The following is a 57671-nucleotide window of genomic DNA, read 5'->3' on the forward strand; positions in this document are numbered from 1 at the left end:
CAAACGTTATCTCTTTGACTCTGCCGCCACTGTCATGGTCCCTAACCCTTTGCGTACCGAAGGCGGAGAGTTGATTCGGCGTCGTCGCATTGTCGGCGCCAGCCTGCGTACGCTCTGGCTGAATCGAGAGCTTTTTGTTCCAAGCAAGTATGGTTTGGTGAGTGTTGGGTTGTTTTGTAACAAAGTCCTACGTCGCTTGCTTCCGTTTCTTTTGGTTAGCTTATATGCAGCCAACCTGGCTCTTGTCGCCCGAAATATCGGATTTACGCTGATTTTCCTGTTGCAAACCGGTATCTATCTGCTTGCACTTTGTTATCCCGTTCTTTCGCGTTTGCCTTTGCCGCGAAAGGTGAAAAAAATGTCCAGTATACCCCGCTATTTTGTCTTGGGCAATATCGGAACGGCACTTGGCGTTTGGGATTTTGTCATGGGGCATGCGGCCGTGAAATGGAATCCGACCAAATCGGGGGGAGAGGAGTGAAAAATACGATCGCCTATGTCATGTCTCGTTATCCTCGTATCACCGAAACGTTTGTGCATTTTGAAATGCTTGAAATGCAACGCCGGGGTCGTCGAGTGCTCATTTTCCCGCTTCTTTTGGAACGCTCTCAGGTGGAACACCCCCAGGTGGAAGACATGATGGCCTCCGTTGTTTTCGAACCGTTTATGTCGTGGGCAGTTTTGCGCGACAATGTACTGTCGTTTGTTTCTTCTCCTCGCGCGTACTGCGCTGCCATTCGAGACATCCTTTCCGGGACATTGGGGAGTTTTAACTTTTTTTTTGGCGCTCTCGGGGTTTTTCCAAAATCGGTATCATATGCTCGTCAAGCCAAGGCTCGTGGGGTTGAGCATGTTCATGCTCATTTTGTGACACATCCGGTTATTTGTGCTCTTGTCATCAAACGTCTTGCCGGCATTCCGTTTAGTTTTACCGCACACGCGCACGATATTCTTATCGACACGCGTATGTTCGATATCAAGCTGCGTGAGGCTGAATTTGCCATTATGATTTCGCAGTACAACAAATCTCTCATGATCAAGACCTTCGGTCTTCCCCCAGATCAAGCCGAGAAAATGCATATTGTACATTGCGGTATTGATCCCGATGATTTCCCCGCGGTTCCGGCTCCTGATAATCCTATTCCCGAGATCGCTTGTGTCGCGTCTTTTAAAGATATGAAAGGGCATGTGCATCTTGTGGAAGCACTTCGTCTGCTTTGTGGCCAAGGCCGAACATTTCTTTGTCGTTTTATTGGTATCGGACCGTTGGAAGGCGAAATTCGACGCCGTGTTGAGGAGGCAGGTCTCAACGACGTGGTAATTTTTGAAGGAGCGTTATCCAGGCCGGAAGTGAAAAAACGGTTGGCCCATTGCGATTGTGTGGTGTTGCCTAGTGTTGTTGGTCGACGTGGAGATCATGAAGGTATTCCGGTCGCGTTGATGGAGGCCATGGCAACACAGCGTCCGGTGGTAGCCTCTCGGCTTGCGGGAATCCCCGAGCTCATTGAGGACGGTGTTTCAGGCCTTTTGGTTCCGCCTGGAGATGTCCGGGCTTTGGCAGAAGCGTTAGCTAAACTTTTGGATGACCCGGCTTTGCGTCGTATTTTGGGAGAACGCGGTCGAGAAACCGTTGTGCAACATTTTAACCTGAAAATTGAGACGGTCAAGCTTGATGCACTGTTTCGTCGCGTTTCCTGAACGGGACGATATATCCCCATCTTGAATTTCCTGCTCCCTCGTCTTATTCTATTCGATTACAATGGCCGGTCATGTTTATTGCTGGTCTTGTATTCGTTTGTTATGTGGAACAATGCTGGTTCGAACAATATTGCTTTTTCATTTAACCGAGATCAGTTCAAGGAACACCGATGCGGATTACGTGCCCACATTGTGGATTTAGCAGGGATGTCCCCAACGACAAAGTACCTGCTCGATCGGTTCGCGCTACCTGTCCGAAATGCAAGCATAAATTCCAATTTCGGCGAGTAGGTGACGAAGCCGTTTCCAGCTTAGATGGGCAGGACGAAGCACCTGCCGCAGTCAATAGTCCATCGCATCAGCCGGACTACGCCGAATCTGATACCGTCCAACCGGAACATTATGAACGTGAACCGTCCCAGGCCAGGTATGCCAACACAGCTCATCCTCGTGAAGGTATAGAAGACGATTCTATCGAATATCAGGAGCCTCCACGCGAATCGGGAGACGGATCTCCTATCGAATCCGTCCATTATGCCGAGCCAGGAGATGAAGAGGCAGGGCAAGACAGTACGGGTTCTATGAAGCATGATACAGCGTACGAAGAGCCAGAGAACGATGCTTCTCCGGCATCAGATACCCCAGGCCACATGCGAGCCGACAATCCTGATGACGTTCCCTTCCAAAACCAGACCGAGCGTTCGGAGAACTCCGATCGTGATGGTCAGGATATCTGGGCCAAGCTTGAAGCGATGGAACGCAACGGTGGTCGGCGTCGCCTTGATGAGACTGGCGAAACCGTTGACGATGCAATTCCTTGGGAGCACTTGGATCGACATGGCTTTTTAAACGGATTTGCCTCCACAATTTTTAAAATCATGTTCAAGCCGCTGTCCTTCTTCGGCAATATGGCCCGTGACGAACGGGAAACACCGCATGTCGGCAAAGCGCTTGTTTTCAATATTCTTATTTCTGAACTTATTGTCCTCATGGACTTTGTGTGGCTTTTTGTCGGCGCAAGAACCAAGCTGGCCGGCGGAGATGAAGCCCAAGAACTCCTGCATGTTTTAGCCGCGTCACCGGGAATGGAGCTGTTGGTATTTATGCTCCTGATACCGTTTATGTTTGCCTTGGCCGCCTATATTGATGCAGGGTTGATTCATTTACTGCTCATGCTCTTTCGCGGAGCGAAGCGGAGCTTTGCTCATACATTTCGTACTATTTGTTATTCCGGAGCTCCTCTTATTATTTTAGCGATACCCGTTGCCGGACAGTATTTGTCGCCCCTGGTCATGGTGTGGAGTATGTCGTTGCAGGCTATTGGATTACAACGTGTCCATGGGATCGCTTCGACGCAGGCTCTGGCCGCTGTGCTCATAAAATGGACGCTGTATGTGTTGCTGTTCATGCAACTCGGCAGCATCGCCATGCCTTGAGCCATGACGCCACCTGAGAGGAGAGGGCATGCTCGATAAACTGATTTCAATGTGGAAAGATTTTCAGGAAAAGCGGCGGGTCGCTCGGGATCTTCGTCCTGAGGCCTTTCGGACGCTCGCCAAGGAACTTCGCGAGTTGTCCATTATTGCATCCCGGCTGCGTCCTCAAGAATCGAAGTTTCAAGTCAAGGTGAGTCGCATTCACCAGGAAATGGATCAGCTCGAAGAACTGACCTCCAAGCCGGAATTCCGCATGTTACCGACGAAAAAGCGGATGCAACTGCGGAAAAGTCTCATCAATTCAAAAAATCAACTTCTCGAATCGGTGAATGAAACCGCTCCGCCAACGGATATGCCGCAGTAAGTGACATGCAGAGAAGCGGAGGACGTGAGCTGTGGGAAAGGTTGTCGGCGTATGGGATCGTGTCGCATGACGCGATAGTCTTGTGAGATATATTTCCCGTCTGACGAATGCGTCCGGAAGATGGTTCGGGGAGGGAGTGCCCTCCCCACCTGTTGACGCAACATGTCTGGTTCCTTGGAGAACGGCTCAGTTCTTTTCTATGAAGCCATCCCTACAAGTTGGCAAATGCGCCGAAGCTGTTTCGTTTTGGGGTCGTATGGGAAGAGGCTGTTTTGCAATTCCAAAAAATTCGGATTCAGGTTGATCTGATGGCATCGTGTGAGGAGTGTTTCGAGCTGATCCAGCTTGTTGGCATGGAAGAATTCGTTTGCGGTGGAAGCAATACGACGGAGAAGGTCGTCTGTCACCGGGCTGGAGGCCTTGTCCCGGAGAAATTGCAGCATGAGTTCTTCCGCCGATGATGCGACAGATTCGCCTGTGAGCCACGCATACGCAAGCCCTGGGGCCAAATGATTCCACAATGGAGCAAAGGTAAGAGTGGACTGGGCTTCTTGTCGATTGGTGATGAGATGAATACCGTCTTGAGCGTGACGTACCATGTCTTGGAATAACGTATTGCTGGCGGTTTGTATCCAGGTGTCGGCAATGGCCTGTCGCTTGTTCCAGGCGAGTTCGTCACCACGGGCACAGACGTGAGCTTCAAATGGCTCTCCGACCTTGGTGATCTGGATCCGCATGGCATAAGGATCATGACCAGGCGGCGAGGTGTAAGCGATTTCTACATCTTCGGGGTGCGGCTCTTGAGTCCAGGCCAGTGTTGCTTTGGCAGCAACAAAGGATGGGATTTCGTCCGATGTGGGTTCGATCGTCACGCTGACACCGGGCCACTGTACGGTTTCTGCTGATGTTGTCTCCGAGTTCACACCGGGGAGACGCCTTTGAGCCCACAAGTGAAGTAGTGCTTGGGTGACGAGTGTACGGGTGGTTTCCCGACGTGGAACGACTTGCGTTTGCCAAATATGATTGCCGTTGTGCATTTCCGGAATATTTGAGGGGGCCTGTTCGAGAATATCGGAGAATTCAGGCTCAAAATCCGGGCCTTGGGTTTTTTCGGCCAATTCCATGGCGCGTAAGGCAAATGTAAGTCCGTTGACTGGCTCAATACGGGAAATTTCGTCAAAGAACCATGCACAACTGGCAAAGGCGGCCAAAGCCCACTTTTGCATGGCAATCAGTTTGAACGCTTTCGTACGATCCGCCGGGCTGAGACCGCCGGAAAGCCACATATCAGCGAAGTCTTGCGGCGTCACGCGACCGGAAAGGAGTTTCCCAGCCTCAACGAGCGCCTGCCGAGGGTGCTTAAAAAGTTGTTGGCCGGCATCGAAAAAATGTTCATCGACTTTCGTTTTGAATGCATTGAGGGCATCACGAAGCGGTTTTCTCCACGTCTGTTTCCATCCGGGATGCCCCCCCGTCGTGCAGCCGCAATCCGATCTCCAACGCTCGACACCATGGGCGCAACTCCATGCTGAAGGCTCATGGAGACGCACCTGCATCGTTGGCGGATGGGCTTCAAGAAAGGTCGCGTAGTTGGTGAGATGAATATCTTCTCGCTGCTGGCGGGCCTGATCTAAAATATAGGCAAGACCCATTTCTCCAAATTTGAAATGGTGTCCGTATGTTTCACCGTCAGTGGCCAATGAGAGAAGTCCCGGAGAGCTTGCATCGGCAAGACGTCGCCAAAATTTTTCTCCATCTTCCAGCAAGCGCTCAAATGCGACGGCCTGCGAGATAGGGCCATCGTAGAAAAAAACGGCGATTTGTCGGCCTGACGGCAGGGAAACCGCATAGGGCAGACGTATATCCAATCCTCCGTGACTGACGTCGCGCCAGTCGCCACTCCCAAGCTTCGTGACGGCAGCAGCCTGCCCCGGAGCAAGGATGGTGAAGGTTATGCCGTAATCGGCGAGCACTTCTAAAGTGGCCGTATCCACAGCGGTTTCGGAGAGCCACATTCCTTCGGGAGCGCGGCCGAAACGCGCCTGGAAATCTTCCACCGCCCAGGCGACCTCAAGTTCCTTGTCGAGTTCCGAGGCCAGCGGCATGATGACATGGTGATAGATCTGCGCCAAAGCATTCCCATGCCCTAGGCGGGACAGGCTTTTTGCATCGGCGTCAAGCATGGAATGATATGTTGTCGGTGCGAATTGTTCCATCCAGTGCAACAAGGTGGGACCGGCATTGAAACTCATCCATTCGTAGCAATTGACGATGTCGACAATACCTCCGGGGCCAAGGCGTCTTGCCGAGGCAATAGGAGCGTAACTCTCGTTGAGAATGCGTTCGTTCCAGTTCATTGCCGGGGCGGCGCTGCCCTCGGGCAGAATCAGGTCCAGCCAAGGATCTTCACGAGGAGGCTGGTAGAAATGGCCGTGGATGCAGAGGTATTTTTTCATGGCTTTTCTGTATACGGTTTTCAGAAATTAGGAAAGACCCTTGCGAAAATGTCATGGGAACGCCACGCTTTTATTGCATTGTCACGGATGAGATAAAATTGATTTTGAAGGCAAGTTCATTTATCCTAAACATTTGCTGCATTGTTATAAATAGCCATAACAGGCCCGTTTCGGGCCGGGAGAGTTCCGTGTCCAGCCTGTTTCGTCTTCTGCCGTCGGTCGATGTTGCTCTCACCGCTGTTGCGGATGTTCCGGCCTTACACCATGTACCACGTGCGCTTCTTCGTGACGGAATCAATCTTTTTTTAGATCGGTTACGTCGCGATATTCGCCAAAGTCGCATCATGAACGCCTCGCAACTTGAGCACACCGTTCTTTGGGAACGTCTCGTTCCATTTCTTGTCGCCTATGTTCAACCGCATTTTCGGCGGGTCATCAATGCGACGGGAGTCGTGGTGCATACTAATCTTGGTCGATCCATTTTAGCCGAAGTGGCAACACGGGCTGTTACCGAGGCTTGTGCCCGATATTCCAACCTCGAAATGAATCTCGACACGGGTGGACGAGGGAGCCGATATAGTCATGTTGAAGACGCCTTATGTCGGCTGACTGGCGCCGAGGCCGCGCTGGTCGTCAACAATAATGCCGCAGCTGTCCTTCTCGTGCTTGAAACGCTGGCCAAAGGACGCGAAGTCATTGTGTCACGCGGTCAGCTCGTCGAAATAGGCGGATCGTTTCGTATTCCTGAAGTCATGGAGAAAAGCGGCGCCACGTTGCGAGAAGTCGGGGCAACCAACCGGACGCATTTGCGTGACTATGAGCAGGCCATCAATGAAAATACTGCGGCGTTGCTCAAGGTTCATGCATCGAATTACCGAATCATTGGATTTACGAAGGAAGTTAGCCTTCCCGAGTTGGCCGAGCTTGGTTCAAAATACGATTTGCCTGTCATTGAAGATTTAGGCAGTGGGAATTTTTCCGATTTCAGCGGCCTTGGGCTGCTTGATGAGCCGACTGTGCAAAAGACCGTTGCCGATGGGGCGGATGTGGTTACTTTTAGCGGAGACAAAGTTCTGGGCGGACCACAAGCCGGAATTATTGTCGGAAAGAAAGAATACATTGACCGGATCAAAAAGAATCCGCTCAACCGAGCTGTGCGTATCGACAAGATGACATTGGCTGCATTGGAAGCAACACTTCGGCTTTACCTTGACCCGGAAAAGGCCAGGCGAGAGATTCCCACAGTAGCCATGATTTTGGCTGATCCTGTCCAGCTTGCCAGTCGTGGGGCCATATTGGCTGATGATGTTGCCAAAATTTGTGGCGAGTCGGCGGTCGTCGATACGGTATCGGCGGAGTCTCGTGTGGGTGGGGGGGCGTTCCCTGAGCAGGGTTTGCCCACGACGTTGGTCCGTGTCCGGCCTGCACATGAAGGAATTTCTGCGCAGATGCTTAAAGAGCGGCTTCTGGAAACCGATCCTCCGGTTATCGGACGGATTGAGCACGATGTCTTTTGCCTTGATGTTCGCACTGTGGCTGACGATGAGTTTGAATTGACGGCAAACGTCCTGAACAAGGCGATTGCCGGTTGCATGAACTGACGTGATAATAAGGAGTATTCCTGCACTATGCCTTCGGATTTTGAATATACGTCGAAAAATTGTTGGGAAGTCTTTGACAACGATACGGCTCAGGCTGAAATGGATAGTTTGGCACAACGCTATATTGATTTTCTGTCTACTTGCAAAACCGAACGATTGACGATCAACTATCTGCAAAAGCGGTTAGCTGATGCCGGTTTTGTCGGCTGTGATCAGGATTTTTCCGGCGATGCTGTGATGCGTGTTTTGCGCGGAAAAACTTTGTTTGTTGCGCGTAAAGGCAAACGGCCGTTGCGTGAAGGCTTCCGATTGGTCGGCGCGCATGCCGATACACCGCGCATCGATCTCAAACAGCACCCTTTATATGAAGATTGTTCCGTGGGACAGGCAAAAACCCACTATTACGGCGGGATTCGTAAGCACCAATGGCTTGCCAGACCACTGGCTCTGCACGGTGTGGTTGTAACGAAAGACGGCGATGTCAAAACGGTCTGCATAGGGGAAGAGCCGGTTGATCCGGTGTTTACCATTCCCGATTTGTTGCCGCATTTGGCGTACAAGCAAGTGGAAAAAAAGTTGTCGGAAGCGTTCGAGGCGGAAAATCTCAACATTATTGTTGGGCACCAACCGGTTATCGCTCCTAAAAAAGAGGGTGAAGAAACTCCGGGAATCCAGTGCGCCTGTTCGGGCATCAAAGCCAAAGTTCTTGATATTCTCAATACGAAATACGGAATTGTTGAAGAAGATTTGTTCAGCGCCGAATTGCAGGCCGTCCCGGCCGGCCCAGCACGTTTTATTGGGTTCGATCAGGCGCTCATTGGCGGATATGGTCAGGATGACCGTGTCTGCGTCTTCGCCGGTCTTGAAGCGCTTTTGTCTGCTGAAACTCCGGAGCATACGCAGATCGTCTTGTTCTGGGACAAGGAAGAAATTGGTTCCGAAGGGAACACCGGAGCGAAGTCTCTGTTTTTTGAATATTGTGTCGAGGATCTCATCGACGCGTGGGATGCCGGAGCACGGAAAAGCCGAGTTTTTGCTGCTTCAAAAGCCATTTCCGCGGATGTACATGGCGCACTTGATCCCGACTACCAGGACTGCCATGAAAAGTTGAATTCCGCGTTGATCGGTCATGGTCCGTGCTTTTGTAAATTTACCGGACATCGCGGAAAAGTTGGGGCCAACGATGCCCATCCTGAGTATGTCGCCTTTTTGCGCAAAATGCTTGAGGATGCTGGTGTGCCCTGGCAAATGGCCGAACTCGGCAAAGTTGACCTCGGTGGAGGCGGTACCGTCGCCAAATTCCTGGCTATATATGGCATGGATATTATCGATTTCGGTCCCCCAGTGCTTTCCATGCATAGTCCTTTTGAAATTAGTAGCAAGGCTGACCTCTATGCCACGAAGTTGGCCTATGAGGCATTCTTGCGGACATAATTGGATATCCGAAATGCATTGGTCCCGGTTTTCGATATTTTTCGAAGGCCGGGACAATGCGGTCAAGCAGCTTGAAACAAACGGAAAGGAAATGCAATGCCAGTCATTATGGGCACAGCCGGACATATCGACCACGGCAAAACAACTCTTGTAAAAGCCTTGACCGGAATCGATTGCGACCGGTTGGCTGAAGAGAAAAAACGCGGCATCACCATCGAACTTGGCTTTGCCTTCATGGATCTGGCTGAAGATCTTCGACTTGGGGTGGTGGATGTGCCGGGCCATGAGCGATTTGTCAAAAACATGGTAGCCGGTGCCGCAGGCATTGATTTCGTCCTTCTTGTTATTGCCGCTGATGAAGGCATTATGCCGCAAACGCGAGAACATCTTGAAATCTGTACATTGCTCGGCATTTCTACCGGCCTCGTTGCTCTGACCAAAGTCGATATGGTCGATGAAGAGTGGCTTGAGATGGTTACCGATGATGTGTCCGGATATCTTGGCTCGACGTTTTTGGCAGACGCACCGATTTTTCCGGTTTCAGCACATACCGGACAAGGGTTGGATGATCTGAAAGCTGCCTTGGTCGAATTTGCCGGTGGGTTTGCCCCAAAGCGGCGTTCCGATTTATTTCGATTGCCTGTAGATCGTGTTTTTACCATGAAGGGACATGGTACAGTGGTGACGGGGACACTTGTTTCCGGCGCGGTTAAGGCGGGTGATGATATCATGATCTATCCGCAAGAATTTGCCTCCAAGGCGCGTACGGTCCAATCGCATGGAGAGCAATCCCAGCAGGCCGAAGCCGGTCAACGTACGGCCGTCAATCTCCTTGGTTTGGATGTGGCGGACGTGTCCCGCGGTGATGTGGTCGCTTCCCCCGATGCGCTTTTTCCCAATACGGTATGGGACGTGGAGTTGACCTGCTTGGCATCGTCTCCACGCGGGCTCAAACACCGTACGGAAGTGCATTTCCATCATGGCACACGCGAAGTTCTCGCAAGACTTTATTTTCTCGACCGCGACAAGTTGGAACCAGGGGAACGCGCGTTATGCCAGGTCGTTTTCCCTCAGCCTATGGTTGGCATGTTTGGCGATCGATGCGTCGTACGCACGTTTTCCCCGTTACGTACGGTGGCCGGGGCACATATTTTACGACCTGAAGCAACCATGCTTCGCCGTCGCGATTCCAATTTTGCAGAAAACTGCGAACAGTTATCCACCCTTATTTCGTGTTCGGACGAAGATCGCATTCGTACCCAGCTTATGCTTGCCGGCCCTCCAGGTTTGCAATTTGCCCAACTTGTTGTGGCGACCAATATTGAATCGAAGACGTTGGAGAGATTGCTTCAAGTCATGGGGGGAAAATCCGAGGTCTGTTTATTTGACAAAGAACGGAGAACGTTTGCTTCCGGAAAGATTGTCGATGAGCTGACCCAGGCTGCTCTTTCCCACCTTGAAGCGTTTCACCGGAAAGAGCCGATGAAACTTGGGATGTCACGAGGAGAGCTTGCGTCTGCCTGGGGGCGTGAGTTGCCTGCCAAGCTTGTTCATTTCATCGTGGAAAAAGGGCTGAAGAGTGGGCTTATCGTCACAGAACAGGACGTCTTGCGCCTGCCGCAGCACCGTGTTTCTCTGGCTTCGGATACGGCCAAGCTCAAAGCCACGTTGACCGATGTCTACACCACCGGTGAGCTGACACCTCCCAATCTCAAAGATGTTCTGGCCGAACTCGATCTGAATTTCAAGGAAGCGGCACCAGTTTATAAGCTTCTTCAAGATGAAGGCATTATCGTCAAACTGAAGGAAGATATGTACGTCAGTGCCCAGGCTATTGCGCAACTCATTGCCGACGTGCGTGCCTATTTTCAGACCAATGACGAAATGGGACCAACGGAATTTAAAACAATCGCCCCTGTGTCACGCAAGTTTGCGATTCCCCTTATGGAGTATCTCGATAAGCAACGAATCACCATTCGTGTAGGGGACAAACGCCGGCTCCGTGGTTGAACGATTGGGGGCAGGAATAACAGGTGGGCCGCAAAGAGAGATTTTATAGTTCGCCCTTCAATGCTCTCTCCGCAAAGGCAATGGCACGTACAAACATGCAGTGTCATCGAGGCTGTTCCGCTTGATATGGGGGCTATAAAAAGAATCGGACCGACGCTTTACCCGCAGAGCATCGGCCCGATTCAACGATCATGGAGAATGAGAAAAATTTTAGTGGCTTTCGTCAACCGGCAGTTCCGGGTCGGGGGGAAGATTTTTTTGTTGGTATTTAATGACTTCAAAGGTTCCAAGAATGAGGAGAATAGCGTACAGAACAATCAGGCCGGAAAAATCGAATTCCATGTTGTCGGCTCCTTGGTTCAACCCGGTCTCTCAAGAGAAGCGGCAGTAAAATTATGTTAAGCGAATTACTTATAACTTCTTTTTCTTTTCGTGTCTAGGCCGAACAACCGTAAATTGTGAGCGAGGCTGCCATGAAGAAGATCATTGTGGGTGTTGACGGGTCGGAGCTTTCGGAGAAGGCTCTTCACCGTGTGATCCACGAAGCACAATGCTCCCCTTGTGAAATCATTGTCGTGAGTGTCGCTGAAAGTCTTAGTGTTTTGTCGCTTGAACGGAACGAATCGGCTGGTTCAGCCTGGGAAAAGCTTCTCGCTGAACCGCGGAAGACTATGGAAGAAGCCTGCCAGTTGATGGATGAGAATGGGGCGAGTTGTCACGGTGTGGTTGAAGCGGGGCGGCCTGCCGAAGTCATCTCCCGCGTGGCACGGCAAGAACAAGCAGATGAAATCATCATTGGCAGTCAGGGCAAACACGCCGTAGACCGACTGCTTCTTGGCAGCGTGTCTGCCCGTTTGGTTGAAATCGCTCCATGTACAGTGGTGGTCGTTCGTTAACAGGAGCGAGACGATTTTTCGTCTTCAATCATGGCAAAATTGCTTTCCGGTGCTTTGCACACCGGACACTCATTGGGTGTTTTGCCATCGGCTGTTTTGGCTAAACCGAACTTTTTGCCGCAACGCAGGCAGACATAGCGAATTACTGTTGTGTCCATAACTATCGTCAATATGGGTAAAAGTGTTTTTGGTTGGTGCAACACTACGAGGTACGCGTTAAAACAATATGCGCATATCCTTCTTTGTGCACTGTTTCCATAGTCCATCCGGGATAGATGTGCAGTTGTTCTTCCACTGCCGGCACAAGACCGGGGGCGACAAGTACCGTGAAGCTTCTTTCCCGGGAGAGGCGAAGATGCCACCCGACATCCATTCCTATGCCTCAGCAGGTATTGCGCAAGTCAAGCGTCTTCACGATCGATTCTCCCGTTGTTTTTTCATAAGACTACGACCGTTGATCAAACCAGGCAAGAGGCTTTTTCATTCTCTTTTTCCTGTAAGATTTTTGGCATTTTTTTGCTGAAGACGGCATGAAAGTGTAACGAACTTGCTACAAACAGCGATAAGAAAGGAGAGACTATGCGTGGTAAATGTGTAGCAGCGTTATTACTCGCCGTTATCTGCTGTGTTGTCGCCGAACCAGGAACACCAGCAGGACCTGTCGGACCGGGATTGAAATCACCCAACACCCGACCCCCTCACATATCAACACCGCCACGTGAACGTGACCCGTTCGATGATTGGTTTGGGTATGATGATCAGGATCCGGAATGTTATCCCGGATATTTCACGGCGCGCTGTGCATATGACCGAAGTAGAGGCCATGGTGCTGCCTGTTCTCGGCATTGATGCCTGGAGGCACGTCGATTCCGATGCTCTGGGAGACTGCCAGTTCTTTTGACAAGGTCTTTGGCTATCAGGTAGGAACATGAAGGCAGGTTTGGGTGCCGCTTTATCTCTGGCGGACAGTTTTTTGTCGTTGTTTTTTGTCCGGGCCGGAAACGGCCTGTTCCAAACGCGCAGAGAGGCGCATTCGAGGGAGTTCTATGACCCGTTTTGTTGCTCGAAAAACCATGTTGGCGGGATTGGCAACTTTGGTTGTGATGCTTGTTGAGGTTGTTCCGGCCTATGCCTATGTTGATCCCAATCTCGGGAACGCAATTTTTCAAATTTTATTTCCAGTCCTTACCGTGCTGTCTACCGTACTGCTTGTTTTTCGGAATAGCGTACGTCGCGTTTTTCACTCCATTAAATCCCTTTTTACAAGAAATTCGTCTGCCCGGTCGTGATCGGATTCCAGACGAGAGACTTTGTGAACATTTGGGATGATATTGTTGTATCCTCAGCGCAATTGACCTTTGAATCTCCATTCATCCGTGCGGCATGTGTTCTCTTACGGCGCATGATTTCTCGCGTGGAAGCCGAAGCGATCGTACCATGAGCAAGACTTCACAACGGAATGTTATTGTCCTTGGCCTGGACGGGCTCGATCCTGGGATCGTTGAGCAAATGATAGGCAACGGCACGTTGCCTGCCTTTGGGCGTTTGGCTGAGCGAGGAGGCGTGTCTCCTTTGGAAACCGTGAGCCCTCCACAAAGCCCGGTGGCATGGACAACCATTGCGACAGGGATGGAACCTGCAGAGCACGGTATCTATGATTTTCTCACGCGGGATCCTGGCGAATATCGCCCCAAGCTCTCTATTCTGAAACAGGGAAAGCTCGGGTATGTGAGTCCGTTCCAGGTTGATCCTTTTTGGCAATGGACAACCGATCGGGGCATGGATGCATCCGTCCTGAAGTGGCCCCTCACGTTTCCGGCTCGCCCACTGAAAGGTCGTCTTCTGACTGGTCTCGGTACACCTGATATCAAGGGAACGCTTGGCCGTTATGCTTGGTATAGCACCGCTGCCGTGGACAATGCCGCTGAGAAAAAGGGAACTTTGCATCATGTAACACCCGAGGCTGGCGTTATTGAAACCGTCCTGGAGGGGCCTGTTGCGGTCTCGCTCAAGTCGGGAAAGCCGGCCAGCGTCCCTATGAAGATCACGCTGGGCAATGGTTCTGTCGGGATTGATATTGACGGCCAGCATGTTGAACTTGCTCCGGGGCAGTGGAGTCCATGGCTCCGGGCGCATTTCAAAGTGGGATTCATGCGCAAGGTGAGTGCGCTGTTTCGTGTTCATCTTGTCAGCTCTGCCCCGGAATTCAGTCTTTATGTGACACCGCTCAATATTTCCTCCGACGCAAAGTCACTGCCTATATCGTACCCGTCTGGGTATGGGCGCGAATTGGAAGACGCGCTTGGCCCGTATGCCACGTTGGGATTGGCGGAAGATGCTAATGCATTGAACGACAACCTGTTGCCCGAAACCGCCTTCTTGGATCAGTGCCGCATGCTCATGGACGAGCGGGAGCAACTTTTCCGGCATGAACTTGATCGGTTCAGTGCGGGAAAAACTACGGTCCTCGCCTGTGTGTTCGATACGACCGACCGGGTACAGCATATGTTCTGGCGTTATCAGGAGAGCGGACACCCCGCTCGAGCCGAAAACGAAGCCGTTGCCGGTGCTGTCACCGAATTCTATGCTCGGGCTGATGCCATGCTGCAATTGGCACTCGACCGTGCCGGACCGGAAACACTGGTGATTGCACTCTCCGATCATGGATTCAGTAGCTTCCGTCGGGCTGCACATGTGAACAGTTACCTTGCGCGCGCGGGCTTTATGCGGTTTGAAGAGGGCAAGACCACATCGGCCGAGTTGTTTGAGCATGTCGACTTTTCTCGCACCCAGGCGTTCGCGTATGGTTTAAATAGCATGAGTCTCAATCTTGCCGGTCGCGAGAAGAAGGGAATTGTGGAGAAAGGGCAAGCAGCCTCGGTTCTTGCCGATGTGAAAACGAGTCTTCTTGCCTGGAAAGACGGGGAGCATGCCGTCATTGATTCGGTGACTTCTGTCGAGTCCTCGTCGGGGGGGCCAGACCTTGTGATCGGATTTACTCCGGGCTATCGTGCCTCTTGGCAGACCGCACTGGGCGAGGCCCCAGGGGGGCCTGATGTAGAGGATAACACGCGCAACTGGAGCGGAGATCACTGTTTGAGTAAAGAGCATGTGCCAGGAGTGTGTGCCGTATCCGAAGCCGGACTTGGACGGCCTCGGGCTATCGATATCGCTCCGCTTATCAAAGATTATCTTGGCTAAAGGATTGTATGCACCGCTTCACGACAGGACGTACTCCGCAAACGGCATGGGAACTCGGTCGGTTTTCCTTTGCCTGGTGGCTCTTTAATTTTGTTCTCGTACTGTTGCCTCTGGATTTGTTGTATCGTCTCCAGTCTTTGCTTGATGCCGGTTCTCTTCTTCAGGTAGGGCTGGACTGTGCGTTCATGGTTCTTGTATTCACGCTGTTGGCGCTTGTTATGGCGACAGCCGTCGCAGTGGTGTGCCTGCCTTTTCGCTTGATATCATCCAAAGCGTATTTTCGATCCGTATTTGCTGCCAATGCGGGAGGTGGGGGCTTGTTTCTCGCCACGAATGTCTTTCATTATGGCATTCGTTGGGTGGAAAAGACTTTTCGATTGACAGACATTTCATGGGCCGGACCGGTTGAAACCGGCTTTTTGGTGGTGATGGCGGTATGTATCGTCGCGTATTGTCTGTTTTTTTTGTTTAAAACAGGATTTTCCGATGCACTCACCCGCTTTGCGGAATCCTCCTGGAAGCTCACCCGTGCGATGGCCATTGTCAGCGTGTTGGCCGTTGTCAGTCATGTCGGATATGTGAGTTATGAACGTTCCCAGACGTCGGTTTTACCGGGAGTCGTCCAAAACAATGAAGCCGCGTCGACTCATCGCCCGAATATCGTTCTCGTGACCTTTGATGCGTTACGAGCATCGGAAATGTCGCTCTATGGGTATTCGTTGAAAACAACGCCCCATTTAGATCGACTCGGTCAATCGGCATATGTTTTTGATAATATGTATTCCAGTTGTAACTGGACCGTCCCCAGTCTTTCCAGTCTCCTGACAGGAAAGCACCCCTTTACGCACAATGTCAATGGCGTGGGATACTCGATTTTTCGCGGCATGGATAAAGACGAAAATATTGCGCAAGCCTTACGTCTGCTCGGTTATAATACCGCGGCGATTGTTGCGAATCATTTGTTTATGCCGTCTCAAGTTCAAATCAACGGGTTCGATGAGGTGGTCGAGTTCGAACCTCCGTCAGCATTTTTAATGCTTTTGCGAGACATTGCCCAGGAACTCGAATTTTCCACGGTATGGTTACATGATTTAGCTGAAGAATCCCCCTTGGCCGATTCTGTGCTCGGGCTTTCTCCGTTGGCAACGATGGATCGTTTTCACGAATTCTCTGATCCACGGAGCAATTTTGCCATGGCCCGCGATGTCATGAAACGACTCAAATCGCCGTTTTTTCTTTGGGTACACGTTATGCCACCGCATGCGCCTTACTTACCGGATAAAGAATTTCTCTATACCTTTTTGCCGGAACATGGGGTGCTTGATACTTTGGAGGCCTTTAACGAAGTTGATACGGTCATGTTTCCACAGAGCACCTATGGCCGAGAATTTCAGCCATTTATTGATAAGCTCGAATTGCGTTATGATGAACATTTGCGATTTGTGGACGATGTCTTTGGGCAATTTCTCGACGACGTTGAACATGATGGACTGCTCGATGACACCGTGCTGATGGTTTCGGCCGACCATGGTGAATCATTTGAACGCGGTTTTCTCATGCATGGAGGACCGTACCTGTATCAGGAGCTCATTCATGTGCCGCTTATCGTGAAGATGCCCGGACAGACGGAGGGAAAACGAGTCGCGTCGGCCGTGAGTCATGTCGATCTTGCTCCCACTCTCCTCGATCTTCTTGGGGTTTCGACTCCGGATTGGATGGAAGGGCGGTCTTTCTCCGCAGCGTTGCGCGGGGGAGACGTTCCTGTCGGTCCGAAATTGTCGATGAATTTTTCTCTCATCGACAACTGGTTCGATTTCATGTCCAAGACCATTGCCGTTGTTCAGGATAAGTACAAGATGATTTGTTACCTGGCTTATGACAAGTGTGAACTCTATAATCTTGACACCGATCCTGGAGAAACAACCGACTTGGCTGACAAGGAAAAAGAAATCTATGCTGCCATGAAGGGTGAAATCCAACGAGCGCTCAAGGGGAAACCCGCATCGTGATGATCGTATAAATATTGAAGCCGATTCGACTGAACCCGCACTCCCGAGAGACCTTGGTTGTGCGGGGTTTTTCTTGCAACGTGTTCTCTCAAAGCGAGGGTGAGCCTTTGAGGAGGTTCGCACTGAACTGCGCGAATAATCAAGACAGATTTTGTCACCAGGTTGAAAGCCGACGGACTGTTCGATGACAGTTTGTTCGTTGTGTCAGCGGATCATGGAGAATCCTTTGGACGAGGCTTTATCATGCATGGTGGTCCGTATCTTTATCAGGAACTTATCCATGTTCCGCTTCTTATCAAATTTCCGAATCAGACCATTCTTCAGCGAGTGCACCAGACCGTAAGTCATGTGGATATTGCATCGACCATTCTCAATATTCTCGGGCAGTTCACACCGCAATGGATGGATGGTCAATCGTTTCTTTCAACAATAATGGCTGGAGAGGATACCGGACCGAAATTGTCGATGAATTTTTCTCTCATCAATAACTGATTCGATTGCAGGTCAAAATCGATCGCGCTTCTTGAAGCCGATTATAAACTGTATTGCACCCTTGCAAACGACACGTGCGAGCTCTACAATCTCAAGACCGATCCTGGCGAAACCACCAATCTGGTTGAGCAAGATCCGAAGGTTTTTACCAAAGTGAAATCGCACCTCGATAGCATATTGAAAGACAAGCCACTTTCGTAGAGTGTTGAGACGTATTTGAAAGGTCGCTCAGGAGTACGACATGCAACTTATGGAGAAAATAGAAGAGAGTCTCAGCATTGTGGAATATGCTGTTGAAACTTACGGTGAGGGGCTGTTTGCTACCTTTTCCGGGGGCAAGGACTCGCTCGTCATGCTGCACTTGTTACAGACTGTCGGGCATGGCCGTGTCAATGTTCCGGTTCTTTCTATCGACACAACCGTTAAATTTCCGGAAACCATGGCTTTTCGGGATGCTCTGGCAACAGATTGGGGATTGGATTTACGTATTATCGGCAACCCGGAAGCCGCTCTGAACATAGATATTGCGGCTGATCGAGCGGAGTGTTGCCAAGCGCTCAAAGTGGGGCCGTTGAATCGTGCGATCGTCGATTTAGACATAACCGGGCTGATGTCGGCCATTCGTTGGGATGAACATCCAGCACGAGCATCTGAAGAACCGATTTCTCCGCGAATCGACCCTCCACATGACCGAATCCATCCTATCCTCCATTTTACCGTCGATGATATTTGGGATTATATCCACGCGTTCAACTTACCATATTGTTCGTTGTACGATGAAGGATATGCCTCGCTCAGTTGTGTACACTGTACGGTGAAATCCGGTGATCAAGCTCGTGAGCGTGCTGGTCGAGCGCCAGAAAAAGAAGAAATTATGGAACAATTGCGTCATCTCGGCTATTTTTAAACAGCCGCAACGAAGTGCAATGATTCGGGCGGCCAAATTCAATGATGGAAGGAGCCGCCCATGACACCTACAGATCCTGGTCCGGAAAACAAACACGATACCACGTTGCGTCTTGCAAACAGTCCTCTCCAAGGGTTGATTCGGCGATTTCGCGTCACACCGGAACGATTTGAATTCATTTACGACGATATCTTTCAAGGTTCGACCCCTGAAATGGGGTATTATGCTCTGATTTCTGCGGCAGCGCTTATTGCCAGTCTTGGGCTTGTTGCCAATAGTGTCGCCGTTGTCATTGGAGCCATGCTTGTTTCTCCGCTCATGACGCCTATTTTCGGCATGGCGATGGGCATGATTCGAGGGAACCCCCAGCTGCTTGGGCGTGCGATCAAAGCTGAAGTCGGCGGGGTGCTCCTTGCCATTGCTTTTGGTTATTTGTTCGGTCTATTGCCTATTATGACTGGTATTACACCGGAAATGATAGCTCGTACCGAGCCGACTTTACTTGATTTACTTGTTGCGGTTTTTGCTGGTTTGGCCGGAACACTCGCCGTCGTAGATGCCCGGATCAGTCCAGCCCTCCCCGGTGTCGCGATATCGACAGCTATTGTACCGCCGCTGGCAACATCCGGGCTTTGTCTTGCACTTGGCTCGTACGATGGTGCCATTGGCGCTTTTTTGCTCTTTTTTGCGAATTTTCTGGCTATACTTCTTGTTTCATCGCTGACATTCCTCATGTGCGGAATGGGACAATTTGAGCAACAACGGCATAAGACCTTGCTTGTTCAACGATTAATCTTTGCAGTTGTATGTTTTCTTGTTGTCGCATTTTTCTTGACCAACGCGCTTATTCAGGTTTTGCAGGCGCGTACCGAGGAACTTGCCATTAATAATGTTTTAACCGACGCGATGAAACCCAACCCAAACGCCTCATTTACTTCCATGCGCTTTAAAGACGTTGGGGATGAGATTCACATTATTGCGATGTTTCGTACGTCGAGAATTTTTACCCCGCGTGATGTCCGCATACTGGAAAATAAATTACAAGATCGGTTGCAACGTCCCGTACGTCTTGTGACGCGTTGCAGTTTGGCAAAGGATATTGCCCCAACGGGTTCTCTCGTTACGGATATCGATCCGACGCTCGATGGAAAGTTTTATACAGAAGAACTTGATTGGCGGGCACGGACATTGAGTATCGCAGAGCAGACATTGCGTGAATATTTTGATGGTAAGCCACAGTACTTTCTTGTCGATGTCAATTTAACGGAGTTGTCCGGGGACGATGTCATTTTGGCAACGTTGCAAAGTCCACGGCAGCTTGTTGCGTTGGAAATCAAAAAATTGGAAGAGCTGCTTAATACAGCGCTCGGGAAGGATCCATCGATACGCCTGCTTGTTCGTGATGTCGTTGCGGGGTCGATAACATCAACAGGTCGAGTTCTTTTCGGGAAAGCTCATTTTGGACCGCAACCTGAAGACGCAATTCCTGTCAAAGAAGCGGTGATCAAGCACGTTCAAACGATAAAAGGTTTTTTTGCTGACAACGTTGATGTCATCCAAAACGGTGATGGTTTCGTCGCACGAGCCGAAGTTGTAGGACCGCGAGGATTCTCATCAGAAGACGTTGCGAAAGTTGAAAAAGCCGTGAAAGAGCAACTCGGTGTTGCTGTGAAATTACAAGTTTGGACCAGGGTTGAACTTATGGTCGATGATACGTCGAGCGAATCCATGGATGCCTATTCCGAGGCGCGCTTTCGGAAACAGTTGGAGACGATAGCGTCGAGAAAAGCTCCAGAAACAACAGCCGAAGAAGCTGATCCTGATCTTCCGGACAAGGAAACTCCGCAAGATTCAATCGATTCTCCACCGGAGAACGATACGCCAACGTCCTCATCCAAATGAAATAAAGACAACGGCCGGTGTCTTCAAGATACCGGCCGTTGTCATGTGTGATGAAATGGAATCGGAATGTTTAGAAGGGATCAAATGCCTCAGGTTTTACAGGAGGCCGTGCAGTCGTCGAGGGCGTTGGTGACGAAGTAGGGGCTTTCGTTGCAGCCTGGGCTTCGTCTGGTGACAACACACTCGATTGAGTTTTTGAAGAAGGCGTGGGTTCTGGAGTTGAAGACACTGCCGATTCGGTGGCTTCGTTCGTTGATTGGCTTGCAGACGCCTCTGGCGTACTCGCCTTTGTCTGTTCTGTCGACGTGCTGGATTGGGATCCGGATGAAGCCGGGGCTGGAGCTGGCTTCGGCTTTGCCGTGCCGGTCATGCTTTCTGTCTTCTTCGTCACGTCTTTTGAAGCCGAGAGGCTTTTCGTAGGCATCCATCCTTTGAGACTTGTATTCATGGGACGCACATAGGTCCAGCCGCCTTGTTGTTTTCCAAGGTTCACCACCGCATCACCAGGAGCGGTTTTAGCGATCACGGCGGCGCTATTGGATGCGCTTTCACGTACGCTCATCCATTCCCGGGCGTACATGAGTGTTCCTCCGGGATCGACCTTTCCCATGTTTTGCTCGTTTAAAGGCGTCTTGGAGGAAGCCACACAGCCAACGGCCAATGTGGTCATAAGCAACAGGCAGCTCAGGCTGGTAACACGGCGTAAAGCCGTTTGGACCGTGTGCAACATGGTTGTCTCCATGCAAACAACGCGGCCGTCCGAAAGTCGGACGGCCGCGTTTGGGTTAGTAAGCTTCGTCGTGATCCAGGTCTTTTTGTTCCAATACGTGGCCGAACGTGCGGTACGCCCAGAATTGGTACAGAATGACGATAGGAACGAACACCAGCGCGACACCAAGCATGATTTGCAGGGTCAGCGTCGAGGATGACGAATTGGTGATCGTCATGCTGTATGCCGGATCGAGGGTGGACGGCAGCAGTTTCGGATAGAGACCGATAATGCCGAAGAATGTCACACCGACGATAAACACGGCGGAGGATATCCAGGCCTTGAGCATGTTGATTTGTCCCAGGAAATGTCTGATCATGATAAGACCTCCGACAGGGACAAGCAGGACAAGGAAGAGGACGGGCATGTCGATATAATTTTGAAACAGCTCGGTAAATCCAGCCGACATGGCAAGAAACAGAGCCGTCAAGCAGGCCAACACAGGCCACAGTCCAACGGCAAAACGGACAGCGCGTAATTTGATATCGCCCTGTGTTTTGATGCCGATCCATAATGCGCCGTGCAGTGCGAACATGACGACGAAGAAGACGCCACCGGCGAGACCATAAGGATTCAGCAGGTGGAAAAGGCCTTCCTGGTTAACGCCGTTGGCGTCAATGGCGATGCCCATGAAAATGTTGGCAAAGGCCACACCAAGAAGCAGTGCCGGCAAAAAGCTGCCAAGAAACTGCAGGAGATCGAAAAAGCCTTTCCACGTTTTGCTTTCAATTTTGCTGCGAAATTCAAATGAGACCCCGCGCAAAATCAACGCAAATAGCAGCAGCATCAATGCAGAGTACAACCCACTGAACAACACCGCATACGTTTTAGGAAATGCAGCAAACGTCACGCCACCGGCGGCGATGAGCCATACTTCATTGCCGTCCCAGAATGGGCCGACAGAGTTGTACATCATCCGTTTTTCCGTTTCATTTTTGGCCATGAAGGGCATGAGGGTGCCCGCACCGAGATCAAAGCCGTCAAGCATAAAGTAGACGGCCCATAAAAGACCCCAAAGGAAGAACCAAGTTGATTCAAGCATAGTATTCTCTCTCCCGTAATCGTTAGGGACGTTGTCATCAAAATCCGGTTCAGTTGTGAAACGTCTCCGGATACACCCTGCGGACAGGCCTACCGCTTAGGCTTTGGCCTCTTCAGGACCTTTCTTGGCATATTTGGCAAGCAGGAAAATATCGAGCGCGCCAAGCAAGCCATACACAAGGATAAAGGCAATCAGAGTCATGGTGACCTGTGACGGATCAATCGGTGAGACAGCATCGCTCGTACGCATCAAGCCATACACAATCCACGGCTGGCGGCCGATTTCAGCCAAAGCCCAACCAGCTTCTAAGGCAAGATAAGGAAGTGGGATGGCATACATCATCACGCGTAACAGCAACGGGTTTTCCATCAATTTTTTACGCTTGATGAACGCCCAGATACCGAGGAGTGGGAAGAGCGTTCCCAAGCCAACCATGAGGCGGAACGACAGGAATGTCAGCAATACAGGGGGGCGATCTTCTTTGGGGAAGTCTTTGAGGCCTTTAACTTCAGCGGCGGGGTTGTTGTAGGCCAGTATGCTCAACATGCCGGGGATGCCGAGGAGCTGTATGCTATTGGTTTCATTTTCTTCGTCAGGCATGACAAGAAGGTACATGGGGGCATACGTCTGCGTTTCCCAATGCGATTCCATGGCAGCGAGCTTCGCTGGCTGAATTTGAGCGACTTCGTTGCCGTGGTGATGGCCTTGGACCGCAACGAGGATGGAGAAAATGAGACCGAACCACATACCGATTCGAAAAGATTTGGTGAAGAAATCGATATTTTGCTTACGCAGCAGGTGCCATGCAGAAATGCCCATAACAAAAAAGCCTGCCAGCAGGTAGGCTCCGAAAATGGTGTGTAAAAATTGATTCCAGGCAAAGATATTGGTCACGACTTCCATGAAGTCCGCCAGCTCGGCACGACCGTTTCGAATGACATATCCAACAGGATGTTGCATGAACCCGTTGGCGAGAATGATCCAGACAGCTGACAGGTTCGAGGCGATGGCAACAAGCCAGATGGCGACACAGTGCATTTTTGCCGAAAGACGTTCCCAGCCGAAAACCCAGACGGCAATGAATGTCGATTCAAGAAAAAAGGCAGCCGTGGCTTCGATAGCCAGCAAAGAACCAAATATATCGCCGACGTACTCTGAATATCGTGACCAGTTGGTTCCGAATTGAAATTCCAGCGTGATACCGGTGACAACCCCGAGCGCAAAGTTGATAAGGAAGAGTTTCCCCCAAAATTTTGCCATGCGTTTGTAGGTTTCATCACCGGTCATAACGTATCGCGTTTCCATGATGGCAAGCAGCACGGACAACCCAAGCGTCAGTGGAACAAAAATAAAGTGGAAAAACGTGGCCACGGCAAATTGGAGCCGTGATAACATCAAAACGTCCATGGACGCGCCTCCTTAGAGTGAGTTTTCTGGTTAATGACAGTTATATGGCGCAAGTCGCTATAGTACAAAGAGCGCTCTGGCGCGAACGTTTCTCGAGAGTCGAGCGTGTCGGAATCCCTTACGGGAAATCGACTAGCGATGGACACACTGCTCGATGAAACGTTGTCTTTCGGGGCCAACCAAACCCATGCGATTAGCTTGCTGGGCGCAACCTGGAGTTCTGGGATTACCTTGAATGCCGCCACCACCGCCGCCACTATACGGGGGAGGAGTGGGAGCTGGTTCCGGTTCATAATACGGATCTGCACAACCTTGAAGAAAGCCGGCGAGGAGAAGCATTCCGATCAGTATAAGTTGTTTCATTTGGGGCTCCTTATTTGTTGGCAAATTAAGAATCGTTAGTTTTTCGTCTTGATAACCACGTAAGATATACTAATGAAACCCCTAGTGCAATACATACAATGCTCACCGGGATGTTCAATGCCGTATCGATAAGGGTTGTCAAAACAGGGCTGGTGGAAAAGTTGGTTAGTTTTTCAGGAAAAAGTGTATAGAGCTTGAGTTCTACAATTACTCCTTGGGTTGTCATCATATATGATTGATACGCAAAGAGGCCAATTCCTCCCGCGGTAACGAGCAAACCGATTGTCAAAAAGGTATAAAAAATGATGGTGTCCGCAATACTCGGTGAGTGATGCTCCGATACCGAGGGCTGAAGAGGTTTAAGAAACCGGCGCAGTTTGATGTATACATAAATGCATAAACCAATGAGAAGAAGCGGACCAAGTAGTTCGACATAGGCCATATTGACTCCCGTATGCCCAAAATACAACGTAGAAAATGTATATAGTACAATAGGCTAATTCAATGGTTCTTATCAAGATAGAATGCGCAAAAGAGAGCAAAATCACGCGAATGAATACGTGCGGGAGTCACGCAAAACGTTATGGGATCTCCTTCGAGCGCTTGTTTTTGAAGTTACGTGCTGAAAAAAGAAGGGAATAAATTTGCGTAATCACGACACGATTGTGAATCGTGAAAAACGTTCATTCAGAGTAAGACTACGATATCGCAGCATTGTGTTTTGACGTCGAATTACGCATTGACAAGGCTGGTATCGCCGGGTAGCAAAGCCGTTCATTCTCAGGGCGGGGTGGAACTCCCCACCGGCGGTATTCCGCAACCGGCAGGGCCGGGGCGGAGAGCCCGCGAGCGCTTTTGTTGTTGTCGACAAAAGGTCAGCAGATCCGGTGCAAAGCCGGAGCCGACGGTTACAGTCCGGATGAAAGAGAATACGATTGCCGGTTTTCCGTGTACCGGCTATCCGTTCCTGCGCCCTGATTCTGGTACTTTTATACGGCATAAGGAGCCATTACCATGAATCAGCCCTTCTCCATCTTTTCGTCTCTGTCCGAAGAGTTCGGAACTCCCGAACAACGTGTAGAAAAAGCTCTTGCTGCCTTGCAAGCCGGTCGTGGTGTCATTGTGACCGATGACGAAGATCGTGAAAACGAAGGTGACCTCATTTTTGCGGCATCGTCATTGACCGAAGAGCAAATGGCTGTACTTATTCGTGAGTGCAGCGGTATTGTGTGCTTGTGTCTTCCTCCGGATCGGGTTCGTCGATTGGAACTTCCCATGATGGTGGATAACAATTCGAGCCGCTACCAGACCGCGTTCACCGTGTCCATTGAAGCTGCTCAAGGTGTGACGACGGGCGTTTCTGCGGCAGATCGGGTGACGACCATTAAAGCGGCTATTGCTGACGATGCCAAGCCCGAAGACCTGAGCCATCCCGGCCATGTTTTCCCCTTGCGTGCGACACCCGGCGGGGTGCTTGAACGTCGCGGACATACGGAAGCGACGGTTGACCTGATGCGTTTGGCTGAGTTACCGCCGTTTGGTGTGTTATGCGAATTGACCAACCCCGACGGTACCATGGCACGTTTGCCCGAGATTGTACTGTTTGCTCGGCAGCATGACATGCCTGTTTTGACCATTGAAGATATCGCAAGTTACCGTCTGGCTCGTCTCGCATAACGAATAATGACGAGAGATTTCTGCGAAACGCGACGGTCAAAAATCGTCGCGTTTCGTTATAATGTATGACACCTTGATGATCTTTGAGGTGTTTCCTGTCAGACTTTCACCGAAACACCGGTTGTCGGAGCCTGGGGGTTGCTGCTAGGTTCCGCTCATGACGCCTTCATACGACATCATTTCTGATACATCAAATGTTCCTGTTGCCGTCGCGGTCAGTGGCGGGCGAGACAGCCTGCTTGCTTTGGTCCTGGCTCAACGCCACTATGCCTCGGTTATCGCTGTTCATGCTTTTTTTCAGCCGCCGAATGCGTCGTTGCGTCAGACGGCCGACGCATTGTCTCTTCAATGTGCACAGCGTGGCATTCCGTTTCATGCGGTTGATTTGAGCCGCGAGTTTGAACGTAATGTCGTCCAACCATTTACGACGTCGTATGCTGCTGGCCAAACACCGAATCCGTGTGCGCTGTGTAATCGTACGATGAAATTCGGTCTTCTCATGGATGTGGCGGCATCGCTTGGTGCAGAACGTTTGGTCACCGGCCATTACGCTCGTCTTGCCCTGCACACGCAATGGGGGACTGTTCTCCAGCGAGGAGATGACGAAAAAAAAGAGCAGAGTTACTTTCTGACTTTGGTTCCACCGGAACGGCTGGCCAGGGCGGTTTTTCCTTTGGCTGATTGGCACAAGGTCAATGTCGGGCCCGAACTGGATACAATGGGGCTTGTGCCGCCCGTTGCGGCGGAAAGTCGTGAGATTTGTTTTGTCCCAGGCGATGATTACCGCGCATTTCTCACAAAACGGAAGGTCCGGTTAAGCGGTCCTGGCGACATTGTGTTGTCCGATGGAACAATACTTGGCAAACATCAAGGGTTGTGGCGACATACAATCGGCCAACGCAAGGGCTTGGGAGTGGCCTATAGTGAGCCCTTATATGTGCTTGGGAAAGATATTGCGCGTAATCGTCTTGTTGTCGGTATCAAGTCACAATTGCAGGCAACTACGTGCCACGCCGTTGATGTAAACTTGCTTGTCGACCCCGCGCATTGGCCTCAACGTGTTGCCGCGCAGACTTGCTACCGCCAAAAGCCTCGACCGGCATCGGTTGTGTGGGCCGATGGACGGCTTTCGCTCACTTTCGAAGAACCCGTGACTCGACCCACCCCGGGACAAATTGCCGCCGTCTATACCCTAGAAGGGACCGCCCTCGCAGGCGGCAGGGTTGTAGAGTGGCAGGTAGAGCCGACTGAAGCCCGTCTCATTGGTTGAACCTGGTCCGGCCTCGGCATTTTGCAGAAACATGCAGTACCCTGTGTCGCGGGCCTGCTCCATACGTGTCAGAATGATGTCGATGGGCAGGTCTTGGTGTTGCAGCACGCCAGCTTCGTATACAACGGCCTGTTTCAGTTCATACATTGGACCGTCTTTGAAATCTAAAAGTACTTTGAAGCCTTCGACGCGTTCTCCCGCCCCGATAAGCGATAGCCCCAGGAAAAAAGTCGAATCGGGATCGTTATGTTTCACCCCGATAACTTCGTCAAAAATTTTGACAGCTTTATCATACTCTTTATTTTTGTAGAAAGCGTAACCGAGTTTCCGTTTAACAACGAGGTCGTTTGGATTTTCCGCCAGGGCTTTTTCAAAGTCTGCGATGGAGCTTTGGTAATCTTTAGCGTAAAGAGCTTCATTCCCTTTTTGATAGGTGGAACAAGAGACTGACGCAAAAAGGAGTATCAAGACAAGAAAGTAACGCATGGTATCCCCGTTGTTCTAAGTTTTTTATGGAATTGTGTTCGTTGTTTCCTTGTCTTCACGTCAAGTGCTTGACGAAAAACGAGGATAGTTGAATCTTTATGCCAGGGCTACGTGAGATGTTCAAGACCCTGACGGCGGTTTGCAGAATGGGAAAATTATTCAAGAATATTCTCCTTGATCGGGACGGCACCATTATTAGGGATAAACACTACCTGTGTGATCCCGACGGAGTCGAATTATTACCCGGCGTTACTGTGGCGTTAGCTCGCATGTGTCAGCGTGGGGTGCGGCTTTTTGTTGTCTCCAACCAGTCAGGTATAGGGCGAAGATATTTTAAAGAGTCGGCGTGTATCGCCGTCAACGCCCGAATGGCATCGCTGTTGGCCGCTCAGGGTGTCGAAATTACAGACAGTGTATATTGCAGACATCATCCCGATGCGATGTGTCATTGTCGTAAACCGAATACCGGGTTATGGGAGAAGCTTGTCAGCGATTATGGTCTTGATCCCCATGAAACGATCATGATTGGAGATAAATTGAGTGATGTCGTGTTTGCCCAAAATTGCGACCTCGCCTTGTCGATTCTTGTCTTGACCGGGCACGGAGCCGATCAGGCAAGAAAAGCCGGGCTCCATCTCCATAAACATGAAGGCCCATGTCGTGTTTTTGATTCCGCCGCCGGTGTGCCAGATATACTGGCCAGAGACGTCCCGACGGCCTTGCACCATCTGGCTTCCAGATTCATGTAAAAACGTCGGCTCGGCGTTTGTCACCCCCATTCCCCTCAAGGAGCAATCTCGATCATGTCGAAGGAGCGTATCACATCCGAGACGGAATTTCTGAATATTATAGATAAGTATTTCCCAAATCGACACAAGCATATCTTGCTTGGCCGAGGCGATGACGCTGCCGTTATCACATCTCCGGGTACGCTGTGTGTCTCGACGGACCTGTTTATGGAGGATGTCCATTTTCGACGGAGCTATTTTCGACCCGAGGACATCGGATACAAGGCGTTGGCCGTCAATTTAAGCGATATGGCAGCTATGGGGGCTCGTCCTCTCGGTTTTACGCTGGCAATAACGGCCCCACGGAATACCCCAGTGACCTTCTGGGATCGCGTTATGGCCGGCATGGCTGAATTGGCGTCTGCGAATGATCTGCCGCTGGTCGGTGGTGATCTCAACAGATCGTGTGGTATTGGATTGTCTGTCACAATTTGGGGTGAATCAGGGGAGTCAGGACGGTTTCTTGAGCGGGGGAAGGTACAACCCGGCGATATCCTGTTTGTTATTGGCGAACTCGGACTGGCTGCGGCTGGTCTCGGTGTCCTTGAAGATATGGATGAAGATGCTATTCCTCGCTGGCCCAAAGCAACTGCCGCACATCTTCGGCCGACATTGCACATGGACAGTGGCCCGATATTAGCTGGTATCGACGGAATGACGGGGCTGATGGACGTCTCTGATGGACTGGCACAAGATTTACCACGGCTGACCGGCCCCAATTGTGGCGCGGAGCTTGTCCTGAACAGTACGATGTTCAATCCCGAAATGATTGACATTGCCACGCGGTATAAAATGAATCCTGTTCGATTGGCTGTGTCTGGAGGCGAAGACTACGCACTCCTTGGCGCAGTCAACGAGTCTGCTTTTGAGACAGTGATGCAAGCCGTCCCTGGTGTCCTTCGTATTGGACGGGTCACCGAGACCCCAGGACTTCTTGTGAACGCGAAGCCCTTTGATGAAAAAGGCTTCGACCATTTTCGGTAACATAATTTTATGCTCCAGCTCATTATCGGAGCGTTTCTTATTAGTTTCTCACCGGTTTTTGTAAAATTGGCCGGTCTTGCGCCAGAAATGGCGGCAATGTATCGAAACGTATTTGGCGCGCTCATCTTCGTTGCGTATTTATCCTGGCGACCTGTTTCCACGTCCGTGATCGGTGCGGTGTGGCCGCTGGCTATTGTAGCATCATTATTTTTTGGCGCTGACCTGACATTTTGGCATGCCTCGATTCATATTGTCGGTCCCGGCATGGCCACAATGCTTGTCAATTTCCAAGTTTTTTTTCTTGCATTTCTCGCGATGGCGTTATTTCGCGAGTTTCCCGCTGGCCGGTTTTATTGGGGGATGATCCTCGCGTTGTTCGGGTTGTATGCCATTGTCGGGATGGACGCGGAAACACGAGCAAACCAAGCGCTTGGTATAACGCTGGCACTTGTTGGAGCTTTTTTATATGCCTGCTTTATTGCCACGTTTAAACTTGTACTCGCCAGGGCGGGCAGTCAGGCGATTGTGATCGTCATGACCATGGTCAGCGTGTCGACTGCAATAATTCTGGCTCTCTACAGTTTCGTGTCAGGCACCTCGTTTGCTATCCCGTCTTTGTTCACACTCGCGATGATTTTGTGTTATGCGTTGGCGTGTCATGTTGTGGGATGGTTCCTCATTTCGCAAGGGTTGACCCGTGTCCCTGCGGCGACGGCAGGATTGGTGCTCTTACTGCAACCAACGTTTGCCTACATCTGGGATTTGTTTTTTTTCGACAAGACACTGGGGCCAACCGAAGGAATCGGTGTATTGCTTGCGTTAGCCGGTATTTATCTTGGGTCATCGCGAAAAATGCGTTACCATCATCGGGTAGCCTCTCGATAGCAATGAGTTATGTTGTCGGCGATGTGACCCCGCCGGCATAGAGAGACGACGATATGCGCACAAAGTGGCAAGAAGGGGAGAAGGTATGGATGTCTCTGCTATAGGTGTGGTCCGATCCAGCCTCAAAGATGTAGCGGTTGCTCCGAAAAATGAATTTGAAGGCGCTCCGATGGCGACTATCGAACTCAAGACGCCTTACCTGGCGGGGCTTGACGGGGTGCAACCGGGGACTGAGATTATCGTTTTAACGTGGCTTCATCAGGCGGATCGGAATGTACTGGCCGTGCATCCTCGGGGTGACGCTTCGCGAGAAAAACGAGGTGTCTTCTCCACGCGTTCTCCCGATAGACCAAATCCCATAGGTATTCATCGCGTTGCCGTGTTGGGGCTTGATGGTGGACGCCTTACCGTCTCGAACCTGGAAGCTATTGATGGGACACCCGTTATCGACATCAAGTGCATTCGTGACAGAAATCGTGAACAAGCGTTTGCGGCGGGGATTGCGCCAAACGACGGCAATGCACTTATTGAAGCCGGCCGATTGGCTTGGCAACGTGGTTTGGTAGCCGGCTTTAACGGGAATTTGAGTTTGCGTCAGGCCAATACCTGTATCATTACGGCCTCGGGTTGTGCCAAAGGCCATTTAAAGCCTTCCGATCTTGTTGCACTGGATATCGATTCAGGAAACGTGATTGGTGGAACGGCGAAGGCATCGACGGAAACCGGCTTACATCTTGAAATATATCGTCGGCAACCGGAGGCACATGCCATCGTGCATTGTCATCCGCCGCATCTTTTATCGTTGTCACTCTTGCAAACAGCGTCGCCACTGTTGTCTCCTCCTCTTTACGAAGCAGATGTTTTTCGTAATATGCTTACGCAAGTTCCAGCGATTACACCGGGAACGCAAGAGTTGGCTGATGCGGCTGGTGATGCGGCAACACGAACACGAGCGGTGTTTTTACGCCGCCATGGATTGGTCTGCTGGGGAACGTCACTTATTGAAGCCCTGGGCCTTACGGAAGAAATGGAATCCCTTGCTCGTATTCAACTCCTTATGAGAGGATAACCTCCTTTAATTGGAGGGAATTGGACCCACGGGGTTGCAAGAGAGATGTGAAATAAAGTACAAGGCAATTCGCCCGTTCGCTAACACGCAAAAAGGAGTCCGAGATGGCCAAAGAAAATGTCCAGAAAATGATGGGTGTCATGGGTTCGGTGTTCGCCCACACCGGCAAGATCACGAAAGAAGACGCCATGGAACTCTCCGGTCTGACCCCGGAAGAATTTGAACAAGTGTATCTCAAAGCCGGTAAAGTTGCCGAGAAGATCTATGACGGCAAAGAACACAAATACGACCAGATCTTCAATCATCTCTCCGAAGAAATGAGCGAATACATGAAGAAGATCAGTGGATACGGTATTGCCTAATCGCATATTTCGTGTCGAGGGAGAAATTCTCCCGGCAAACCAGACGCTGTAAAATCGGCCGCCGTGTAACCCACGGCGGCCGATTTTTTATATGAACGAGATAATATTTTATTGTGAAGACCGGCCTTGCCGGAAGAATTTTACCTATGATAAAGTGGGAATTATATTCAAAAAGCATGACACATACACTGCAAGGGACAGTATACTATCATGAAACGATCTCTCTTCGGTATTCTTATCGCTCTCATTGTGGTTGGTGTAGCTGCGGCATGGTTTGGTGGTGCTTTTGTCACCGATCGCATTACGCCAGAAAAAAAATCCGATTTCAAAACGCATAATTCGGAACCGGCAGCGGTGGCATTTGCCGTCAAAACACCGGTAACCCAATGGTATGAAGCTGTGGGTGTTGTTCGTCCAAAGCTGGAAACGAGTATAGAGTCGCAAGTACAAGCGACGATTCTCGATGTGCTTGTTCGGCCAGGAGATACCGTGACCTCCGGAGCTCCACTTATCATTTTGGATAGCCGACAGCTCAATGCACGTCTTGAGCAGGCGCAAGAAGCCGTTGCTTCGGCCAAAAGCGCCAAGGCCCAGGCAACCCAAGCTATAAGCGCTGCCCAGGCTCGGTATGATCAGACCAAAGCCGACTATGGGCGTATGAGCACACTCGTCAAGTCAGGGGCGGTGACGGCGCAGGAAGTCGACAAAGCCCGTTCTGATTTCCTGCAAGCACAAGCAGCACTTGCTCAGGCCAGAGATGGCGTGGACATGGCGGATGCCAAAGTGCGTCAGGCTGAAAAATCTGCGTTGGATGCGAAAATATCGCTTGATTATGCCGTTATGAAAGCCCCGGAAGATTCACAAATCGTGAAACGTCTTGCCGAACCTGGTGATCTTGCTTTTCCGGGGAAAGCACTGCTTGTTCTCCAGACCGGATCAAGTCTTCGGTTGGAAGCTGCTGTACGGGAAGGACTCATTGCGAAAGCCCGTGTCGGCGAACGCTTTCCGGTAACAATAGAAGCACTGGCCGATACCGAAGGTGGAGGCAAGACCACGGCCGTTATTGAAGAGGTCGTCCCGTTCGCTGATCCCAAAACGCGGACATTTCTTGTAAAAGTCGGTCTTCCCGCTCTGGATGGAGCATATCCCGGCATGTTTGGCCGGTTGTTTATTCCTTTGGGAAAACGCGACGCCGTTCTTGTTCCTGCCAAGGCATTACGTCGTATCGGACAGCTCGATATGGTCCGCGTGAAGGAAGGGGATACCTGGCGTGATGTTGCTGTACGTACAGGGAAGACACGAGACAATATGGTTGAGATTGTATCTGGACTCAATGGGGGCGAAGAGTTGGCCCTCTTCGATACGGCCTCTCCTGAATCGGCCTCACCAGGCGATGGAGCGCAAACGGCATCGCCACAGACCACGACTGAGACGGCCGAACCGGCCAAGGAGGCACAGTAGGTCATGGCCGATCATGCCGAAGACCCTCGCGGGTTTATTGCCGGTATTGTCCGAGCGTTTTTAGAACCGCGTCTCTCCATTGTTTTTTTACTGCTGGCGCTGGGGCTTGGCACGTCGGCTCTTATCTTGACGCCGCGAGAGGAAGAACCTCAAATCGTCGTACCGTTGGCCGATGTCGTGGTGAGTGCTCCCGGAGCGAATGCGGCAGAAGTCGAGCGACTTGTTGTCACTCCGCTGGAACGCCTGCTGTGGCAAATTGATGGTGTCGAATACGTATACAGCGCGGCACGCCCTGATGCGGCTGTCGTCACCGTACGCTTCAAAGTCGGTGAAAATCGCGAGGATTCCATCCTCAAGGTGCACAATGCCATTATGATGCATCTCGACATTGTGCCACCTATTGTTTCCAATTGGTTCGTCAAACCGGTTGAGATTGATGACGTGCCTATTGTGGCATTTACCCTTTCCTCGACGCGCTATAGCGGCTTCGAGCTGCGTCGTATGGCAGAAGAACTGTATGCACGCTTGAGTGAAACCGAAGATATTTCCCGGCTCTATCTGATTGGAGGGCAATCGCGAGAAGTGCGTGTCGAAATCGATCCGGATCGTTTGACTGGATATGGATTGACCGTCGCTGCGGTTATTGATGCCGTCGAAAGCGCGGACATGGCCGTTCGTGCCGGGAATGCCTTTGTTGACAATGCAAGTTTATCGGTCGTTGCCAATTCCTTTTTAGCGTCGGCGGACGAAGTTGGAGACATCGTTGTCGGGGTGAACGACAGTCGTCCTATACATCTTTCCGATATTGCAGAAATCATAGACGGACCAGCCGAACCGACGACGTATAGTCGTGTAGGAATATCCAATCGTCTTGCCGCTGCTATTCAAGCCGACCATCCTGGCCCGGCATCGGCGGTCACACTCGCTTTGGCCAAAAAGAAAGGGACCAATGCCGTCACCGTCGCCGATACGATTCTTGCCCGATTGCACGATTTTCAATCGAGCGTTTTGCCGGATGATGTTGATGTGACGGTGATTCGCAACCAGGGACAGACAGCACAAGCCAAAGTGACAGAACTATTGGCTTCGCTCGCGTTCGCCCTGGTGACGGTGATCGCGCTTCTTGCTGTGACCATGGGGTGGCGTGAAGCTCTTGTTGTTGCTGTGGCGGTTCCCGTCAGCTTTTCCTTGGCGCTGTTTGTGAATATGCTTTTTGGCTACACCATAAACCGCGTGACCCTGTTCGCGCTTATCCTCTCGCTCGGCTTGGTGGTGGACGACCCCATTATCAATGTCGACAATATTCAGCGTCATATTTTGGCTGGCCGCCTTCCGCCTCGTCGCGCGACACAATATGCCGTGGCCGAAGTGCTGCCTCCGGTTATAATGTCGACATTGACGATCATCGTGTCGTTTCTGCCTCTTTTTTTCATTAGCGGCATGATGGGGCCATATATGGCACCGATGGCGGCAAACGTTCCGTTGACGGTCAGTTTTTCCACCGTGTGCGCGTTGACGATTGTTCCGTGGTTGGCGTGTACTTTACTGAAGGGCAAAGCCCCGAAACCGGGCACGGCTTCCGAAGCGACCGATGTTTTCAAGGAGCCGGCATTCATTGGGGCCGTCTATCGTCGAATTACCGGCCCTTTTCTTGAGTCTCGGTTCCTTCGTTACGGCCTCGTTGTATTGGTGCTGCTTCTCCTGGCTGGCTCGGCTTTGCTGGCGGTGACTCGTCAAGTCCCTCTGAAAATGCTGCCGTTCGACAATAAAAACGAGTTTCAAATTGTCATCGACATGCCTGAAGGCACAACGCTCGAAACCACCAATAGAGTTGTTTCCGCCTTTGAAACATACCTTCAGACCGTTCCGGAAGTCGAAAATTATGCTTCCTACGTGGGAACATCGTCGCCAATGGATTTTAACGGTATGGTGCGACAGTATTATTTCCGCAAAGCACCGCATCAAGCCGATATTCGGGTCAATTTGGTTGAGAAAGATCGTCGTACCATGCAGTCGCACGGTATTGTGTTGCGGCTTCGACGCGACCTCGAAGGGATAGCCAAGAAGTATGGAGCCGCACTCAAACTTGTTGAATCCCCCCCCGGACCCCCTGTTGTGTCGACCATTGTTGCCGAAGTATACGGCGCACCGGATACTCCGCTCGAACTTTTAGAGGCCGCGGCCGTCAGAGTACGGGGGATATTCCAAAACGAACCGTTTGTTGTCGATGTTGATGATTCGATGCAGGCGCCAACGGAGCGTATTGATTTTCTCCTTGATCGTGAAAAAGCGGCACTTCATGGTGTTGATGCAAAAGATATTACTGCGGCGCTCAAGATGGCTGTGGGAGGAGAAATTCCTGCAACGGTCCATGAACGCGATGAGCGTGTACCGTTGTCTGTCAAAGTGATTCTCCCGTTGTCAAAGCGCACATCGGCTGCAGATATCTCTCGTCTTCCCATCAACACGGATGATGGTCAGATTGTTCCTCTCGCCGAATTGGGAAAGTTTTCCAAACATGCAGAAGACCAGCCCATCTTGCATAAAAATATGCGAAGAGTGGTCTATGTATTCGGTGAAATGGCCGGTCGGGCTCCTGGTGAGGCCATTCTTGATATGCAGGCCACGCTTGCGGCGGATCCTCTTCCGGACGATATACGTGTTGAATGGGCTGGTGAAGGCGAATGGAAGATAACACTTGATGTGTTTCGCGATCTTGGGATTGCTTTTGGCGCAGCAATGGGAGGAATTTATATTCTCCTCGTGATCGAAACGGCATCGTTTTTCATGCCGTTGTTGCTCATGACAGCTATTCCGCTGACCCTCATCGGGATTCTTCCTGGATTTTGGTTGCTGAATCTCTTTTTTGCCGGTTCCATCGATGGGTTTGCCGACCCCATTTTTTTTACGGCAACAAGCATGATCGGTATGATTGCTTTAGGTGGAATCGTCATCAGAAATTCGCTTGTGCTCATCAATTTCGTTGATGATGCCATGGCGCACGGTCTTGCGCTGAAGGAAGCTGTTCTTCGTAGCGGGGCGATTCGATTGCGGCCGATTGTGTTGACCGCCTTAACAACTGCCCTTGGGGCCTGGCCGATTACTCTTGACCCGATTTTTTCGGGATTGGCTTGGGCGTTGATTTTTGGCCTCGTCGCATCCACGCTGTTTTCTCTCGTCATTATTCCCGTTGCCTACTACGGATTACGGAAATAGACGAACATAGCGTGAGACTCTTCGAAAGAGAGGGGGAGTCAATCGTGCTTCTCCTCTTTTTTTGACTCTTCATTTCTTGCGCAGACGTATCGTCTGTGTGTCTCCATGAAAATCCGTGACTTTTGTTTCTTGTTCGTTTTTTTGTGCAAAACCTTCATCTTCCATGACATAGAACCTAAAGTACGTTAGGCAGGTAGGAAGGTGTGATGTGGAGCCACAGAATACTCGTGCCTTGTGCGTGAAATACGACGTGGTAATGGTATCTCATGAACAAGATTTCAGGATGAACGGATATCGGGAGGCGGAAAAGGAGTGCTCTCTTTTTTCTCGCACCCGTTCACCGTTGGAGACAAAATACATGAACCAATTCGACTATGACATCGGTATTATTGGTGGTGGGTCGGCGGGATTGACTGTGGCTGCTGGAGCTGCACAGTTTGGAGCCAAAACAGTGCTTATTGAACGAGAGCCCCGGCTTGGTGGTGATTGTCTCCATTATGGGTGTGTTCCTAGTAAAACGTTGATTAAAGCATCTCGCGTCTATCATGTGATGAAGCAAGGACCGCAATTTGGTCTTCCTTCGGTTGATCCTGGGCCGGTTGACTTTGCTCTGATTCGAAAACACATCGAAAGAGTAATCGCCGATATTCAGCCCCACGATTCCCCTGAACGATTTTGCAAGTTGGGCGCGGCCGTTGAATTCGGATCGGCAACGTTTGTCGATGACCATGTTGTCGATACGGGAGAAAAACGCATTTCCGCGAAACATTGGGTGGTTGCTTCTGGATCTTCACCGGCAATTCCTCCTATTCCCGGCTTGAATGAGGTGGGGTATCTCACCAATAAAGATATTTTTTATTTGGACCATCTTCCGAAATCATTGGTTATTTTGGGAGCCGGTCCGATTGCCGTGGAAATGGGACAGGCGTTTTGCCGTCTTGGGTCCAAAGTAACGATGATTCAACGCAGTGCTCAGATTTTGAGTCGAGAAGATCGAGATATGGCCATCTTGGTCTGCGAACGACTTCGGCAAGATGGTGTTGATATCGTACTCGAAGCAAAGGTTGAATCCGTCGAAAATGGACCGCAAGGACGTGTTGTACATGTTATTTTGCCAGGTGGTGAGAAACGGTCCATTCAGACAGAATCCATTTTGGTTGCTCTAGGGCGAGCTGCCAATATCCATGATATGGGGTTGGAGAACGCCGGAGTTGAAACAACAAGTCATGGTATTGTTGTCAACAATCGCATGCGCACAAGTTCTAAGCATATTTATGCCTGTGGCGATGTCACTGGGGCTTATCAGTTTACCCATGCGGCAGGATATGAGGGCGGTGTGGCGTTGACCAATATCATTTTCAAGTTACCGCGGAAGGTGGATTATACTCGGCTTCCGTGGTGTACCTATAGTGAACCGGAACTGGCTTCGATCGGTGTCAATGAGCTACGGGCAAAACAGGCCGGCTTGGAGTATGCCGTCTGGACCGAACCGTTCTCCGGAAATGATCGGGCACGGGCGGAGGGGGAAACCGAAGGCTTCATCAAAATGTTGGTGGATAAGAAAGAAAAGCCTATCGGCGTACAGATTGTCGGCGCGCATGCCGGAGATCTGCTGTCGGAATGGGTCGCTGTTATGGGAGGAAAGGTCTCACTCTCCACATTAGCTGGTGCCGTTCACCCCTATCCGACATGGGCTGAAATCAATAAACGGGTGGCTGGAAATCTTCTCAGTCGGAAAATTTTTTCTGATACGGTGAAGAAAGGGCTCAAGTTTGTCTTCAGTCTCAAAGGGCGCGCTTGCATCGCTCCTGAAGAGACTTCAGAATAACCATCTGTTTTCAGAAATGAAAGAAAAGCGCGGGGACCGATTCGGTTCTCCGCGCTTTATTTACGTGGAGCAGAAAACAAGGACATGAAACGTACATATTTTCGTCTTCGAGCTTTCTCCAAATCTGTCTCATGACATTTTTAGACTTCATTGGCACCGTGGAGCAAGACACGGTGGTCCTTGATGACAATGACACGGTCTCCGTTCATGTCTTCAAATACGGCATAGTCGCTACCATCAAAATCAAGACCGACATCGGCGAGTAAACGGCAGGTATCTTCTTTTTCGAGAGATTTGTCTGACCATTGCGAACCAAAATCGCCCGCAACTCGTTTTTTGAGCAACGTTTCATGTTCAACATAGTGAGCATCAAGTAAATTGTCACGAAAAGAGGCGATAACGAGACCAGACCCTTCTGTTATAATAGATTCGATAAGAATATCCAATGTCATGACGATATCTCTTTGTCTATAGTGTTGAGGTGACGAAGTAAGATAACATTTCATTAATGAGAAGTGCTGCGATGTCAATAGAAAGTGAATCACTTTCTAAGGATGAATCCATGCATTCTTCGTTGTTTATTATCATTTTTTTGTCAACGACGACGTTACTGCATTCAGTTTGATGCTACGAAGCGTGGTGTTTTTCGGTAGAGTTCGGAATGTTTTGTTTCTTGAACCGGAGCGATTTTGGATGTGTAGGCCTTAAGAAAAGAAGATATCGGTCGATAAGACAATCATGGTTCACCTCGTACCAATGTTCGATCTGCTGCTCCAAGGACGGACTCAGGCGATACTTTTTGTTTTGACGGTACACAAAAAGGCGCATTTTGCCTCGCGTTAAATGGAGTCGTCCATGATTGATGCCATCACCACATCCAATGCGCTGTTAGCCTATCAGCGACAACAGGCCCCTACATACACGCGCTCGGTCGAAGCAGATACCGCAGAATCGTTACAAAAAGCCAAAGTTGTGACACGTTCTTTCGGGCTGAAGCTCGGGAAGTTCGGTATCGATTATACCACGCGTGATGTGGAACTTCCCAACAGTGTTGAACAAAATAAATCTGGCCTGTCCGGTGACGCCTCTTCTGATAACCAGAAAAGTGGGCTGTCTCGTTATGAATCCTTCGAGTCGTTTTTAGAAGCCGCCTCGCTCCGCAACCAACTTTATCAAAGTTCGGCTGATACGGATCCGAAGAGTGAAAGTATGCGCTCCGGGGGAGGACATTCTGCACTGAGGAAACGGCTCGGTCTTGCTGCATATTCCAATTCGATCGAGACGTTTGATTTTGATAACCGTGGCGGTAAAAGTGTTCTTTTAGCAGTTGCATAGCCCTTTGGAGGGCGCTTCATGGTCTGGACGTTTTTCATGATGAGGCGTAAAGCGTCGTTCCATGAACTCCAGACGCATTATTAGTCCTTTTTCTTTACCCATAGCGTTTTTTGCAGCCACCATTCTGCTGGGAGCGGCGCTGCTAATGCACCCGGAGTGCCAAGCTCCGGGGGCCTCCGTATCATTTCTTGATGCCCTGTTTACAGCGACGTCGGCAACGTGCGTTACCGGACTCATTGTTGTCGATACAGCAACGGTGTATTCTAGGACTGGACATGTCGTCATTATGGCCTTGTTTCAGCTCGGAGGCCTTGGAATTATGACATATTCGAGCCTGATTTTTTATCTATGGCGACGACGAGTGTCTCTTGTTGACAAAATTGCTGTAGGACAATCTCTGCTTCACGATCCATCATTCGACCTTGGTCGTTTTCTGTTGATTATGCTTGGGTTTACGCTGGTCATCGAACTTGGTGGCGCGGCCTTACTGCACCTGTTTTCTCCCCAACAATTCGACCTGTTTACGGCTCTTTTTCATTCGATTTCGGCATTTTGTAATGCCGGGTTCTCAACGTTCTCCGACAATCTCGTTCAGTTCCAGGCCAATTTGGGCGTCAATGTCGTTATCATGAGCCTCATTGTTCTGGGCGGCCTCGGCTTTTCTGTAATTATGGAAGTGATTCGGACAGCTCGACGTAGTACGTTACGTCAACTGGTGCGGGCATTTCATGGGATGACGGGGCATAGCCGTGTGGTTATTCGCGTGAGTTTTTGGTTAATTGTTGTTGGGGCTGCTCTTCTTTTTCTTGGTGAGTCCTCGCTGCATGCCGAGGCTCCTGGGCCGGAGCGAAACAACCTGTTGACGGCATTGTTTCAGTCTATCTCTTGCAGGACTGCTGGATTCAATACGGTTGATATTGCGGGCATGACCGATGTGTCTTTGTTGTTTATGATCTGTCTGATGTTTATTGGCGGCTCTCCAGGATCGACAGCCGGTGGCATCAAAACGACAACGTTTCGCGTATTATTGGCGTATAGCGTAGCGAAATTTAAAGGACGTGAGCAAGCTGTTATCGGTCGATTTGCTGTCGACACAGAATCTCTCAATAAAGCATTGACGCTGTTGCTTTTCGCATTTGCCATTGTTGGAGGGGCAACCTTAGCTTTATGTTATACGGAGATGGCAGGTCAGCCACATTCATCCGTGCATGGTCTGTTTCTTGATATTCTTTTCGAAGTTGTGTCTGCGTTTGGAACAGTCGGATTGAGTGCCGGCTTGACGTCGCATTTGACGACTGTGGGAAAAAGTGTCGTTATTCTGCTTATGTTCATTGGTCGCCTTGGCCCCATCCTGTTTCTGTCGGTCATGCAACATATCCAGGAAAAACCCCACTATTCCTGGCCAGAAGAAAGCATGCTCATTGGGTAGAGTCGAGGAGGAGTCACAATGCCATCGAAATTACAAATGTGTGTTATTGGGTTGGGCAAGTTTGGTTATCACACTGCCTTGACTCTGGCAGAGATGGGTCATGAGGTGATGGGCCTCGATATGGACCCGGAAAAAATTCGACGTGCACAAAATGTGTTGACACAGGTTTTTCGTCTTGATGGCATGGAGAAGAAAGCCTTGGAACAAGTTGGTGTGGCAGACATGCATCACGTCATTGTCAGTGTCGGCCAAAGCCTGGAGGCGAGTACACTCATATCGCTCTATCTCAAGGAACTCGGCGTTGAAGACGTTTGGGTCAAAGCGATCAGCGACGACCACGAAAAGTTGTTGCGCAAAATTGGGGTGGATGAAGTTATTTTTCCGGAACGGTACGCTGCCGTACGTTTGGCGCATCGTTTGAGTATGCCCGGTCTGGTCGATATGCTCCCGTATGGAGACGATATCGTCATCAGAGAAATTCTTGTGGAACATTGGGCTGGGAAGTCGTTGCGTGAACTCAATTTAACAAACCGCCACGGTGTTCAGGTTATTGCCGTCAAATCTGCTGAAGACCACAATTTTCATTACGTCCCTCGTGCTGACAAGTCCCTCGTAGCTGGTGATATGCTTATTGTCGTAGGGAATGAGAATGTTTTGAAGAAGCTGGATTCCTGATTGGACATTTGCTTGACCACAGCCCGGAGGTTGGCGTAGGAGGCCCGCCATGCGTTTTATTGATGAAGCTAATATCATGGTTGTTTCGGGCAAAGGCGGACACGGATGTGTTTCGTTTCGGCGTGAAAAATTTATTCCCAAGGGCGGTCCCGATGGCGGGGACGGCGGCAAGGGGGGCGATGTCATCTTTCGAACTGTTGATAATCTGCTGACCTTGTATGATTTGCGCCTGAAACGGCGCTACGAAGCCAAAAACGGCGGATATGGTATGGGGCGGCAACGCACTGGAGCCAAGGCAGCCGATCTCGTTGTGGATGTTCCTGTCGGCACCCTGTTCTATGAAATCGGTGAAGAAGGCGAATCGCATTTGGCTGCCGATTTGAAGGAGTTGGGTCAGACATTTGTTGCGGCGCGGGGTGGGCGAGGAGGCAAAGGGAACACCCACTTCAAATCGTCCACAATGCGAGCTCCACGTTTTGCTCAGCCTGGAGAAGAAGGCGAAGAAAAGCGCTTCAGGCTTGAACTTAAAATTTTAGCGGATGTCGGCCTGCTTGGGCTTCCCAATGCCGGGAAATCCACATTCATCTCCGCCGTGTCCATGGCAAAACCAAAGATTGCCAGTTATCCTTTTACGACTATTACCCCGAACCTCGGTGTGGTTGAAGGAGATCGAGGGGATCGCTTTGTTATTGCCGACATTCCCGGCTTGGTTGAAGGCGCACACGAAGGCGTTGGATTGGGACATCGGTTTTTACGTCACGTCGAACGCACCCGGGTACTGCTGCATATTTTGAGTGCAGAAGATGTGTCAGAAGAAGCGCCATGGGCCGGTTTTGATCTTATCAACGCCGAGTTAGCAGCATATAACCCTGAATTGGCGAAGAAGAAGCAAATCCCTGTTATTAATAAAATAGATCTTCTTGAACCGGAGGCTCTTGAGGCGATGCGCCAGCGTGCCCGTGAAGATGGACGCGAAATTCTTTTTATGAGTGCCAAATATGGAGACGGCGTAGAAGACGTAGTGAAGACATTGTGGGAAGCCGTCATACACGGGCGTGAGGAAGATAAACCACATGTTGATGATACAGTTGAACATGAAGAGTCGTCTGACGTATAAAACAACACGTTGGGAACGTTGTTGTCGACCATGATGCAAAGATATTTTTCGTAAAGCAGATACCCATTCGTTTTTTCAAAGAGAAGGAGACACCATGGCCCTGAGCATCGGTATCGTCGGCTTACCCAACGTTGGGAAGTCTACGCTTTTCAATGCCCTGACCAAGGCACAGAACGCCCAAGCGGCCAACTATCCCTTTTGCACCATTGAACCCAATAAAGCCGTCGTGCCTGTTCCTGACGCACGCCTTCAGGCGTTGTCCGATTTGGCGAATCCGCAGCGGATTTTGCCGGCGACCGTCGATTTCTATGATATTGCCGGGCTCGTGAAGGGTGCAAGTAAAGGTGAAGGGTTGGGCAATAAATTTTTGGCCAATATACGGGAAACGGCTGCTATTCTGCATGTGGTGCGTTGCTTCGAAGATGACGACGTTGTGCATGTCGACGGCAGCGTTGACCCTGTTCGCGATATCGATATCATTGAAACAGAACTGATCCTTGCCGATGCGCAATCCTTGGAGAACCGGGTGGAACGCCTGGGGAAACAGTCAAAGGCGGGTAAGGAATTCAAGATCAAGCACGAGAAGGCAAAGTTATTGCTCGATCATCTCCTGCAAGGTCATCCCGCTTCATCCTATGCCGGGCAAGACGATGATGATGTCGCTGAAATATATCGTGAGCTGGGGCTTCTCACGGCGAAGAAGGTCATTTATCTTGCCAATGTCGATGAAGATGGCGTGCAGGAAGAGAATGACTACGTAAAAGCTGTTCGCGAGCTTGCCGCTGAACGTGGTGCCGAAGTGGTGGTTGTCTCGGCCAAAATGGAAGAAGAGCTTCTTGGGCTTTCTGATGAAGAGCAGCAAGAATATCTTGATTCTTACGGGGTTGCCGAATCTGGATTGATTAAGGTTATTCGAACCGGATATGCCGCGCTGGGATTGATCAGCTATTTCACTGTCGGTCCCAAAGAGGTTCGTGCCTGGACCATCAATGCTGGAGATAAAGCGCCTCGTGCCGCAGCAGCTATTCATACGGATTTCGAGCGTGGATTTATTCGAGCCGAAGTGATTTCGTATAACGACTACATTGCCCAAGGTACAGAAGCGAAATGTCGTGCTGCTGGAGTCTTGCGTTCTGAGGGCAAGGAATATATCGTGAAAGATGGTGATATCATTCATTTCCTATTCAATGTGTGATATGCACGCTTGAAAAGGAGCCTTCATGAGCGTCCGTCTTTTCTGTCAATCACGCATTGGCAAAGATTTGGAACTGTCCCCATGATGAAATTGCAGGACGAGCTTCTCCCGCAAGAAGATGAGCTGTGCTGGTTTTTGACCAAGTACATGAGCGAAGGGGTCGGCATTCTTAATGCAGAAGGCCTCTTCGCTTATGCAAGCGATCGGTTATGCCAACTCTTTGGCCAACCATGCACTCAGCTTCTTGGGACATCGCCGGCTCAATATTTTCCGCAGATCCCTTATAACGTGGCTGTAGAACAGTTTTCGTGTCAGTTATCCGGAAAAAGTCTCTGTTTTGAAACGTCCCTGACTCATGATGGAGTGGAGTTGTTCTTGCTTATTTCGGCAACTCCTTTTTCAGACAGTGACAATCGATACAAAGGGGCCGTGCTCATTGTTACCGACCTGACCAGCATGCGTCAGGCCGAAGATGCGGCATTGAATATGGAGAGACACAGTAGGGCATTGGTGGATGCGTTTGCCGATGTCGCTATTCTTGTCGATAAGAGCCTCATCATCCAGGCGGCCAACCCCAAGGCAGCCAGGGAGAATGAAGTTTCTGTTCTGGGGAAAACACTGGAGACTCTTTTTTCCGGTGATTTTCTTGATGCGTGGACGGAAACCATTCGTACCGTATTTACTGAAGGCAAGATTCGGACGTTTCAGTTTCCGTATGGCGACCGTATTACGGCCAACCGGGTCGCTCCTATTCTCGAAAAAGAGGGTGTCATTGAAAAAGTGGCGCTCTTTTCCCGCGATATAACAGAACAAAAGCGCAATGAAGACGGGCTCCGAAGTCGGGCATTTCAACAAGGCATTGTGGCCGAGATTGGCCTTCATGCGTTGTCTTCATCCAATCTCGATGAACTTACCGAGAAAACATGTCGGCTTCTGACAACGGTTTTGCAAGCGGATATTGCCCGGGTGCTTGAATATCGTCCGGACGAACAACTTTTTTTCTTCAAAGCTGGTGTGGGGTGGAAGAACGGGCTTGTCGGTCAGTCTACGATTACTGCCGGAATGGAATCTCTTCCAGGGTTTACACTGATGACGAAAGAGCCGGTTGTTATTCGCGATCTGCCTCATGATAATCGTTTTCGAGATGTAACGTTCCTTCACGATCACAATGTGGTGAGTGGGCTCAGTGTTGTCATTCACGGAAAAAAGCGTCCGTACGGTGTGTTGGGTGTCTTTTCAAAAACATTTCGCGAGTTCACTCAGGACGATGTTCATTTCTTGCAGTCAGTGGCCAATATGCTCTCTCAGGCCATGGCACGCGCTGAAACCGAAGAAGCTTTGGAAGCGTCCAATCAGAGCAATACCCTGATCCTTGAGGCGGTGGGAGAAGGGATTTGTGGCATTGATACAACGGGGCGAACCACGTTTATCAACCCCGCTGCCGAGTACAGTCTTGGGTATCTTGCCGAGGAACTTATCGGGAAAGATCATCACGACGCCATCAATCACTCACTTCCTGATGGTGCCCCCTATCCGCGCAGTGATAGTCCCATTCTCAAAGTATTGAACGATGGTCAGAAGCGATATGTTGCGGAGGCATGGTTCTGGAGGAAAGACGGTCGTATTTTTCCTGTTGAATATGTCTGCACTCCCTTATTGTCGGGCGATCGTATTATCGGCGCTGCAGTAGTTTTCAAAGATATCACGGAGCGCAAAAAGAACGAAGAACGTCTTCGCTATCAGGCCTATCATGATGAATTGACAGGGCTTCCGAATCGTTCCTACTTTCTTGAACGCTTGGAAATTGCATTGGCCGCATCCAAGGAGCAAAAGAAACGCGGCTTTGCCGTCATGTTTCTTGATCTTGATGATTTCAAATTCGTCAACGACTCGCTCGGTCATACGCTCGGCGACAGGCTGCTTCGAGGAATTTCCTTGCGATTGTGGAATTGCCTGGAAGGCGACGATGTTATTGCCAGACTTGGTGGTGATGAATACGCAATTTTGCTAACCGATGTTTTCGAAAAAGCTCATGCCCTGGCCGTTGCAAATCATATTCATGACGAGCTGAAGGTTCCGACAAAAATCGATGGATATGAAATATTTATCACAGCTTGCATCGGTATTGTCGATACAGTATCGCACTATAATAGTGCTGAAGAAATTCTGCGTGATGCAGACACAGCTATGTTTCAGGCCAAAATTACGGGGAAGGGCGTCAACTGCATCTTCGATCAGACCATGCATGTGCGTGCTAAAATGCGCTTGCAGTTGGAGACCGATTTGCGTCGCGCCATTGAGCGCAAAGAATTTTTTCTTTTATACCAGCCAATATTTTCAATCCCAGAGGGAAATTCAATCGGTTTTGAGGCGCTCATCCGTTGGAATCATCCTGAGCAAGGGATTGTTTCACCTCTTGATTTCATTCCTGTGGCGGAATCAACAGGCATGATTCTGGCCATTGGGGAGTGGGTTATTCAGGAAGCTTGCTCCCAAATGCGGAAGTGGCTTGATACAACTCCGGATATTGATTTTTTTACCGTGAGCTGCAACTTGTCCGGAAAGCAGTTTATGCAAGAGGATCTCGCTGGCCGTATTGAGTCAATCATGGCTGAGTATCGTATTGATTCTAGTCGTCTGAAACTCGAAATTACTGAAAGTGTGATCATGGAGAATGCCGAGTTTGCCACGGCAACGTTGAAGAAACTTCAGACCCTTGGCCTTTCCTTGCTTATTGACGACTTCGGTACAGGCTATTCCTCCCTCGCGTATCTCCGCAGGTTGCCGGTTGACGCTTTGAAGGTTGACCGAATGTTTGTACGTAATATCGATACTGAGACGGAAAATCAGGAAATCGTTCGGACGGTCATTCAGCTTGCCAATGTGCTTAAGCTTGATGTCGTTGCCGAGGGGATTGAAAATGATGCGGAGCGTACATTGCTCGAGTCTTTAGGATGTCGACTTGGGCAAGGGTATTTTCACGCAAAACCGTTGCCACCCAGTGAGGCAACGGCATTTCTCCCCCGTCGTTCATCCTGAGTGTGAGAACGACAAAGACAGATTGGCCAATGAATGAATAGAACGGCCCAGGACGCCAGTGGTCTTGGGCCGATTGTATTTATGCCGTTTCGTCAAGAATGTCCGAAAGCGCTTGTGTGAATCGGGCAATATCGTCTTCTTCAATAATAAGCGGGGGAATGAGTCGGAGCACTTTTCCCTTCGCCAAATTGCAGACGAAGCCGCGGTCAAGCAGTTTTTGCCAGACAGGTAATCCCGGAACTTTGAGTTCAATACCGATCATAAGACCGAGTCCGCGATAATTGTCGATAGCGTCCGGATGTTTTTTCATGACGTCGTCAATTAATGCTAAGGTCTTTTTTCCCATAGCTTCGGCGCGTTCGGCAATCTTGTCGCGCTTCATGATTTCCAACGTCTTCAACGCTGCTGCGGTGGCCAATCCGCTTCCACCAAAAGTTGTTGCATGGCTGCCGGGCGTAAATCCATTCGACGTTTCCGTATCGGCCAACACGGCGCCAATAGGGAAGCCATTGCCGAGTGCCTTGGCGCATGTCACGATGTTGGGGCGCAGTCCGTAATGTTGATGAGCCCAAAAGCGTCCAGTGCGGCAGAGGCCAGTCTGGATCTCGTCAACACCGAACAAAATGTCGTGTTCGCGGCACAGATTCTGGATGGCGGTGAGATAGTCGGCGGACATGATATTCACCCCACCTTCGCCTTGCACAATCTCAACAAGCACCATTGCGGTTTTTTCCGTAATGGCTTGCTTCATGGCTTCGATATCGCCGGCCTCGACCGATTTGAATCCACCAGGCAACGGATGGAAGTGTTCACGAAATGCAGTCTGTCCTGTGGCGGTCACAGTTGCCAGGGTGCGGCCGTGGAATGAGCCCGTCAACGTGATGATTTCGTAGGCATCACGATTTTTGACCGTGCGCATAAACCGGCGGGCAAGCTTGATGGCTCCTTCGTTGGCCTCGGCTCCTGAGTTGCAATAAAAGACACGGCCAGGTTGCCAGGTAGCAATCAGTTCTTCGGCAAGACGGACTTGATCTGGCTGATAGAACAGGTTGCTCACGTGACAGAGAATACGTGCCTGCGTACACAGGGCATCGGCTATTTCCGGGTGGCAATGGCCCAAAGACGTCACGGCCACACCGGCCAGGAGATCAAGATATTCGCGGCCCTCGAGGTCGAAAAGACGGCATCCCTCGGCTCGCGATACGGCCAAAGGATAACGTCCGTAAGAGGACATGATGGCAGCGGCATCCCGATTTTTGAGGGTGTCGAAGGCGTTTGTCACGACATCTCCTTGTTATGATGTGTTAAAGGTGAAGGGCCGTTATTTCGAGCCGGTATGCCCGAATCCGCCCGCTCCCCGGTCCGTATCGGACAGAGCATCGGTATCGACATACTGCCCGGCGAAGTAGGGTAAAAGAACAAGTTGGGCGATACGATCCCCTTGAAGTACAGTTCTTGGCTCATTCGATGTATTGAGGAGCCAGACAATAATTTCTCCCCGGTAGTCCGGGTCGATCAGGCCAACGCCTTGCGCGACGGTCAGGCCGTCACGAGCACCCAGACCACTTCGCGAGAAAACAAATCCTGCGATGCCGGGACGGGTGATTTCCATGGCAATGCCTGTTGGGACAGCGGCACGATCACCAGCGGCAATGACAATGCGATCACTATCAAGTGCCGCACGCAGGTCGGCACCTGCAGCGTGGGCTGTGGCCGGTTTTGGTAAAAACGAGTCGGGCACGTCACGTAATCGCTTGATATGTACGACGGCCTGGCCGGTTGTTTCAGGTGAAAACATAAATCCTCCTTGCGACAAACAAGCCGGCCTTGTACACCTGTTTTAACGACAATTAAAGAGGCTTTTTTTTCACCGGACGGACATGTAGCCGTCATGAAACAGACAAGCCTGAACGTGCACCTAGGGTCGCGAGTTTGGAAATCATGCATATCAAGTCAAGACATTGTTGCCATTTTCTTTGACCAATGGCATGACGCAGTACCGTGACCCCCTGGTCGATGTGAACATCATCCACTTTTCCGGCCCCACGTCAAGGAGAGCCTATGCAACCGTTGCGCGTTTATAGCGTTATCCCGAAGCTTCCCCCAGAACTGAATCCGCTTTGGGACTTGGCCTACAATCTGTGGTTTTCCTGGAACAAAGACATACTCGAACTGTTTGCCCAGGTAGACCAGGGATTGTGGCAGCAATGCTATGGAAATCCCATTGCCTTTCTCAATCGCTTGCCGCAAAAAACCTTGGAAGAGTTGGCGCGCGATGAGTTCTACGTTGAGCGTTTAAATGAATTGCGTAAAGATCTCATTGATTACCAAGGGAAGAAGAACGTTTCCATTCCTTTTCCAGAAGGGGAAGCAGGAGAACCGGTTGTTGCCTACTTCAGTTTGGAATATGGTATCAGTCTCGGACTTCCGATTTACTCCGGTGGATTGGGTATCTTGGCTGGTGACCACTTGAAGTCGGCCAGTGACTTGTGCGTTCCTCTTGTCGCTATGGGGCTTGCCTACAAACAAGGATATTTCCGGCAATATTTGACCCCGGATGGATGGCAACAGGAACGGTATCCGGTCTACGATTTCGAACAATTGCCCATGAAACCCGCTCTCGGGAAAGATGGTCGACGCGTGGTTGTTGAGTTTGAACTCAACCGTCAAAAAGTGTTGGCTCAGGTCTGGCAAGTCCAGGTCGGACGCGTGACCTTATACCTGCTTGATACGAACATGAACGAGAACCCTCCGCATTTTCGTCAGATTACTGAACGTCTGTACGGTGGGAATCTCGAAATGCGGATATGGCAGGAATATTTGCTTGGTATTGGCGGCATCAAAGCGCTGGAAATCTTGGGGTTCAAACCCAAAGTTATTCACATGAACGAAGGCCACTCCGCCTTTGCCGGGTTGGAACGTATCCGCCGATTCATGGAAGAAAACGGCCTGAGCTTTGAAGCTGCGTCTGAAATCGTTGCGTCGTCGAGTGTATTTACGACGCATACGCCTGTACCGGCGGGCAATGACCGTTTTCCGCCCGAACTCATGCAGACATATTTTCAGGATTATGCCCAAAAGCTCGGGCTGGCATTCAAGGTTTTCCTTGGGCTTGGTCGTGAAGATCCAAGAAACGACGCCGAACCCTTCTGCATGCCGGTTCTTGCCTTGAAGTTGTCGCGTTTCAACAACGGTGTTAGCCTGCTGCATGGACATGTTTCCCGCAATATGTGGAAACGTGTTTGGCCGCAGTATCCCGTTGAAGATGTACCCATTGGCGCCATTACCAACGGTATTCACGTCCCGACATGGGTTGCTCCTGATTTAGCCGCATTATATGATCGATATATGGGGGCGAACTGGCGGGAAGATCCGGATTGTACTCGTGTTTTCAACCAGGTTCCAGCTATCTCCGACGCCGAACTCTGGCGTACCCATGAGCGGTTACGTGAACGCCTTGTGGATTACGCCCGGTATCGCCTGCGTGAGCAATTGCTGTCCCGTGGAGCCAACCGCAAAGAACTCGAAGCTGCCGAGGATGTCCTTGATCCACAGGCTTTGACCATCGGTTTTGCTCGCCGCTTTGCCACATACAAACGTGCTAACATGCTTCTGCAAGACCAGGAACGTTTACTCAAGATTATGGCAGATGCCGAACGTCCTATCCAGTTCATTTTTGCGGGGAAAGCACACCCGGCCGATAATGAAGGGAAGAAAATCATTCAACAACTTGTCCAACTCTTCAAAACTCCAGAATGCCGCTATAAAATGGTCTTTCTTGAAGATTATGACATGGAGCTGGCTTCCTATATGTATCAAGGATGCGACGTGTGGCTGAATAACCCGCGCCGTCCCCTGGAGGCCTGCGGTACCAGTGGTATGAAAGCCATGTGCAACGGCGTACTCAATTTGTCTGTCTTGGACGGATGGTGGGCTGAAGCCTGCACACCGGATAATGCATACGGTTGGGGAATCGGTCGTGGTGAGGAGTATGATGATACCGCGTATCAGGACTTTGTGGAAAGCCAAACGCTGTATAATCTGCTCGAAAACGAAGTGATTCCGACGTTCTACAAGCGCAGTCACGGTGGATTACCCCGTGATTGGGTCAAAAAAATGAAGAATGCCCTCAAAGATCTTGGGCCGGTCTTCAACTCACATCGTATGGTTGAAGAATATGCCAGTTCATCCTATGTTCCGGCTCTCGAAAATTATAATCATCTTGTCAAAGCGGACTACGCGGCAGCCAAGGATCTTGCTGCTTGGCGAATGGACATGATGATGAAGTGGAGCGAACTGGATATTCGCGATATCAAAGCCGTCCAACCAGCCGACAATGTCTATGTTGGTGAGCCTATTGAGGTGACGGCCGAAGTCCATCTCGGTGGCATACGACCTGAAGATGTGCAGATTGAAATTTACGCAGGACCGTTGGATTCCGTTGGGAATTTTGCTCAACGTTACACGACGGCGATGGTCGTATCGGAAAAGCGTGACGATAACTGGTATTTGTTCAAAGGAAAAGTCGAGCCAGATGAAGCCGGTCGATTCGGTTTTACCGTGCGTATTTTACCGCACCACCCCTTGTTGCTTGATTCCCACTCGCTGGGACTCATTCGCTGGGCTTCTGCTTAATAACCCGTAACTGAATACGGCCGCGTCCCCGTGGCGGACGTGGCCGTCTTGTATTCCATGCCTGAAACATCCATTGCTCTTCGTGATCGTGTCATTGTTGCTCTTGATTGTGACAGCCTGGACAAAGCCGAGCATCTTGTTCGTCTGTTACGTGATAAAACCCGCTTTTTCAAAGTCGGTTTGCAACTCTTTCTTGCCCAAGGACATCGCGTCCTCGACATGCTGCGTCATCACGATTGTCGCATCATGCTTGACCTCAAACTCCATGATATTCCGCAAACCGTTCGTCTGGCATTGGAAGCTCTCGCCGGACGCCAACTGGATTTTGTCACCGTTCATGGTGAATTTCCTGTGATTGCGGCTGCTGCTGAAGCTGAAATTGATTTCGGCGTTCTTGCTGTGACGGTTTTAACGAGTCTCTCTCAAGATGATTTGGCTCGATCTGGCATCACCCTGTCAGTTGACGAACTTGTTGAAGTACGTGCTCGAGCAGCAATTGCAGCCGGGCTGACGGGTGTCGTTGCTTCGGCCCGTGAAGCCGCATTCTTGCGGACACAATTGGGGAACGATCCGCAGTTGCCTTCACCGTTTACCATCGTGACGCCAGGAATTCGACCAGCTGGTGGAAACGTTGGAGATCAAAAGCGCGTTTGTACCCCGGCTGATGCCATTCGACGTGGTGCTGATCATCTTGTCATTGGAAGGCCAATAACTCATGCTCCCGACCCTGTTTGCGCTCTTGTGGATATTCTGGAAGAGATTAAGACGGAGCACAACGAGAAAGCCTCATAATCTTGCATCTGGTCTTCCATAGATCAGAATGTCATGCCAATGAGAGAGATGCGTATGACGTAACGTTCCTGCTTGTTTATTCGACACACAATGCAAAAAGTCGTGAGAGAGTCAGCTCAATTGAAAGAGCATGTGACAAATTTGTGTCGTTCTTATCTTTTTCCCCTTTAAAATGATGTAACAGGGGGAAAAATAGGGTGCCGACCAGGAAAAGCGTTTGACAAATCTCACTGCTTCGATACATAGCCGCAAATCGTCCGGCAATCGGACAGTTCATTCAAGGGAGAATTGGTCATATGGGTGAAGACAACGTCACGTCCAACGGGGAAGAGAGCTTTGCCGCCATGTTTGAGGCGTCTTTGGCGGAAACGGGCAAAGACCTGAACATCGGCGACAAGGTGGAAGCCAAAATTATTTCCATCGGGGAAACGGCTGTGTTTTTCGATGTCGGCGTCAAGCTCGACGGCATGGCCGAAAAAGAGGAGCTGCTTGACGAAAACGGCGAATTCCCGTTCCAGGAAGGCGACGTCATCGAACTCTTCGTGGTCAAGAAAACCAAAGATGAGCTTGTGCTCTCCAAAGCACTCGCCGGAGTTGGTGGACTTAATCAGCTTCAAGATGCGTTTGAAGCGAAGATTCCCGTTGAAGGCAAAGTCAAAGCGGTACGGAAAGGTGGATTTGATGTAGAAGTTTTCCACCGCCGGGCTTTTTGTCCGGTCAGCCAGATTGACGCCATTTTTGTGGAAGATCAGGATGCCTATGTGGGAGAGTCCTTTTTATTCGAAATTATCAAGTTCGAGAATGGGGGCAAAAATATTGTGCTCTCACGGCGCAAGCTGCTCGAACGTGAACGCGAAGCTCAGGCTCAAGCATTTTTCGAAGATGTGAAGGAAGGCGACGTGGTCGAAGGAACGGTCATGCGTCTTATGCCGTACGGTGCTTTTGTGGAACTTATTCCCGGCACCGAAGGTATGGTCCACATTTCGGAATTGTCGTGGGGACGCATTGCCGAACCCGCTGAAGCGGTTTCTGTTGGACAGCAGGTTTCCGTCAAAGTGTTGTCCATTGGCGACGGCGACAAGGGCAGAAAGAAAATCAGCCTGTCCATCAAACAAGCGCAAGCCGACCCGTGGGAAACCATTGGCGATACATTCAACGTGGGCCAAAAAACGACGGGCAAGATCGTACGGTTGGCCGATTTCGGTGCGTTTGTCGAAATTGCTCCCGGCATTGAAGGACTCGTCCACGTCAGTGAAATCAGCTACGTGAAGCGGGTGCATAAGCCCGAAGATGAATTGAGCGCTGGGCAGTCCGTTTCCGTTTTGATTAAAGATATCGATCTCGATAAAAAACGTATTTCTCTTTCCATCAAAGATGCCGAAGGCGATCCGTGGTTGGATGTGGCCGATAAATACAAGTCTGGCCAGACGGTTACCGGTACGGTTGAAAAGATGGAACGGTTTGGGCTGTTTGTTTCGCTTGAACCTGGTATCACCGGCCTGCTGCCGAAGTCGAAGATTGCGGAAGCGGTCAACGCCAAAGAGTTGTCCAATGCCCGGCCCGGTGATAGTGTGGAATTGTGTGTGGAATCGGTCAAACCTGAGGAACGCAAGATCAGTCTTGCACCAACGGAATCGACCACAGTCGAAAAATCCGACTGGAAACCCCATGCCAAACCTCAGAGAATGGAATCGAACGGCGGTTTCGGCGGTTTGTTGGGAGAAAAACTTCAAGCTGCTTTGAACAACAAAAACTCGTAGCCACCGCCTGCCGGTTTTTCCCCATCTTGTATTGAGTCGTAGCGGTCCCGCATGATGCGGGACCGCTACGGTTTCAGACCTGTGCCTGAAGTACAGACATACCCACACCGGAGGTCCAAGTCATGAGCGCGGACGACAAAAAAGTCATCTATTCGATGATTAAAGTCAGTAAGTTTTTCGATAAAAAACCAATTATTCAAGATATTTCTCTTTCGTATTTCTATGGAGCCAAAATCGGTGTGCTCGGTCTGAACGGATCGGGGAAAAGTACATTACTGAAAATTCTTGCCGGTGTGGACAAGGACTTTCAAGGTAAGACTGTGCTCGCTCCTGGATACACCATTGGGTATCTCGAACAAGAGCCATTGGCCAACGAAACGCGGACGGTTCGTGAAGTTGTTGAAGAAGGTGCTGCCGAGACCGTGGCTTTGCTCAAAGAGTTCGAAGATATCAACAACAAGTTTGCCGAACCCATGGAAGCTGACGAGATGGATGCACTCATTGCTCGTCAAGCAGAGGTTCAGGAGAAACTTGATGCGCTTGATGCGTGGGATCTGGACAGCCGGCTCGACATGGCGATGGATGCTCTTCGGTGTCCTCCGCCGGATATGCCACTTGATAAGGTCTCCGGTGGTGAACGTCGTCGTGTTGCCTTGTGTCGGTTGTTGCTGAAAAAGCCCGATATTTTGCTTTTGGACGAACCAACGAACCACCTTGATGCCGAATCCGTCGCCTGGCTTGAACATTTTCTCCACAATTATCCAGGTACCATCATTGCTGTTACACACGACCGATATTTTCTCGATAATGTTGCCGGCTGGATTCTTGAGCTCGATCGTGGTCGCGGCATTCCTTACAAAGGAAATTATTCCTCCTGGTTGGAGCAGAAGAAAAAACGTCTGGCTCACGAAGAAAAAACCGAATCGCAACGACAGAAAACTTTGGAACGCGAATTGGAATGGATCAAGATGAGCCCACGTGGCCGTCATGCCAAATCGAAAGCGCGTATCAACAAGTACGAAGCGATGTTGTCCGAGCAGGGCGAGAAACAATCCAAAGAATTGGAAATTTTCATTCCAGCTGGACCGCGTTTGGGCAAGAAGGTCATTGAATTCGACAAGGTGACCAAGGGCTACGATGATCGTTTGCTTGTGGAAGACCTCACCTTTGCGGTGCCAGCCGGGGGGATTGTCGGCATCATTGGTCCAAACGGGGCCGGGAAAACGACGTTGTTCCGGATGATTGCCGGGCTTGAACAACCGGATTCAGGCAACATCAGCATAGGGGACAGTGTCAAACTCGCCTTTGTTGACCAACATCGTGACACTTTGGATGCGGATAAAACCGTTTGGGAAGTCATTAGTGAAGGATATGACACCATCAAACTGGGCAGCCGTGAAGTCAATTCACGTGCGTATGTCGGGCGTTTCAACTTATCCGGTTCGGATCAGCAAAAGAAAGTTGGCTTGTTGTCCGGTGGGGAACGCAACCGTGTTCACCTGGCCCGCATGCTCAAAGAGGGAGCCAATGTGCTTCTTCTTGACGAACCGACCAACGATTTAGACGTGAATACGATGCGCGCTCTGGAAGATGCTCTGATGGATTTTGCCGGTTGTGCTCTTATCATCAGCCACGATCGCTGGTTCCTTGACCGAATTGCCACGCATATTCTCGACTTTGAAGGCGATTCTCACGCCGTATTCTTTGATGGAAACTATACGGAATACGAAGCGGATAAAAAAGAACGATTGGGCAAAGAGGCTGAACAACCGCATCGGATAAAATACCGCCGGTTTTCACGCTAGTCTGAATTCAGCGTTTCATACACGACCACAGTATATATATGGCAAAGGCGCACCTGCAAAAAGCGGGTGCGCCTTTTTTGCTTTCATCCGACACGTCTTCTGTTTGCGATGTTAAAAGTATGTCCTGCCCGAATTGTTAGCCGTGTTTGAGGCTTTGAAGTGGTTATCTATGAGCGAGAATTTGCTTGTGCCGGATGATTCTTTGTTGAGGGAATTGCAAAAAGAAAAAATTTTTTTTGTGAGATGATTTTGGTAATAAAAGCTGCTTATTGAAAAAAAACTCGTTTTTTCAATAAGATCATCACCAACAAAAAAGGAGAAACGGTTTGAGAGAAGCAACCTCCCTCTCTGAAGACGCTTTTTTGCGTTGAAGTCATGTCTACTGGCGAATGATTTTTCTTTTTATTTTTGGATAGTTAAAAATAAAAAGAAAAATTCACTGTTGACAGAGGATAGTCCTCGCTCTAGAAAGAAAAAAATTTCTTTCAAATTGAGCGATCAATCAATTAAAAAAGAAAAAAATTTTATGACAAAGCTCATTCCGACCATACGCAAAAAACTGAAGACAATGACAAAGACACAACAAGCGATAAGCCGATTTATCACGGAGTGTCCGGATAAAGTTGTAAAAATGTCAATTTCGCAATTGGCTGAAGCCTGTGGAGCCAAGAGTGAGGCGACGATTGTTCGCTATTATCGTCAACTTGGCTTGAGCAGTTACAACGATCTTAAAGTGAGCTTGGCCGCGGAACTTGCCGAAAATTCATACTACCGGACATATGAGGATATTACAGGCCAAGATAGTCTGGATACCCTGAAGCAAAAGATCTTTAATGGTGCAATACGGACGCTTGACGCCAACTTGTCGCTTCTTGATACGTCCAGACTCGAAACTGCTTTGGATTTACTCCACAACGCCGGCCGTGTGTTTTTTCTCGGCTTCGCCATTTCGGCTGCTCTTGCCGATATGGCCTCGTTTAAATTTTCCAAGTTGTTACCCAATTGCCGTTCCATGTGTGATCCGCACGTGACGGCGACCGTATTGGCACACCCTCTGCCTGGAGACGTGGTGTTTGCCATATCGCATTCCGGAGAAAGCAAAGATTTGATCATTCCGGTTGAGAAAGTGAAACCGATTGTGAAGGTGATTGCCCTGACGGTGTCGGAGGATTCTCCTCTGGCTAAGATTGCCGACGTCGTTATTACCAATGTTTCCGATGAGATGACGTACAGGACTGATGCCGCCATGACACGGATTGTACAGATGGCCATTGTCGAAACATTGTATATCGGTATGTGCATTCGAATGGGGCAACCCGCTCTGGATGCGCTGCAAACGGCGTACAAGGCCACTTCCTATTTGAAATACTAACAAACAAAGGAATTTGACACATGCAACTCCCCGAAACAATGAAGGCGCTCAAACTCTATGCACCGGGCGACATTCGTTTTGAAACTGTTCCACTGGCGGACATCAAACCGAATGAGGCGCTCGTCAACGTCAAAGCCTGCGGTGTATGCGGATCGGACATTCCACGGTTACTGACACACGGTGCGCACCGTGCTGAACTGATTCCCGGTCATGAGTTTTCCGGCGTTGTCGTTGCCGTTGGGGATGATGTCGATACAGTGGCTCCGGGGCAGCGCATTGTTGCCGCACCGTTGATTCCCTGCATGGAATGCGAGTGGTGCAATAAAGGGCACTATTCGTTGTGTGTCAAATATGACTACCTTGGATCCCGTTCCGATGGAGCCATGGCCGAATATGTTCGGGTTCCCAAAGCGAACCTGATTCCTTTACCTGATGTGGTTAGTTTTGAAGCAGGTGCCATGGTCGACCCGGCCGCCAACGCCGTTCATGCTCTCGATAAAGCTG

At 50.2% G+C, this 57671-nt stretch carries 51 protein-coding genes and 1 riboswitch (2 of these 52 cut by a window edge); of the genes, 38 read left to right on the forward strand and 13 right to left on the reverse strand.

What is annotated here, in order from left to right; genetic code table 11:
• From G451_RS0108960 to G451_RS0108975, 4 genes are all read left to right on the forward strand, one after another.
• Positions 1-481 carry the end of a glycosyltransferase gene (locus tag G451_RS0108960; protein WP_027183993.1) on the forward strand. 701 nt of this gene lie to the left of the window's left edge, so only the last 481 of its 1182 coding nucleotides appear in the window; its start codon lies beyond the left edge, outside the window; its stop codon occupies positions 479-481.
• A complete protein-coding gene (locus tag G451_RS28465; RefSeq protein WP_051261313.1) occupies positions 478-1698 on the forward strand; it encodes a glycosyltransferase family 4 protein in 1221 nt (406 codons plus the stop codon). Before G451_RS0108960 ends, G451_RS28465 begins: the two co-directional genes overlap by 4 nt.
• Before the next feature lie 170 nt (positions 1699-1868).
• Positions 1869-3134, forward strand: coding sequence for a YIP1 family protein (locus G451_RS0108970; RefSeq protein WP_027183994.1), 1266 nt, complete (start codon positions 1869-1871; stop codon positions 3132-3134).
• A gap of 28 nt (positions 3135-3162) precedes the next feature.
• Positions 3163-3498 carry a hypothetical protein gene (locus G451_RS0108975; protein ID WP_027183995.1) on the forward strand — a complete coding sequence of 112 codons (336 nt, stop codon included), beginning with the start codon at positions 3163-3165 and terminating at the stop codon, positions 3496-3498.
• 197 nt (positions 3499-3695) lie between these two features.
• Here the strand turns inward: G451_RS0108975 and G451_RS0108980 are convergent, their stop codons facing one another.
• Positions 3696-5954: a DUF3536 domain-containing protein gene (locus G451_RS0108980; RefSeq protein ID WP_027183996.1), complete on the reverse strand. Its 2259-nt coding sequence runs from the start codon at positions 5952-5954 to the stop codon at positions 3696-3698.
• Between the two features lie 188 nt (positions 5955-6142).
• On the opposite strand from G451_RS0108980, the gene selA reads away from it, so the two are divergent.
• The 3 genes from selA (at position 6143) to selB (ending at position 10999) form a co-directional block, all read left to right on the forward strand.
• Complete coding sequence (gene selA / locus G451_RS0108985; protein ID WP_027183997.1) at positions 6143-7555, forward strand: L-seryl-tRNA(Sec) selenium transferase; 1413 nt, start codon at positions 6143-6145, stop codon at positions 7553-7555.
• Positions 7556-7582: 27 nt separating this feature from the next.
• Entirely contained in the window at positions 7583-8989 is a 1407-nt protein-coding gene (locus tag G451_RS0108990) for an aminopeptidase (RefSeq protein ID WP_027183998.1), read from the forward strand.
• A gap of 96 nt (positions 8990-9085) precedes the next feature.
• Entirely contained in the window at positions 9086-10999 is a 1914-nt protein-coding gene (gene selB / locus G451_RS0108995; RefSeq protein ID WP_027183999.1) for a selenocysteine-specific translation elongation factor, read from the forward strand.
• A gap of 210 nt (positions 11000-11209) precedes the next feature.
• Here the strand turns inward: selB and G451_RS35175 are convergent, their stop codons facing one another.
• Positions 11210-11341 (reverse strand): hypothetical protein, encoded by a 132-nt coding sequence (locus tag G451_RS35175; protein ID WP_281171555.1) that lies wholly within the window; start codon positions 11339-11341, stop codon positions 11210-11212.
• Positions 11342-11472: 131 nt separating this feature from the next.
• Between G451_RS35175 and G451_RS0109005 the strand changes: the two genes are divergently transcribed.
• A complete protein-coding gene (locus G451_RS0109005; RefSeq protein ID WP_027184000.1) occupies positions 11473-11895 on the forward strand; it encodes a universal stress protein in 423 nt (140 codons plus the stop codon).
• Here G451_RS0109005 and G451_RS0109010 read toward each other — a convergent pair.
• Both G451_RS0109010 and G451_RS34085 read right to left on the reverse strand, forming a co-directional pair.
• Positions 11892-12053, reverse strand: coding sequence for a hypothetical protein (locus tag G451_RS0109010; RefSeq protein ID WP_156921565.1), 162 nt, complete (start codon positions 12051-12053; stop codon positions 11892-11894). The genes G451_RS0109005 and G451_RS0109010 overlap by 4 nt on opposite strands.
• A 44-nt stretch (positions 12054-12097) precedes the next feature.
• Complete coding sequence (locus tag G451_RS34085) at positions 12098-12268, reverse strand: hypothetical protein (protein WP_156921566.1); 171 nt, start codon at positions 12266-12268, stop codon at positions 12098-12100.
• 206 nt (positions 12269-12474) lie between these two features.
• Here G451_RS34085 and G451_RS0109020 point away from each other — a divergent pair, with 206 nt between their 5' ends.
• The 8 genes from G451_RS0109020 to G451_RS32545 all read left to right on the forward strand — a co-directional run bounded on the left by G451_RS0109020 (position 12475) and on the right by G451_RS32545 (position 20406).
• Positions 12475-12744 (forward strand): hypothetical protein, encoded by a 270-nt coding sequence (locus G451_RS0109020; protein WP_027184002.1) that lies wholly within the window; start codon positions 12475-12477, stop codon positions 12742-12744.
• Positions 12745-12941: 197 nt separating this feature from the next.
• The gene (locus G451_RS0109025; RefSeq protein WP_027184003.1) at positions 12942-13184 is read left to right on the forward strand and encodes a hypothetical protein; all 243 of its coding nucleotides are present in this window, start codon (positions 12942-12944) and stop codon (positions 13182-13184) included.
• A 23-nt stretch (positions 13185-13207) separates the two neighbouring features.
• A complete protein-coding gene (locus G451_RS35180) occupies positions 13208-13336 on the forward strand; it encodes a hypothetical protein (protein WP_281171556.1) in 129 nt (42 codons plus the stop codon).
• Positions 13333-15096: an alkaline phosphatase family protein gene (locus G451_RS0109035; RefSeq protein ID WP_027184004.1), complete on the forward strand. Its 1764-nt coding sequence runs from the start codon at positions 13333-13335 to the stop codon at positions 15094-15096. The genes G451_RS35180 and G451_RS0109035 overlap by 4 nt, the downstream gene beginning before the upstream one ends.
• 8 nt (positions 15097-15104) lie before the next feature.
• Positions 15105-17105: a sulfatase family protein gene (locus tag G451_RS0109040; protein WP_027184005.1), complete on the forward strand. Its 2001-nt coding sequence runs from the start codon at positions 15105-15107 to the stop codon at positions 17103-17105.
• Between the two features lie 138 nt (positions 17106-17243).
• Entirely contained in the window at positions 17244-17597 is a 354-nt protein-coding gene (locus tag G451_RS0109045) for a sulfatase-like hydrolase/transferase (protein WP_281171557.1), read from the forward strand.
• Positions 17598-17838: 241 nt separating this feature from the next.
• Positions 17839-18504, forward strand: a complete 666-nt coding sequence (locus tag G451_RS0109050) for a phosphoadenosine phosphosulfate reductase family protein (protein ID WP_034641478.1) — start codon at positions 17839-17841, stop codon at positions 18502-18504.
• Between the two features lie 60 nt (positions 18505-18564).
• The gene (locus G451_RS32545; RefSeq protein ID WP_051261314.1) at positions 18565-20406 is read left to right on the forward strand and encodes a DUF389 domain-containing protein; all 1842 of its coding nucleotides are present in this window, start codon (positions 18565-18567) and stop codon (positions 20404-20406) included.
• Between the two features lie 70 nt (positions 20407-20476).
• Here G451_RS32545 and G451_RS0109060 read toward each other — a convergent pair whose 3' ends face one another.
• The 5 genes from G451_RS0109060 to G451_RS0109080 form a co-directional block, all read right to left on the reverse strand.
• Complete coding sequence (locus G451_RS0109060; protein WP_027184008.1) at positions 20477-21136, reverse strand: SH3 domain-containing protein; 660 nt, start codon at positions 21134-21136, stop codon at positions 20477-20479.
• A 55-nt stretch (positions 21137-21191) separates the two neighbouring features.
• Positions 21192-22217 (reverse strand): cytochrome d ubiquinol oxidase subunit II, encoded by a 1026-nt coding sequence (gene cydB, locus G451_RS0109065; RefSeq protein WP_027184009.1) that lies wholly within the window; start codon positions 22215-22217, stop codon positions 21192-21194.
• Between the two features lie 96 nt (positions 22218-22313).
• A complete protein-coding gene (locus G451_RS0109070) occupies positions 22314-23624 on the reverse strand; it encodes a cytochrome ubiquinol oxidase subunit I (protein WP_027184010.1) in 1311 nt (436 codons plus the stop codon).
• A gap of 132 nt (positions 23625-23756) precedes the next feature.
• Complete coding sequence (locus G451_RS0109075; RefSeq protein ID WP_027184011.1) at positions 23757-23987, reverse strand: hypothetical protein; 231 nt, start codon at positions 23985-23987, stop codon at positions 23757-23759.
• Positions 23988-24012: 25 nt separating this feature from the next.
• Entirely contained in the window at positions 24013-24429 is a 417-nt protein-coding gene (locus tag G451_RS0109080) for a hypothetical protein (protein ID WP_027184012.1), read from the reverse strand.
• Between the two features lie 330 nt (positions 24430-24759).
• Positions 24760-24922, forward strand: a riboswitch (FMN riboswitch).
• Between the two features lie 79 nt (positions 24923-25001).
• Here G451_RS0109080 and ribB point away from each other — a divergent pair.
• Entirely contained in the window at positions 25002-25664 is a 663-nt protein-coding gene (gene ribB, locus G451_RS0109085; protein ID WP_027184013.1) for a 3,4-dihydroxy-2-butanone-4-phosphate synthase, read from the forward strand.
• A gap of 157 nt (positions 25665-25821) precedes the next feature.
• Complete coding sequence (mnmA, locus tag G451_RS28475; RefSeq protein ID WP_051261315.1) at positions 25822-26934, forward strand: tRNA 2-thiouridine(34) synthase MnmA; 1113 nt, start codon at positions 25822-25824, stop codon at positions 26932-26934.
• Here mnmA and G451_RS33625 read toward each other — a convergent pair.
• A complete protein-coding gene (locus tag G451_RS33625) occupies positions 26857-27420 on the reverse strand; it encodes a tetratricopeptide repeat protein (RefSeq protein ID WP_084448473.1) in 564 nt (187 codons plus the stop codon). The two genes, mnmA and G451_RS33625, sit on opposite strands and share 78 nt — an antisense overlap.
• Before the next feature lie 98 nt (positions 27421-27518).
• Between G451_RS33625 and G451_RS0109100 the strand changes: the two genes are divergently transcribed.
• From G451_RS0109100 to G451_RS0109140, 8 genes are all read left to right on the forward strand, one after another.
• A complete protein-coding gene (locus G451_RS0109100) occupies positions 27519-28169 on the forward strand; it encodes a D-glycero-alpha-D-manno-heptose-1,7-bisphosphate 7-phosphatase (RefSeq protein WP_245587794.1) in 651 nt (216 codons plus the stop codon).
• A 54-nt stretch (positions 28170-28223) separates the two neighbouring features.
• Positions 28224-29192 carry a thiamine-phosphate kinase gene (thiL, locus tag G451_RS0109105; protein ID WP_034641480.1) on the forward strand — a complete coding sequence of 323 codons (969 nt, stop codon included), beginning with the start codon at positions 28224-28226 and terminating at the stop codon, positions 29190-29192.
• 9 nt (positions 29193-29201) lie between these two features.
• Positions 29202-30077: a DMT family transporter gene (locus tag G451_RS0109110; RefSeq protein WP_027184017.1), complete on the forward strand. Its 876-nt coding sequence runs from the start codon at positions 29202-29204 to the stop codon at positions 30075-30077.
• An 85-nt stretch (positions 30078-30162) separates the two neighbouring features.
• Complete coding sequence (gene tsaA, locus G451_RS0109115; RefSeq protein ID WP_027184018.1) at positions 30163-31146, forward strand: tRNA (N6-threonylcarbamoyladenosine(37)-N6)-methyltransferase TrmO; 984 nt, start codon at positions 30163-30165, stop codon at positions 31144-31146.
• A 104-nt stretch (positions 31147-31250) separates the two neighbouring features.
• The gene (locus G451_RS0109120) at positions 31251-31508 is read left to right on the forward strand and encodes a hypothetical protein (RefSeq protein WP_027184019.1); all 258 of its coding nucleotides are present in this window, start codon (positions 31251-31253) and stop codon (positions 31506-31508) included.
• Between the two features lie 210 nt (positions 31509-31718).
• Complete coding sequence (locus G451_RS28480; protein WP_051261316.1) at positions 31719-32969, forward strand: efflux RND transporter periplasmic adaptor subunit; 1251 nt, start codon at positions 31719-31721, stop codon at positions 32967-32969.
• A 3-nt stretch (positions 32970-32972) separates the two neighbouring features.
• A complete protein-coding gene (locus G451_RS0109130; protein WP_027184020.1) occupies positions 32973-36185 on the forward strand; it encodes an efflux RND transporter permease subunit in 3213 nt (1070 codons plus the stop codon).
• Between the two features lie 358 nt (positions 36186-36543).
• Positions 36544-38013, forward strand: a complete 1470-nt coding sequence (locus G451_RS0109140; RefSeq protein WP_027184021.1) for a dihydrolipoyl dehydrogenase family protein — start codon at positions 36544-36546, stop codon at positions 38011-38013.
• A gap of 140 nt (positions 38014-38153) precedes the next feature.
• Here the strand turns inward: G451_RS0109140 and G451_RS0109145 are convergent, their stop codons facing one another.
• Positions 38154-38465 carry a hypothetical protein gene (locus G451_RS0109145; protein WP_027184022.1) on the reverse strand — a complete coding sequence of 104 codons (312 nt, stop codon included), beginning with the start codon at positions 38463-38465 and terminating at the stop codon, positions 38154-38156.
• A gap of 403 nt (positions 38466-38868) precedes the next feature.
• On the opposite strand from G451_RS0109145, the gene G451_RS0109150 reads away from it, so the two are divergent.
• The 6 genes from G451_RS0109150 to G451_RS32550 all read left to right on the forward strand — a co-directional run bounded on the left by G451_RS0109150 (position 38869) and on the right by G451_RS32550 (position 46803).
• Positions 38869-39348: a hypothetical protein gene (locus tag G451_RS0109150; RefSeq protein WP_027184023.1), complete on the forward strand. Its 480-nt coding sequence runs from the start codon at positions 38869-38871 to the stop codon at positions 39346-39348.
• A gap of 61 nt (positions 39349-39409) precedes the next feature.
• The gene (locus tag G451_RS0109155; protein ID WP_027184024.1) at positions 39410-40777 is read left to right on the forward strand and encodes a TrkH family potassium uptake protein; all 1368 of its coding nucleotides are present in this window, start codon (positions 39410-39412) and stop codon (positions 40775-40777) included.
• Between the two features lie 18 nt (positions 40778-40795).
• On the forward strand, positions 40796-41452 hold the full coding sequence (locus tag G451_RS0109160; protein WP_027184025.1) for a potassium channel family protein: 657 nt from the start codon (positions 40796-40798) through the stop codon (positions 41450-41452).
• A gap of 49 nt (positions 41453-41501) precedes the next feature.
• Positions 41502-42569, forward strand: a complete 1068-nt coding sequence (gene obgE / locus G451_RS0109165; RefSeq protein WP_027184026.1) for a GTPase ObgE — start codon at positions 41502-41504, stop codon at positions 42567-42569.
• Between the two features lie 94 nt (positions 42570-42663).
• On the forward strand, positions 42664-43764 hold the full coding sequence (ychF, locus tag G451_RS0109170) for a redox-regulated ATPase YchF (protein WP_027184027.1): 1101 nt from the start codon (positions 42664-42666) through the stop codon (positions 43762-43764).
• 81 nt (positions 43765-43845) lie between these two features.
• A complete protein-coding gene (locus G451_RS32550; protein ID WP_051261317.1) occupies positions 43846-46803 on the forward strand; it encodes an EAL domain-containing protein in 2958 nt (985 codons plus the stop codon).
• Positions 46804-46882: 79 nt separating this feature from the next.
• Here the strand turns inward: G451_RS32550 and G451_RS0109180 are convergent, their stop codons facing one another.
• Both G451_RS0109180 and dut read right to left on the reverse strand, forming a co-directional pair.
• The gene (locus tag G451_RS0109180) at positions 46883-48085 is read right to left on the reverse strand and encodes an aspartate aminotransferase family protein (protein WP_027184028.1); all 1203 of its coding nucleotides are present in this window, start codon (positions 48083-48085) and stop codon (positions 46883-46885) included.
• 39 nt (positions 48086-48124) lie between these two features.
• Positions 48125-48601 carry a dUTP diphosphatase gene (dut, locus tag G451_RS0109185; protein WP_027184029.1) on the reverse strand — a complete coding sequence of 159 codons (477 nt, stop codon included), beginning with the start codon at positions 48599-48601 and terminating at the stop codon, positions 48125-48127.
• Between the two features lie 263 nt (positions 48602-48864).
• Here dut and glgP point away from each other — a divergent pair, with 263 nt between their 5' ends.
• The 6 genes from glgP to G451_RS0109220 all read left to right on the forward strand — a co-directional run.
• The gene (glgP, locus tag G451_RS0109190; RefSeq protein ID WP_027184030.1) at positions 48865-51438 is read left to right on the forward strand and encodes an alpha-glucan family phosphorylase; all 2574 of its coding nucleotides are present in this window, start codon (positions 48865-48867) and stop codon (positions 51436-51438) included.
• Between the two features lie 39 nt (positions 51439-51477).
• The gene (gene pyrF / locus G451_RS0109195) at positions 51478-52230 is read left to right on the forward strand and encodes an orotidine-5'-phosphate decarboxylase (protein ID WP_245587795.1); all 753 of its coding nucleotides are present in this window, start codon (positions 51478-51480) and stop codon (positions 52228-52230) included.
• 296 nt (positions 52231-52526) lie between these two features.
• Positions 52527-53990 carry a 30S ribosomal protein S1 gene (locus tag G451_RS0109200; RefSeq protein WP_027184032.1) on the forward strand — a complete coding sequence of 488 codons (1464 nt, stop codon included), beginning with the start codon at positions 52527-52529 and terminating at the stop codon, positions 53988-53990.
• Positions 53991-54112: 122 nt separating this feature from the next.
• Entirely contained in the window at positions 54113-55795 is a 1683-nt protein-coding gene (gene ettA, locus G451_RS0109205) for an energy-dependent translational throttle protein EttA (protein WP_027184033.1), read from the forward strand.
• Positions 55796-56321: 526 nt separating this feature from the next.
• A complete protein-coding gene (locus G451_RS0109215; protein ID WP_027184035.1) occupies positions 56322-57167 on the forward strand; it encodes a MurR/RpiR family transcriptional regulator in 846 nt (281 codons plus the stop codon).
• A 20-nt stretch (positions 57168-57187) separates the two neighbouring features.
• Positions 57188-57671, forward strand: partial view of a galactitol-1-phosphate 5-dehydrogenase gene (locus tag G451_RS0109220; RefSeq protein ID WP_027184036.1) — the 5' portion only. 572 nt of this gene lie beyond the right edge of the window; the window shows 484 of its 1056 coding nt (coding positions 1-484); the start codon lies at positions 57188-57190; its stop codon lies beyond the right edge, outside the window.

Source organism: Desulfovibrio inopinatus DSM 10711, assembly GCF_000429305.1.
In the GTDB taxonomy this organism is placed as follows: Bacteria; Desulfobacterota; Desulfovibrionia; order Desulfovibrionales; family Desulfovibrionaceae; genus Alteridesulfovibrio; species Alteridesulfovibrio inopinatus.

Bases quoted from the DNA above. Each gene is read 5' to 3' on its own strand.
- G451_RS0109140 (WP_027184021.1), top strand. From the start codon at position 36,544: ATGAACCAATTCGACTATGACATCGGTATTATTGGTGGTGGGTCGGCG.
- G451_RS0109130 (WP_027184020.1), top strand. From the start codon at position 32,973: ATGGCCGATCATGCCGAAGACCCTCGCGGGTTTATTGCCGGTATTGTC.
- mnmA (WP_051261315.1), top strand. From the start codon at position 25,822: ATGACGCCTTCATACGACATCATTTCTGATACATCAAATGTTCCTGTT.
- G451_RS0108990 (WP_027183998.1), top strand. From the start codon at position 7,583: ATGCCTTCGGATTTTGAATATACGTCGAAAAATTGTTGGGAAGTCTTT.
- G451_RS0109070 (WP_027184010.1), bottom strand. From the start codon at position 23,624: ATGGACGTTTTGATGTTATCACGGCTCCAATTTGCCGTGGCCACGTTT.
- G451_RS35175 (WP_281171555.1), bottom strand. From the start codon at position 11,341: ATGGAATTCGATTTTTCCGGCCTGATTGTTCTGTACGCTATTCTCCTC.
- ychF (WP_027184027.1), top strand. From the start codon at position 42,664: ATGGCCCTGAGCATCGGTATCGTCGGCTTACCCAACGTTGGGAAGTCT.
- G451_RS0109040 (WP_027184005.1), top strand. From the start codon at position 15,105: ATGCACCGCTTCACGACAGGACGTACTCCGCAAACGGCATGGGAACTC.
- cydB (WP_027184009.1), bottom strand. From the start codon at position 22,217: ATGCTTGAATCAACTTGGTTCTTCCTTTGGGGTCTTTTATGGGCCGTC.
- G451_RS32545 (WP_051261314.1), top strand. From the start codon at position 18,565: ATGACACCTACAGATCCTGGTCCGGAAAACAAACACGATACCACGTTG.
- G451_RS0109035 (WP_027184004.1), top strand. From the start codon at position 13,333: ATGAGCAAGACTTCACAACGGAATGTTATTGTCCTTGGCCTGGACGGG.
- tsaA (WP_027184018.1), top strand. From the start codon at position 30,163: ATGGATGTCTCTGCTATAGGTGTGGTCCGATCCAGCCTCAAAGATGTA.
- G451_RS0109110 (WP_027184017.1), top strand. From the start codon at position 29,202: ATGCTCCAGCTCATTATCGGAGCGTTTCTTATTAGTTTCTCACCGGTT.
- G451_RS0108975 (WP_027183995.1), top strand. From the start codon at position 3,163: ATGCTCGATAAACTGATTTCAATGTGGAAAGATTTTCAGGAAAAGCGG.
- G451_RS33625 (WP_084448473.1), bottom strand. From the start codon at position 27,420: ATGCGTTACTTTCTTGTCTTGATACTCCTTTTTGCGTCAGTCTCTTGT.
- G451_RS0109020 (WP_027184002.1), top strand. From the start codon at position 12,475: ATGCGTGGTAAATGTGTAGCAGCGTTATTACTCGCCGTTATCTGCTGT.
- G451_RS0109160 (WP_027184025.1), top strand. From the start codon at position 40,796: ATGCCATCGAAATTACAAATGTGTGTTATTGGGTTGGGCAAGTTTGGT.
- G451_RS0109005 (WP_027184000.1), top strand. From the start codon at position 11,473: ATGAAGAAGATCATTGTGGGTGTTGACGGGTCGGAGCTTTCGGAGAAG.
- G451_RS0109010 (WP_156921565.1), bottom strand. From the start codon at position 12,053: ATGGACACAACAGTAATTCGCTATGTCTGCCTGCGTTGCGGCAAAAAG.
- G451_RS0108970 (WP_027183994.1), top strand. From the start codon at position 1,869: ATGCGGATTACGTGCCCACATTGTGGATTTAGCAGGGATGTCCCCAAC.
- G451_RS0109075 (WP_027184011.1), bottom strand. From the start codon at position 23,987: ATGAAACAACTTATACTGATCGGAATGCTTCTCCTCGCCGGCTTTCTT.
- G451_RS0108980 (WP_027183996.1), bottom strand. From the start codon at position 5,954: ATGAAAAAATACCTCTGCATCCACGGCCATTTCTACCAGCCTCCTCGT.
- glgP (WP_027184030.1), top strand. From the start codon at position 48,865: ATGCAACCGTTGCGCGTTTATAGCGTTATCCCGAAGCTTCCCCCAGAA.
- selB (WP_027183999.1), top strand. From the start codon at position 9,086: ATGCCAGTCATTATGGGCACAGCCGGACATATCGACCACGGCAAAACA.
- G451_RS0109155 (WP_027184024.1), top strand. From the start codon at position 39,410: ATGAACTCCAGACGCATTATTAGTCCTTTTTCTTTACCCATAGCGTTT.
- ettA (WP_027184033.1), top strand. From the start codon at position 54,113: ATGAGCGCGGACGACAAAAAAGTCATCTATTCGATGATTAAAGTCAGT.
- G451_RS0109025 (WP_027184003.1), top strand. From the start codon at position 12,942: ATGACCCGTTTTGTTGCTCGAAAAACCATGTTGGCGGGATTGGCAACT.
- G451_RS34085 (WP_156921566.1), bottom strand. From the start codon at position 12,268: ATGGATGTCGGGTGGCATCTTCGCCTCTCCCGGGAAAGAAGCTTCACG.
- G451_RS0109120 (WP_027184019.1), top strand. From the start codon at position 31,251: ATGGCCAAAGAAAATGTCCAGAAAATGATGGGTGTCATGGGTTCGGTG.
- G451_RS0109060 (WP_027184008.1), bottom strand. From the start codon at position 21,136: ATGTTGCACACGGTCCAAACGGCTTTACGCCGTGTTACCAGCCTGAGC.
- ribB (WP_027184013.1), top strand. From the start codon at position 25,002: ATGAATCAGCCCTTCTCCATCTTTTCGTCTCTGTCCGAAGAGTTCGGA.
- obgE (WP_027184026.1), top strand. From the start codon at position 41,502: ATGCGTTTTATTGATGAAGCTAATATCATGGTTGTTTCGGGCAAAGGC.
- G451_RS0109050 (WP_034641478.1), top strand. From the start codon at position 17,839: ATGCAACTTATGGAGAAAATAGAAGAGAGTCTCAGCATTGTGGAATAT.
- G451_RS0109150 (WP_027184023.1), top strand. From the start codon at position 38,869: ATGATTGATGCCATCACCACATCCAATGCGCTGTTAGCCTATCAGCGA.
- G451_RS0109215 (WP_027184035.1), top strand. From the start codon at position 56,322: ATGACAAAGCTCATTCCGACCATACGCAAAAAACTGAAGACAATGACA.
- G451_RS0109100 (WP_245587794.1), top strand. From the start codon at position 27,519: ATGCCAGGGCTACGTGAGATGTTCAAGACCCTGACGGCGGTTTGCAGA.
- G451_RS32550 (WP_051261317.1), top strand. From the start codon at position 43,846: ATGATGAAATTGCAGGACGAGCTTCTCCCGCAAGAAGATGAGCTGTGC.
- thiL (WP_034641480.1), top strand. From the start codon at position 28,224: ATGTCGAAGGAGCGTATCACATCCGAGACGGAATTTCTGAATATTATA.
- G451_RS0109145 (WP_027184022.1), bottom strand. From the start codon at position 38,465: ATGACATTGGATATTCTTATCGAATCTATTATAACAGAAGGGTCTGGT.
- dut (WP_027184029.1), bottom strand. From the start codon at position 48,601: ATGTTTTCACCTGAAACAACCGGCCAGGCCGTCGTACATATCAAGCGA.
- G451_RS0109200 (WP_027184032.1), top strand. From the start codon at position 52,527: ATGGGTGAAGACAACGTCACGTCCAACGGGGAAGAGAGCTTTGCCGCC.
- G451_RS0109080 (WP_027184012.1), bottom strand. From the start codon at position 24,429: ATGGCCTATGTCGAACTACTTGGTCCGCTTCTTCTCATTGGTTTATGC.
- G451_RS28480 (WP_051261316.1), top strand. From the start codon at position 31,719: ATGAAACGATCTCTCTTCGGTATTCTTATCGCTCTCATTGTGGTTGGT.